We start from the raw sequence: 57,066 nt of genomic DNA, 5'->3' as shown, positions 1-57,066 counted from the left end.
TACCTCTTTGAGGAGCCCGAGGATCCCGAGGCCTACGAGGACGGCTACGAGCTCCTGGGTGAGGACCGTCTCGTCGATCTGGGCGAGCCCATCAATGACGCGGTCGTTATGGACACGCCGTTTGTGGTGCTCTGCAAGCCCGATTGCCGTGGTCTGTGCCCCACATGCGGTTGTAATCTCAACGTCGAGCAATGCGATTGCGCCGCCCAGGCAGAGGCGGAATGGGCCGCTGCCACGGAAAATCCATTTGCAGCATTGAAGAATCTCAAGCTTGATGAGTAAAACTGTGGTAGTATCACTACTTGCGCGTAATCGCCACACTGGATAGTTCATAAGGAAGGTCACTATGCCCGTACCTAAACAAAAGCAGGGTCGTATCCGCACTCACACCCGTCGTTCCGCCAACATGAAGATCTCGGCTGCGGCTCAGTCCACGTGCCCCCGTTGCGGCGCTGTTAAGCTTCCGCACCACGTGTGCCCCAGCTGCGGTTTCTACAAGGACCGCGAGGTTATCGTTACCGAGTAACGGTATACTCTGGATGCGATGCCGTTCCAAATGGAACCACAATGGCCGGCTCAATGAGTCGGCCATTTTTGTATAAGGAGCATGTATATGAGTAACGTTCGCGTTTGTGTAGACGTTGTGGGCGGAGACGAGAAACCTCAGGTTGTTCTCGATGGTATCGAAGCTGCGCTTGCCGCCGATCCCGATATCGAGGTCTTGGCAGCTGGTCCCGCCGAAATCGTCAATCCCTTTGCAGCTTCCCATGCACGTGTTGAGGCCCTTGAGGCGCCTGACGTTATCGCCATGGATGACGATCCCATTCGCGCCGTGATGACCAAGCGTAAGTCGTCGATCGTGCTTTCTTGCCGCGCCATTAAGAAGGGCAACGCGGATGCGTTCTTCTCCGCCGGCTCCACCGGTGCCATGACCGCCGCCGCCACCGCCTATGTGACGCCGTTTAGGTATCAGGCCGAAGGCAAGAAGCAGCCGGTGCGCCCCTGTCTGACCAATGCGCTGCCCAATCGCGCCGGCGGTCTGACGGTGCTGTGCGACATGGGAGCCAACCCCGATGTGGAGGTCGATGACATGGTGCGTTTTGCCCAGATGGGTAGCGCCTATGCCCGCGTCGTCCTGGGCATCGAGCATCCTCGCGTGGGCCTGCTTGCCAATGGCACCGAGGATGAGAAGGGCTCCAACTTTACCAAGGCCTGTTTCCCTGCTATGAAGGCCGCCGTTCCCGGCTTTGTTGGTAACTGCGAGGGAACGGACATCACCTCGGGTAACTTCGATGTCGTCGTTGCCGATGGCATGTCGGGTAATATCGCTCTCAAAGCTACCGAGGGCGCTGCCAAGTTTTTGCTGCAGGAGCTCAAGGGCGCCTTTATGGCCTCGCTCGGCACCAAGATCGCCGCGCTGCTCATCAAAAAGCAGATGCGCGAGATTAAGGCCAAGCTCTCTGGCGACGCCAAGGGCGGCGCGATTCTTCTGGGCCTGCGCGGCGTGGTCCTGATCGGCCATGGCGCCACCTCGGTCGAGGCTGTCAAAAACGGTACGCTCGCGGCGGCCGAAGCCGTGCGCGCCGGGCTGGTCGAGAATGTCGCCAACTCTATGGACAGTATCGTTTTGTAAGAGCGAGTTAGAGCGCTGTTATGTGCTTCGCGGCGCACGTCGTGGGGTAGAATCAGAACCGTGTCTTGGTACCGCCCGGGCGGTACCATTCTTTTGGTATTCATGCACTATGAGAGGAAGCGCTATGGACCGCTCCGAAATCTTCGACAAGATCGCCGAGGTCGCTGCTGACGTTCTGGGCGTCGATGTTGCCGAAATTAGCGATGAGACCACCTTTGACGACCTCGATGCCAACTCGCTCGAGCGTTTGCAGCTGGTTACGGCCATCGAGGACGAGTTCAACCTCGAGATCGATGACGAGACTCTGCTCTCGCTTAACTCTGTCGCCGACGCCGTCGACGCGATCGAAAACGCCAGGGAGGCTTAGGTCTTGGCTTTGTCTGAACGACTTACGCGTGCCCAGGAAATCTTGGGCCACGAGTTCAATAATAAGGTACTGCTGCGCGCGGCGCTTACGCATCCCTCGGCAGTTGAGGGCCAGCCGGTTTCTGCCAGCTATGAGCGCCTTGAGTTCTTGGGCGATTCCATTTTGGGCGCCGTGGTCGCACGCTCCCTGTTTGAGTCCTATCCCGAGTTTGACGAGGGCAAGCTCACGCGCTTGAAGGTGTCGCTTGTCTCGGGCGCTACGCTGTCCGAGGTTTCTCACGAGCTGGGCATCGACGACATCATCATCTTTGGTGCCTCTGAGACCGGTACCGGTGCGCGCGGCCTGCATTCTGCGCTCGAGAACGTCTACGAGTCGCTCGTGGGCGCGCTGTATCTGGATGCCGGCTGGGATGCGGCGGCGGAGTTCATTCACCGTACGCTTAAGCCGCATTTGGCTTCCGAGCGTGCCGAGCATCCTGCGAACCCCAAGTCGTTTTTGCAGGAGTGCGTGCAGGCCGACGGTCACGAGCCCCCGGCGTATAAGCTCGTTGGCTCCGAGGGCCCGGCGCATGCGCCCACCTTTACCGCCGTGGTGTTGATCGATGGTATTCGTCAGGGTCGCGGCTCTGGCTCCTCAAAGAAGGAAGCCGAGGGAGCCGCTGCACTCGAGGCACTTGACCGCATGGGCTACACCACCAACGGCGTGATTCTCAACAAGAAACCTGTTTAAGCGAGGAACCGTGTATCTCAAGTCCCTCACGCTCAAAGGGTTTAAGTCGTTTGCCGACCGCGCCCATATGACGTTTGAGCCGGGCCTGACCGTCATCGTCGGTCCCAACGGCTCGGGAAAATCGAACATCTCTGACTCGATTCTGTGGGTCCTGGGCGAGCAGAGCGCCAAGCAGCTGCGCGGCCAGGCCATGGAGGATGTCATCTTCTCTGGCTCGTCAGCGCGCAAGCCGGTGGGTGTCGCCGAGGTCACGCTGGTGCTCGATAACTCGGACCATATGCTGCCCGTCGATTTTGACGAGGTCGCCATCACCCGTCGCATGTATCGCTCGGGCGAAAGCGAGTACCTCATCAACTCGAGTCCGTGCCGCCTGATGGACATTCAGGACATCCTGCACGATTCCGGCCTGGGCAAGGATACGCATTCCATCATCAGCCAGGGCAAGCTCGACGCCATTTTGCAGAGCCGCCCCGAGGAGCGCCGCGCCCTCATCGAGGAGGCTGCCGGCATCTCCAAGCACAAGCGCCGCAAGGAGCGTGCGCTCAAAAAGATTAAATCGATGGACGAGCACCTGACGCGTGCCCGCGACATCAATAAGGAAATCGCCCGTCAGCTGCGACCGCTGGAGCGTCAGGTCGATCGCGCGCGCAAGTACAAAGAGCTGTCCTCGCGCGCGAACGAGCTTACGCAGATGCTAGCCGTCGACGAGCTGCGTTCGCTGCAGTCGCAGTGGAACGACCTGGAGAGCCGCTCCAAGGAAGGTGCCGCCGAGCTGGAGCTTGCGCAGTACCGCATGGGCGAAAAGGAGCGCGAACTCGAGAAGCTCCAGGTTATGCTCGAGGAAAAGGGCCTGTTTGTGGGCGATCTGGGCGAGCAGCGCCGCCATATGCAAGACGTGGTCGGTCGCATTAATTCCGATATGCGCCTGCTCGAGGAAAAGGGCCACAACATGGTGTCGCGCCTGTCCGACATGCGTGGGCAGATTTCGAGCTCTGAGCATCAGCGTCGTCGCGTGGTCGAGGAGCTCGAGGACGCGCGTGCGCAGCTTGAGAAAGTGACCGGCGCGCACCTGCTGGCCCAGGAGGACGTTGACGCCGCTGGTCCTGCCGCCGCTGAGCTCCACGAGCGGCGCGTGGCGCTCGACAATCAGATTTCGCAGCTTACGCGTGAGCAACGCGATGTGCAGCGCGTGGCCGATAACGCCGCGCTCGAGCTCGCTAAGGTGAAGGATTCCTTGAGCAATGCCGAGGTCGAGGACAACATGTACGCCTCGCGCCTGGAACAGATCGATGAACAGCTCGAGGAGGTCACGGCTTCGCTCGAGAGCCGTCGCGATCGCGCCGAGGAGCTTGAGGGCGCTCTTGAGGAAGCGCGCCAGGCTCAGGTCGATGCGCGTGAGGCCACCGAGACGGCACGCGCGGCCCTGAAGGACCTGCGTGCCCGCGAGAGTGAGGCGCGCAACAAGCTGTCCGAGGTGCGCTCGGAGCTTGCCAGCCAAAAGAAACTCGATGCCCGCATGGCCGACAGCTCGCCGCTCGTGAGCCGTCTGGTGGGTGCGCTGGGCGACGATGTTTCGGGTCGCCTGGGCGACGTGCTCGAGGCCCCGCGCGAGCTTGAGGGCCTGGTTGAGCAGCTGCTCGCCGGCGATATCGATGCCCTGTTGTTCGATAACGCTGCCGCACTTGAGCGCGCCGGTCGCGCTGCGCTGGACCAGAAGAAGGCCTCGGGCGAGGCGCTGCTGGTGGCGCGCAGCGTGAGCGGCTCTACCGCCGCTGAGGGCGCCTCCGGTACCCGTCTGGTTGATCGTCTGTCCGTGCGCGCAGGCTACGGTCCCGTCGTTGAGGCGCTGCTCGGCGGTTATTACGTCGTGGACGATCTTGCTGCCGCGTTGGCCGCGCCTGTCGTTGACGGCGTGACTTACGTGACCCCCGATGGCGCCCGCGTAAGCTGTGGCGGCCTGGTGCGTGTGGGGCTAGATGCCGGCGAGGCCTCGGGTGCTCTGGAGCGCAAGCGTCGCATTCGCGAGCTGGAGGGCCTGGAGCCCGATTTGGCTGCCGTGTTTGAGCATGTTTCGAATCAGGTCGTCGAGGCCAATGCGGCCGTTGAGGAAGCGCGTGCCGCTGAGGGCGATGCCGCCGGCGAGATCGCCCGTCTTGAGGGCGAGCGCCGCTCGCTGCTCTCCGAGATCGGCCGCTTGGAGCAAAGCGCCAACAATGCCGAGGTCGAGCGCGTGCGCATCTCCAAGCGCCGCGAGCAGGCCTCCGAAGCCGTTCGCGCTGCGCGCCCGCGCGTTGACGAGCTCACCCGTTCGCGTGACGAGGCTCGCGCGCAGGCAAGCAATCTGGGGTTGCAGATTGCCGAGGCCAACGACGAACTCGACCGCGTTCGCCGTGACGATTCCGAGGCTGCCGGTAAGCTCGCCGACGCCAAGGTTCGCCTAGCCCAGACGAGCGAACGCCTGCGTTCGCTGAAGGGCCGCGTGCCCGACCTGGAGCATCGTCTTGAGGTCATCGACCGTCGTATCCGCGGAACGCGCCAGGCTTCGCGCTCGCTCGAGCTGCTGCGCCTGCGCGTCGACCCCATGCACGAACGCTATTCGGCCCTGTTGGAACGCGCGTCGGATTGGGCAGCGCGCCTGCGTGACCAGGCCTCTCTGGAGGAGGCGGACTCCGCTTCGCTTAAGAAGACCATCGAGGATGCCAAGGCGGAGGTTGCCCACGCTAAGGAGCGGGTCGATACCGCCTCCGCCACGCAAAACGAGTTCAAGGTCGCGCGTGGCAAGCTCGAGGTGCAGGTAGAGGCCGCCATTAAGGCCATTACCGCCGATGGCGCCACGGTACTCGAGGAAGCGCTCATGCTTCCGGCGCCCACGGACCGCGATGCCGCCGAGCGCGAACTCAACCAGCTCGTGCGTCAGATCAACAACCTGGGCCCTGTGAACCAGGTTGCCATGGAGGAGTACGAGCAGCTCAAGCGCCGCGCCGACTACATCGAGGAGCAGCTGGCCGATTTGGAGAGCGCGCGCAAGGCGCTCACCAAGATCACGGTGGCCATTGATCGCAAGATGCGGAAGGCCTTCCTGGTGACGTTTGAGAAGGTCGACGCGAACTTCCGCGAGATCTTCGCTATGCTCTTCCCGGGCGGTCAGGCTCATCTGGAGATGACCGATCCCGAGCATCCAGCCGAGACGGGTATCGAGGTCGTGGCGCAGCCGCGCGGCAAGCGCATCACCAAGATGATGCTCATGTCGGGCGGCGAGAAGAGCCTGACGGCGCTCGCCCTGCTCTTTGCCGTGTACCGCACGCGTACGGTGCCGTTCTATGTGCTGGACGAGGTCGAGGCTGCACTCGACGACGCCAACCTGTCCAAGCTCATCGGCGCGCTCGATGTGTTGCGTTCCGATACGCAGCTCTTGGTCATTTCGCATCAGCGCCGTACTATGGAGGACGCTGACGTCCTCTATGGCGTCTCGATGCAAGCCGACGGCGTCAGTCGCGTCGTCTCGCAAAAACTCGATCGCGAAACCGGAAAGGTCGTGAATGCATAATGGGATTCTTTGACGCTCTCTCGCGCGGACTTGAGCGCAGTCGCGAGGCCCTCAACGAGGTCTTTTACTTTGGCGGCGAGGTCGACGAGGATTTTTGGGAGGACCTGGAGGACACCCTCGTCATGGGTGACATGGGCGCCGAGGTCGCCATCAAGGTCTCCGATGACCTGCGCGATGCCGCGGCCAAGAAGAACCTCAAGACCGCCCCGCAACTCCGTCGCGCCCTGGCCGAGCAGCTTGAGCAGCACTTTGTGCCCATCGAGCGCGATCCGTTCTCCGATACGCCGAGCTGCGTGCTGTTTGTGGGCATTAACGGTGCCGGCAAGACCACGACGGTCGGTAAGATCGCGAGCGCCATGGCCGCCCGCGGCAAGAATGTCGTGATCGGCTCTGCCGATACGTTCCGCGCCGCCGCCATCGAGCAGCTCGATGTGTGGGGCCAGCGCGCTGGCGTCCCCGTCATCAAGCGCGACCGCGGCTCCGACCCGGCAAGTGTTTGCTACGACGTGCTCGACGAGGCCGACAAGCGCGGCGGCGACCTGGTGCTTATCGACACTGCCGGTCGTCTGCACACGAGCCCCGAGCTCATGCGCGAGCTTGCCAAGGTGGTTAACGTGACGCGTAAGCGCGCCGCCAATATGGCCGCCGGCCCCATGCCCGTCTCAGTCGTGCTCGTGATCGATGCCGCCACCGGCCAGAACGGTCTGAACCAGGCGCTCGAGTTTAACGAGGCACTGGGCCTGGACGGTATTATCATGACAAAGCTCGACGGCACGGCAAAGGGCGGTATCGCCATGGCCGTGGCCGAGAAGCTCAAGCTTCCCATCCTGCGCATCGGCGTGGGCGAGCAGGTCGATGACCTGCAGGAGTTCAATGCCAAAGATTTCTGCCGCGCCCTGGTGGGCGAGTCCAATTAAGGAGTGACTAGTGTTTGATTCTCTGAGCGATCGCCTCAACGACACATTTGACCGCCTGCGCGGCAAGGGCAAGCTGACCGAGGCCGATATCACCTCGGCCATGCGCGATATCCGTATGGCGCTGCTCGAGGCCGACGTCAACTTTAAGGTCGTCAAGGAGTTCGTCGCCAAGACCAAGGAGCGTTGCATGACCGCCGAGGTCATGGAGTCGCTGTCGCCGGCGCAAAACGTCGTCAAGATTGTGCTCGACGAGCTCACCGAGATGCTCGGCTCCACCGAGAGCAAGCTCGTCTTTAGCAACCGCATCCCCAATGTCATCATGCTCGTGGGCCTGCAGGGCTCCGGTAAGACTACGGCAGCCGTAAAGCTGGCTTATCTGCTCAAGAAGCAGGGTCGCTCGCCGCTGCTCGCCGCGTGCGACGTCTACCGCCCCGCCGCTGCCGACCAGCTGGCCACGCTTGGCGGCGAGATTGGCGTGCCGGTCTTCCGCGGTGACGGCGCGCACCCGGTCGATATCGCCAAGGGCGCCATCCAGGAGGCCGTTGACCACCTGCGCGACGTGGTCATCGTCGATACCGCCGGTCGCCTGCAGATCGACGAGCAGATGATGCAGGAGGCCGTGGACATCAAGAAGGCCGTCAAGCCCGATCAGGTGCTGATGGTCGTCGATGCCATGACCGGCCAGGATATTGTCAACGTCGTCTCGACCTTCGCCGAGCGTACCGACTTTGACGGCGTGATCATCTCCAAGCTAGACGGCGACGCTCGTGGCGGCGGCGCGCTTTCCGTGCGCCAGGTGACCGGCAAGCCCATCAAGTTCGTGAGCATGGGCGAGAAGCCCGATTCGCTTGAGCCGTTCTACCCCGACCGCATGGCCAAGCGCATTTTAGGCATGGGCGACGTCGTCGGCATTATCGAGAAGGCCCAGGAGGCGGCCGACGCCGAGCAGCTCGAGGCTGCCGAGCGTATGCTGCGCGAGGGTTTTACCATGAACGACATGCTCGACCAGATGAAGGCCGTCAAGAAGATGGGCGGCATGAAGGGCATTCTGGGTATGCTTCCCGGTGGCCAGCGTGCGCTCAACCAGATGGGTGGCAACCTGGACGAAGGTATCTTCGATAAGAACGAGGCCATCATCATGTCGATGACCAAGGAGGAGCGCCTTCGCCCCTCCATCATCAACGGCCAGCGCCGTGCCCGCATTGCCAAGGGCGCCGGCGTGACCCCCACCGAGGTCAATAGCCTTATGAAGCAGTGGGGCGAGATGAATAAGATGATGGGCCGCATGCGCACGATGGCCAATCAGGCGCAGGCCGGCGGCAAGAAGGGCAAGAAGGGTAAGAAGGGCAAAAAGATGCGCATGCCCAATATTCCCGGTCTGGATGCCATGGGGCTGGGCGGCATGGGCGGCCTGGGAACGGGCGGCCCCAAGTCCGATATGGACCTGCTGCGCCAGATGGAAGCGCAGATGCGCAACAAGAAGTAACGACTAGTTGAGTCGTGTATGGCGAAGGCCGCCTGGATGGTATTCCAGGCGGCCTTCGCCGTTTGTTCGCTGGTTGTCGCACGTGTGGAAGCGCGTTCTCGACGAGGTGCTTGCCGCTAGTGGCATCCGCAGCCTTCGTGCCCGTCATGGTCGTGGTGACCGTGGCAGCCGCAGGACTCGCCATGCTCGTGGATGTGCTCGTGATCATGTCCATGGCAGTCGAAGGTGGCCTCGCCGTTCTGTGCGAGCGTGCCGGCAATGAGGGCCTCGACGCAGGCATCGCAGCTGCCCTGGGCGCCCGCATAGACCGTGATGCCGGCTTGGGCAAGCGCGTTGATAGCGCCGCCGCCGATACCGCCGCAAATGAGCGTGTCAACGCCACCGTTGGCAAGCAGGCCCGCCAAGGCGCCGTGGCCGGTGCCGCCGGTGCCTACGACCTGCTCGTTGAGCACCTTGCCATCCTGGATGTCGTAGATCTTGAACTGCTCGCTGCGGCCAAAGTGCATAAAGATGTTGCCGTTGTCGTACGTCGTTGCCACCCTCATGGTGCCGACCTCCTTTGCTGGCCATGCGGCCGTCGTCGTGGCGATGGGGGAGTACGCGATATTGCCGCCCTCGATGACGAGCGCTCGTCCGTTGACCAGCGCGTTTGCCACCTTGCGATGCGCGCGACTGCTGATTGCCGCCACCGTGGCGCGGGCGATGCCCATGTGCAGGGCGACGGCCTCCTGATTGAGGCCCTCCAGATCGCACAGGCGCAGCACCTCAAGCTCGTCGACGGTCATGTCGATGGCATCACCGCTGGCCAGGCCATCGGGGGTAAAGCCGCGGTATTCGGGGATGATCCCGACGCGGCGCAGTTTTTCGCGTCTTCCTGTCATGCACACTCCTTATCTGACATATGTCAACAATAGGATAACGCGTTAGTCGTTGGGCGCAAGGCATTTCTGTCATATGTCAGAAAAAGGCTAAGATGCCTCGTTGCCGCATGCGGAGCCGCGCTGCCGTGCATTGCGTGTGCCGGACTAAGTGTCCAATTCGACACTCGCGCGCCTGGGCTACAATAAATCTCGCTTATAGGCGACTGACAGGAGGGTCAATGAGCAAAGCTGATCAACAGTTTGTAACCATGTGCCGCGATATCTTGGACCATGGCACCACCACCGAGGGCCAAAAGGTCCGTCCGGTGTGGGAGGACGGCACCCCTGCCTATACCATTAAAAACTTTGGTGTCACGGCGCGCTATGATCTGCGCGAGGAGTTCCCCGCGCTCACCCTGCGTCGTACGGCGCTTAAGTCTGCCATGGACGAGATTCTGTGGATCTATCAAAAGAAGTCCAATAACGTGCATGATCTCAACAGCCATATCTGGGATGAGTGGGCCGATGAGACCGGTTCCATCGGTAAAGCCTACGGCTATCAGATTGGTCAGAAGAGCCATTACGTCGAGGGCGACTTCGACCAGATGGACCGTGTGCTGTACGACCTTAAGCACACGCCGTATAGTCGCCGCATTATGACCAATACGTACGTGTTTAGCGATCTGTCCGAGATGCACCTTTATCCGTGTGCCTATAGCGTGACCTATAACGTGACGCAGCGTCCTCAGGACGACAAGCCGACGCTCAACATGATTCTCAACCAGCGCAGCCAGGACATTTTGGCCGCGAACAACTGGAACGTGTGCCAGTACGCCATTTTGCTGATGATGGTCGCGCAGTCGGTCGATATGATTCCCGGTGAGCTGCTGCACGTGATCGCCGACGCCCATATCTATGATCGTCATGTCGATATCGTCCGCGAGCTTATCGAGCGTCCGCAGTTTGCGGCACCCAAGGTAACGCTCAACCCCGATGTGCATGACTTCTATGCGTTTACGACCGATGACCTGATCGTCGAGGGCTATGAGCACGGCCCGCAGGTCAAGAACATTCCCATTGCGGTGTAGGTGGTGCTCATGACGTGTAAGCTATCTGCTATCGTCGCCGTGTGTGACGATTGGGGCATTGGGTGCGAGGGCGACATGGTGGTGTCCAATCGCGCTGATATGCGCCATTTTGTGGCCTGCACCAAGGGCTGCCCGGTTATCATGGGACGCAAGACGCTGCTGAGTTTTCCCGGCGGGCGTCCTCTCAAGAACCGCCGCAATATCGTGCTTACGCGCGATATGGGCTTTACCCACGAGGGCGTCGACGTGGTGCATAGCGTTGACGAAGCGCTCTCTGCGATTGCCGATGAGCTCGTTGCCTGGGTGATCGGTGGCGGCGATGTCTATCGGCAGTTTTTGCCGTACTGCGTGGAGGCCGAGGTCACTCATAACCACTGCGTCCATCCCGTGGACACGTACTTTCCCGACTTGGACGCCGATCCCGCGTGGGAGATTGCGCAGCGTAGCGGGGTCGCGACGATTGCCGCCGGTGAGGGTGACGAGGGCGTCGATTATGAGTTCGTGACGTATCGTCGCATCGAGGCGTAAATCGTCTGGCGTGAACGGTATCATCGGGTTGATTGAATGCATGGGGCGGCGCTTAGCGTCGCCTCGTTTGGTATAGATGTGCTGTAAAGAAGGGTGCGGGCTGGCTGCTATGACTGATGCCGTTGAGGTTCTGCGAATTGATTCGCTCGAGGACGAGCGGCTCGATGCCTACGTGCGACTGACCGAGCGTGAGCTTCGCTGCGTGCTGGAGCCGCAGAAGGGCATTTTTATTGCCGAGAGTGCCAAGGTCATCGAGCGTGCGGTTCGCGCCGGATACGAGCCGGTGAGCTTTCTTTTGGGCGAACGCTGGCTCGATCAAATGATACCGCTGTTTGAGCGCCTGGTTGTGCGCGAGGGCGCCGGCCCGGTCCCTGTGTTTGTGGCCTCTATGGAGCTCATGGAGCAGTTGACGGGCTTTAACGTGACGCGAGGTGCGCTCGCGGCGTTCCGTCGCCCGCGGCAGATTCCGGTAGCCGAGTTCTTGGGTGGCGTCGTCGAGGCGGCGGGAGAGCGCCCGGTGCGCGTATGCGTACTCGAGGGTATTGTCGACCATACTAATGTGGGTGCGATTTTCCGCTCGGCGGCAGCGTTGAATGTTGACGGTATTTTGGTCAGTCCTACGTGCTGCGATCCGCTGTATCGTCGCTCGGCTCGTGTGAGCATGGGCACGGTGTTTCAGGTGCCGTGGACTCGTATTGGCAGCGAGGCGCGCGTATGGCCGCACGACGGCCTGGCGGCGCTGCACAATTCCGAGTTTTCCTGTGCCGCCATGGCGCTGACGGACGACTCCGTTTCGCTGGACGATCCTGCGCTGCAGGAGATCGACCGACTGGCGATTTTTATGGGTACCGAGGGTGCCGGCTTGGGTGCCAAGACCATTGCGGGCTGCGACCGGGCCGTGCGCATTCCGATGGCGCATGGGGTCGATTCGCTCAACGTGGCCGCGGCGAGTGCCGTCGCCTTTTGGCAGCTGTGCCCGCATGTGAGCAATGAGTATCACTACCAGCCGGGGCTGTATCACTAGGCAGATAGTTCGCACCGGGCTCTGATTCGGGGTGTTTCGGTCGACGCCGGTCGGTGCTAAGCTGGTATTGGCTTTGGTTTTAATTTGCTGTTTTGTCGGTTGACGTGCGCTTTTGGGGAGGGCGTGTGGCTAAGAAATCTACGGCTATCGATGTAACACAGGGTGTCATTTGGCAGCAGCTGCTTTCGCTGTGCGTTCCCATCTTCTTTAGCTCGTTTTTTCAGCAGGCCTACACGCTTATCGGTACCTATATCGTCGGCCAGTTTGGCGGCAAGCTCGCGTTGGGCGGCATCCAGGCCACGATGGTGCTCACAGAGCTCTGCATTGGCTTTTGCGTTGGCGTCGGCGCCGGCTGCGCGGTCATTACCGGTCAGTATTTTGGCCAGCACGATGATGAGCGACTGAGTCGTTCGGTCCATACGGCCATGACGCTCGCGCTGGTGGGCGGCATCGTTTTCTCGATTCTTGGCATAGTGTTCGTTGAGCCCATGCTGGTACTTATGAACACGCCGCATGAACTATTGGCCGAGGGCGTGGCCTATGCTCGTTGCTATTTTGCCGCCATGGTTGCGGCGCTGCTGCTCAATATGGGAACGGCACTGCTGCGCGCCGTGGGCGACACGCGTGGGCCTGCTGTGATTATCGCTTCCGGCTGCCTTGTTAATGCGGTGCTGGATGTCATCTTCGTTGCCGTGCTTCATATGGAGGCTCTGGGCTGCGGCATCGCGGTGGCGCTGACCATTTGCTCCAACGCCACGATGATCGTGATTCGTATGATGCACGCACCGGGTGCGTGGCGGCTTTCGCTGCCCAAGCTCGGCATTGATCCTGGCATTTGTAAGAGCATGATTTCGTGTGGTCTGCCGCTCGGCTTTCAGTCTGCTGCGTATTCGATTTCCAACGTTTTGATTCAGGTGTCGGTCAACTCGTTTGGTGCCGATGTCACCACGGCGTGGGGTCTTTCGGGCCGCTTAGATGGCATTGTCTGGATGGTTACCGAGGCGCTCGGCGTGTCGATCACCACGTTCTCGGCACAGAACTTTGGCGCGCGCAACTATGAGCGCATGCGCAAGGGCTACCATACGTCGCTCGTGCTGTCGTTTATGCTCATTGGTGGCCTGTCTGCCGTGCTGCTGGTGTTCTCGGGTCCGTTGTCGCGTCTGTTTGTCGACGATGCTTCGATTTCGGCGTATACCACGACGATTCTTCATTTCATCGCGCCGTTCTACGCGATCTTCTCGATTATCGAAAACGCGTCGGGCTCCATTCGCGGTGCCGGCGTGAGCTTGCAGCCCATGCTGCTCACGATTTTTGGCACTGTCGTGCTCAGGGTGATCTGGGTGTTTGCGATTATGCCGTTCGATCCGTCGCTTGAGCACCTGCTGCTGGTTTACCCCGTAACCTGGCTTATCACGGCTACGATGTTTACCATCTACCACCACAGCGGCAATTGGCTCGGCCGCGCCACTGCCAAATGATCCCTTGGGGACGGAGGAAAACGGATTATTGCTCTCCGTCGTGATGTCGATGATCCGTTTTCCTCCGTCCCTTTCGGATCATTTAGTATTCGATGCCTTGGCGGGCTAGGAGGCCTTCGTCGAAGTTGTGTTTGACGGGGCGCATTTCGGTGACTAGGTCCGCGAGGTCGGCCAGCGGCAGCAGGCCTCGGCCGGTGAGCACGAGCTCCGTGGTGGCGGGCTTTATCGCAATCAGTTCCTCGACATCCTCTCGCGCCCCAACGCAGCCGTCGTCTTGCCCTTGCCGTCGCCCGTATAGATCTGAACCTTGCCGACTTCAAGTGATGCCATCTCTGTCCTTTCGTGCCCCGCGTCGGTTTATCGCCGTCCGGGTTGGGTATTCTAGATAGCATTATCAACCCCAGTAGATGGAGTTCAAGCAGATGGAGATGGATGACAACAAACGTAGACGGAATATGATCCTCTACGTGCTCATCGCCTTCGTCGTCTACCTCGTGCTCTCGACCGTTCTGTTCCCCAACATCGGTCACACGCAGCAGATTACGAAGACCGATTACTCGACGTTTGTCAAAGCGCTCGATAAGAAGAGTGTCGACAAGGTCGAGTACAACACGGACGATTACTCGATTTATTACACCAAGAAGGGCGAGGACGAGAACATCGCCTATAAGACGACCGGTGTGCCGAACGATGCGGGCTTTACCGATCGCGTGCTTGAGTCTGGCGCTTCGCTGGAGTCGGTCGTTCCCGATAAAAACTCGGGTTTGATGACCTACTACCTGCTTACGCTCATCCTTCCCATGGCGATTTTCTTCCTGATCGGCTGGTGGCTCAACCGCCGCATGAAGAAGGCCATGGGTGATGACGGTCCTTCGATGAACTTTGGCGGCGGTGGCTTTGGCGGCGGTGGACTGGGCAAGTCCGGCGCGCGCGTGATCGCCTCCAAGGACGTGGGCGTGACCTTTAAGGATGTCGCCGGCCAGGAAGAGGCCAAGGAGTCCCTCAAGGAGGTCGTCGACTTTCTGGAGAAGCCCCAGCGCTACGAGGAGATTGGCGCCAAGCTGCCGCGCGGTGCTCTCCTTGTTGGCCCTCCGGGTACCGGTAAGACCCTGCTAGCCAAGGCTGTTGCCGGCGAGGCTGGTGTTCCGTTCTTTAGCATTTCGGGTTCTGAGTTCGTCGAGATGTTCGTCGGCCGTGGCGCCGCCAAGGTGCGCGACCTGTTTAAGCAGGCCAAGGAAAAGGCCCCGTGCATTGTGTTTATCGACGAGATCGATACCATCGGCAAAAAGCGTGACGGCGGCGGCTTTAGCGGCAACGACGAGCGCGAGCAGACGCTCAACCAGCTGCTGACCGAGATGGACGGCTTCGATAACCACAAGGGTATTGTCGTTCTCGCTGCTACCAACCGCCCTGACAGCCTTGACCCGGCCCTGTTGCGCCCCGGTCGTTTTGACCGCCGTATCCCCGTTGAGCTGCCCGACCTGACTGGCCGCAAGAACATTCTTGAGCTGCATGCCAAGAGCGTGAAGACGCAGCCGCCGATCGACCTGACCGCGATTGCCCGCGCCACGCCCGGTGCCTCGGGCGCCGACCTGGCCAATATCATCAACGAGGGCGCCCTGCGTGCCGTCCGTGAGGGCCGCAAGCGCGCTACGCAGGACGATTTTGAGGAGTCGGTGGAGGTCGTCATCGCCGGCCAGCAGCGTAAGTCCACGGTACTGTCCGACCACGAGAAGCAGGTTGTTTCTTACCACGAGATCGGCCATGCCATCGTTGCCGCCCGCCAGAAGGGCTCTGCACCGGTCACGAAGATCACCATCGTGCCGCGCACGAGCGGTGCTCTGGGCTACACCATGCAGGTCGAGGAGGATGAGCGCTTCCTGACCACGCGCCAGGAGGTCCTGGACAAGCTCGCCGTCTATTGTGGTGGCCGTGCAGCCGAGGAGCTCATCTTTGGTGAGATGACGACCGGCGCCGCCAACGATATCGAGCAGGCCACCAAGCTCGCCCGTAACATGGTGACGCGCTTTGGTATGTCCGATGAGTTTGGCATGATGGCACTCGGTACCGTTCAGAATGCGTACCTTAACCAGGACACGTCGCTCACCTGCGCCCCCGGTACGGCCGAGCGCGTGGACGCGATTGTCGCCAAGCTGATCGAGGATGCGCACGACCGCGCCCTGCAGATCCTGAAGGAGAACAAGTTCAAGCTCCACGAGCTGGCTCGTTATCTGTACAAGAAGGAGACGATCACGGGCGAGGAGTTCATGAATCTCCTCACGCGCGAGAATCCGCTGATGTCAAAGCAGCAGTAATACTGGTTGCGCAGTATCAATCGCCCCATTTGAGTGTCTATCTCAAATGGGGCGTTTTGCGTGGGAGGGATATGTATGAAGATCGTGGTGAGTGCCTGTTTGATGGGCGAGAGCTGCAAGTATAACGGGCTCGACAACTATCATCGCGCGTTGGTCGAGGCCTGCGAACGTACGGGGACCGAGGTTCTCTTGGTGTGCCCTGATGTCTTTGGCGGCCTGCCCACACCGCGCAAGCCGTCCGAGATCGTGGACGGCGAGGTCCGTACCTGCGAGGGCATCTCGGTCGATCGCGAGTTTCGCCTAGGCGCTCAACGTGCGCTCGATATGTGCGAGCAAGCGGGCGGTCCGGAAGAGATCGCCGCGTGCATCCTGCAGGACCGCAGCCCGTCGTGCGGCGTGGGCCATATCTACGACGGATCCTTCAGCGGCACGCTCACAACGGGTAACGGTGTCTTCGTTGACCTGCTCCTGCGCCACGGCTACCGCGTGATCCCGGCAAGCGAATTCGACTCGAGCATGTTACGGCAATAAAAACCGCCACAAAGGTACTGTCCCCTTTGTGGCGGTTTTGGCGGTTAGGCCAGGATAGAGTGGCCGTAGGCGTTTGCGGCCTTGATGGCGGCGGCGAACTTTTCGTCGGTGAAGGGCTCGGGGTTGCCCTGCTTCCACTCGTTGGTGGCGTGCGCGTACTCGCACAGGGCCGGGATATCGGACTCGGAAAGCCCGACCTGCTCAAGCGTCACGGGCAGGCCCATCTGCTTGTTAAAGGCCGCGTAGCGCTCAAGGTTCTCGGTATCGCCCGTATAGGCGAACAGCACGAGCACGCCCAGGCTCACGACCTCGCCGTGCAGGTAGGTGCCCTCGCGCGGAATGCTGCATGTGGCGTTGTAGAATGCGTGCGCCACGCTCGAGTTGTAGTAGTAATCGTTCTGGTTCGTCAGGTTCGAGACATAGCCCGTATTGACCACGATATCGAGTGCGATTTGCTTGACGGCCTCGCTCGACAGGTCCTGGCGCACGTCCTCAAGACCCTGGACGCCATAGGTAAACAGCGGCTCGGAGCAGGTGTGGGCAAGCGCCAGGCCAAGACCGGCGGTGTGCTCCAAATTACCGGCGCTCGTTGCGTACTCGACCTCGGGCTGCTTGGACAGGGCATCGCCCACGCCGGCCCAGAAGTACTCCGCCGGAGCCTCGGCGATGATCTTAGGGTTGATGAAGATGTGCGCCGGTCGGTTGGGGTACGAATAGCCCTCGAGCGAGCCGTCGTCGTTGTACACGACGGCAATGGCGGTCGCGGCGGAGCAGTTGGAACAGATCGTCGGGACAGTGAAGACGATCTTCTTGAGCTCGATGGCCGCCGTCTTGACGGTGTCGAGCGCCTTGCCGCCGCCGCAGGCGATAAGAACATCAGCCTCCTGGCAGGCAGGGGAGTTCACGACCTTGGCGATATTGGCACGCGTACTGTTGGTGCCATAGACGCGCGTCTCCAGGACCTCGACATCGGTACCTTCAAGTGCCGCCTCGATTCCCGGCAGCGCCGCAGCCAGGGCTCGCTTGCCGCCAATGATGGCGACTTTCTTCGCGCCGTACTCCGCCAGTGCAGTTGGCAGCTCGGTAAAGCAATCCTCGCCAACGGTGTAGTCGCTCATTCCAATCGTGCGCATAGCAACCTTCTTTCGTTCGATAAAGTGCTTTCAGGTATTTTGCTCCTAGAGAAGGGCTGTAATAGCGAGAAATTTCGAACGTATAAAACCAGTGTTGAGGGTTTTTCGCCGGCGCGGAACGTGCTAGCATACTCCGCATAAGCGTTGATGGGGACGAGTAGTCGGCCGTCCGCATGCTACAGAGAGCGGGGAGCGCTGAGAACCCGTGCATGCGACCGATGAAAATCACCCCGGAGCTGCGGTCCCAACGGACGTGCCGCGCAGGTTCGTCTTAGTAGACATCGCCGAGATGGTCGTCGATACAGGCCAGCCGAGTAACGGATGCGAGCGCGCGAATACGCGGGCGAGGGCATCTAAGCTGGGTGGTTAAGCGAAGAGCTTTTGCGGGCGTGCAGCCCGTTTTGTGGCGCTTCGTCCCAGCTTGCAGGGACGGGCGCTTTTTTGGTGCCCAACGGGCGTGCGCGCCCACGACATGAAAGGGGTACCGTGGCAAACGAGTACAAGCAGACGATGAATCTGCCCAAGACCGGTTTTCCCATGCGTGCCGGTCTTTCCAAGTCCGAGCCCAAGCGACTCAAGGACTGGCAGGACAACAAGGTCTACGAGCAGGTTCTGAAGAAGAACGAGGGTCACAAGAAGTTCGTTCTGCACGACGGTCCTCCGTACGCCAACGGCCCGATCCACATCGGTCATGCCATGAACAAGATCTCCAAGGACATGATCAACCGCTACTGGATGATGCAGGGCTATGAGGTTCCCTATGTCCCCGGTTGGGACTGCCATGGCCAGCCGATCGAGCATAAGGTCGAGGAGAAGCTCGGCACCGAGAAGTTCAACCAGACCTCCACGGCCAAGATCCGTGAGCTCTGCAACGAGTTCGCTGTCGAGAACATCGAGCTGCAGAAGGCGGGCTTCCGTCGCCTGGGCGTGCTCGGCGACTGGGACAACCCCTATCTGACGCTCTATCACCAGCATGATGCCTCCGACATCGAGGTCTTCAAGGCCATGTTCGATAAGGGCATGATCTATCGCGGCCACAAGCCCGTCCACTGGTGCAAGCACTGCCACACCGCACTCGCCGAGGCCGAGATCGAGTACTCCGACGAGACGAGCCCCTCCATCTTCGTGCGCTTTGAGATGACCTCCAAGCCCGCCGGCCTCGAGAACTTCGACGGGCCGGTCGACTTTATCATCTGGACGACCACGCCGTGGACCATCCCCTCCGACCAGGCCGTTTCCCTCAAGCCCGGCGCCGCCTATGTCGCCGTTGAGCACGATGGCCGTGCCGAGGTCATGCTCGAGGACTTGGCTCCCAAGTGCTGCGAGGAGTTTGGCTGGGAGTACACCCCGGTCATGGTCGACGGTAAGCCCTATGTGGTTCCCGCCGAGACCTTCCACCACATCCACTACAAGCAGCCGATCTTTGACGGTGTTGAGGGCGTGGCGCTGCTGGCCGATTACGTCGGTGTCGATGACGGTACGGGTATCGTCCACAACTCGCCCGGCCACGGCGTCGACGACTACTTTGCCTGCCTCAAGGAGGGCATCACCGACATTTGCATGCCGGTCGATGACGACGGCAAGTTCTACACCGGTGAGGAGTTTGGCACCGGTGGCCCCTTCAGCGGTATGGATACCGATGAGGCCAACCCGCACATCATCGAGTTCCTGCGCGAGCGCGGAACCCTGGTCCTCGAGAAGAAGATCACGCACAGCTATCCGCACTGCTGGCGCTGCAAGCACCCGGTGCTCTTCCGTGCTACCGACCAGTGGTTTGTCTCGATGGACAAGACTGGTTTGCGCGAGCAGGCTGGCAAGGAGGTTCGCGAGAACGTCAAGTGGTATCCGGCTCACGCCGCCAACCGCATCGGCGCCATGGTTGAGCAGCGTCCCGACTGGTGCATCAGCCGTCAGCGCAACTGGGGCGTGCCTATCCCCAGCTACACCTGTGCCGACTGCGGCGAGAAGGTCATGAACGACGCTACGCTCGACGCCGTCATCAAGCTCTTCCACGAGAAGGGCTCCGACGCCTGGTTCACCGACGCTCCCGAGAGCTACCTGGGCGAGGCCTGCGTCTGCCCCAAGTGCGGCGGCCATCACCTCAAGGCCGATAAGGACATCCTCGACGTGTGGTGGGATTCCGGCGTCTCCTGGAAGGCCGTCTGCGAGTACCGTCCCGAGCTGGAGTATCCGGCGGATGTGTACCTCGAGGGCTCCGACCAGCACCGCGGTTGGTTCCAGAGCTCGCTGCTCACCTCGGTGGGTGCCAACGGCCATGCTCCGTACAAGGCGGTCGTCTCTCAGGGCTTCACGCTCGATGGCCAGGGCCGCAAGATGTCCAAGTCGCTCGGCAACGTCATCGACCCCAACAAGGTCTGCGACGAGATGGGCGCCGACATCATCCGCCTGTGGGTTGCCTCCGTCGACACCAGCTCTGACGTCTCCATCGACCACGAGATCCTTGCTCGTACGTCCGATGCCTACCGTCGTTTCCGCAACACACTGCGCTTCTTGCTCTCCGAGCTCGAGGGTCAGTTTGAGCCCGAGACCGACGGCGTCGCCTTTGTCGACTTGCTGCCGCTCGACAAGCTCATGGTTGCCCGCCTAACCCAGGTTCAGGCCGAAGTCGACGATGCCTACGCCAGCTACGAGTTCCCGCGCGCCTACCGTGCGCTCTACGACTTCGTGGTAACCGAGCTCTCCAACGTGTACCTCGACGCCCTGAAGGACCGTCTGTACTGCGATAAGCCCGGCTCGCTCGAGCGTCGCAGCGCCCAGACCGTGCTGGCCGAGCTCTTCTCGATGCTCATGCGCGACCTGCAGCCGATCCTGTCCTACACGGTCGATGAGGCCATGGCATATGCGCCCGCCGGCTGCGTCGACCACCAGAAGTACGCCGCGCTGCTCGATTGGTACAAGTCGCCCATCACGGTCGACGAGGCCAATGAGTTTGAGGGCGTGCTCGAGGCTTCGCTCGAGCTCCGTAGCTCCGTGACCAAGGCCCTTGAGGATGCCCGTTCTGCCGGCACCTTTACTAAGAGCCAGCAGGTCCGCGTCAAGGCGGTCGTTCCCGCCGAGATGTACGCGCTGCTGACCGGCGACAAGGCCGTCGACCTGGCCGAGTTCTACATCGTCTCCGATGTTGAGCTGACCCAGGGCGAGGAGCTCTCCGTTGCCATCGAGGCTGCCGAGGGCGAGTGCTGCGACCGTTGCTGGAACTACCGCACCACCGTCGGCGAGTACAACGGCCATGCACATATCTGCAAGCGCTGCGCTGACGCTTTGTAGGTTACGGCGTTCGTAGAACGCCGTAACCTACCGACGCTGCAAACGCCCCTAAGCGGCAATCTGACGTTCAATCGTCGGTCGCGTACCAAAGTACGCTTCCCTCCTCTTTCACGTCACCTTGCTCGCTTAGGGACGTTTTCGCTGTTGGCGACGGTAATGCGGCGTTTCTATTGTTTAGTTGTTGGGGACGTTCTTAAACGACTAGTCAAACAAGAACGTTCCCATTGACTACCTGTGTCACATTCAAGCGGCATTCTGTTTTTCGGAATGCCGCTTTCGTTTTTAGCTGGTTATTTCGCTAGCGTTGGTGAATATGCTGCGCGTTTGGCGTTTGTCACTATAAGATGATTACTTGCGTTAAACGGATTTCGAGTTCTTGAGGGTAGGGGATTTCTTTGGGTCGTGCTGGGGATATGACGCCGCCTTTGCGTTGGCGGTTGGGTGTTGCTGGTGGGGTGGCGCTGGTTGTGCTGCTTGTTGACCAGCTGACCAAGCTTGCGGTTCGTGCCGTCGGCGACGCTTTGCATGTGACCGTCATCCCCGGTGTCATCGACTTTATGTTTGTCCGCAATATCGGTGCTGCCTTTAGCATGGGCGAGGGACATGGCATCGCGTTTGTCGTGCTTGCGTTGGCGGTCATTATCGCTATTGCCTTGTACCTCGTTCGTGCACCCCAGCTCGCCCATCTTGAGGTTGTGGGCATGGCGATGGTTGCGGGCGGTGCTATCGGCAACGCTATCGATCGTTTGGCCTTTGGCTTCGTGACCGATTTTATTGCCACCACCTTCATCGACTTCCCCGTCTTCAACGTGGCCGATATCGGCATTACCTTGGGCGTCGTGCTCGCCCTCTTCGGCTACATGTTCTTGAGCCCCGCTGCCCGTGAGGTCGATGCGACCGCCGAGCTTAACGCCCGTGACGAGGCCCGCGCCAAGCGCAAAGCCAAGCAGCGTGGGGAGCGTGCCCGCAAGATTCGCGAAAGGAATGAGCGCTAATGGCCGACATCCATATCCTTGTTGCCGACGATGCCGCTGGTCAGCGTCTCGATGCCTATCTGGGCGCCAATGACGGCTGTCCTACGCGCTCTGCCTGCGCACATCTGATTGAGGGCGGTGCCGTAGTAGTCAATGGCGAGACCTGCCTGTCCAAAAAGTATGCCGTACGCGTCGGTGACCGCATCTCGGTTGACTTGCCCGAGCCTCACGATCCCACCGATGTGATTCCCGAGGCCATTCCCCTCGATATCCGCTACGAGGACGACTACCTTATCGTGCTCTCCAAGCAGCGGGGCCTGGTGTGCCATCCCGCCCATGGCCACGAGAGCGGCACCCTTGCGAACGCTCTGGTCTACCACTGTGGCATCGACCATCTTGGTACCGTGCAGGGTGAGGACCGCCCCGGGATCGTGCATCGTTTGGATCGCGATACCTCGGGTCTCATGCTTGCGGCAAAGGACGACGACACGCAGCGCGCGCTTCAAAATCTCATTCGCACGCGTACGCTCGACCGCCGCTATATCACGCTTGTCCACGGGCACATCGCCATGGACGAGGGCACCATCAATACCGGTATCGCCCGCTCCACGCGCGACCGCGTCAAGATGGCGGTTTCGGACGACCCCTTTGCCCGTCAGGCCATTACGACCTTTAAGGTCCTCGAGCGCTTTGATTCCACGCGCTTTGACGACGGCTACACGCTTGTCGAGTGTCACCTGTTTACCGGGCGTACGCATCAGATTCGCGTGCATATGCGTCATATCAACCACGCCTGCGTGGGCGATCCGCTTTACGGCAAGTGCGATGCGCGCGCCGACCAGGGCCTGACCAGGCAGTTTCTGCATTCCTGGCGCGTGGCGTTCGAACATCCCGTGACGGGGGAGCGCATTGAGTGCCGCGACGAGTTGCCGTGGGATCTCGCTGCGGTTCTCGATGATCTGGCTCCGCGCTCGCTCGGTCGCACGGCCGCTGGAGATGAAATCGTTCCGCAGCTCGGTCTTCTCGAAGCCTAGCCAGTATTAGGTGGTTTCTTGAACTCGGTAAGCCTGCGGTAAGATATACGGTTGTTTACGTAACGCGTTGCTGGGAGCCTGCATGCTCGCCTTTTTACAAACCAACACACCCATCGTGATCTTCAACCAGATTGTCGTCACGCTGCTCACGGTCTGCTTTCTGTACCAGGTGGTCTTCTTTGTCATCGGCGCTCTTCGTGGCGAGGTCGCGCCTCCCAAGGCCAAAAAACTCCACCGCTATGCCTTCTTTATCGCGGCGCATAACGAGGAGGCCGTGATCGCCAACCTCGTTCGCTCCATCAAGGACCAGGATTATCCGTCCGAGCTCATCGAGGTCTTCGTGGTCGCCGATGCCTGTACCGATAACACGGCACAGCTCGCGCGCGAGGCGGGCGCCATCGTCTATGAGCGCAATGACCTGGCCCGTAAGGGCAAGAGCTGGGTCATGGACTTTGGTTTCGACCGCATCCTTAACGAGTATCCCGACACGTTTGAGGGCTACTTTATCTTCGATGCCGACAACGTTATCTCCCGCGATTACGTCTCCAAGATGAATGATGCCTTTGACCAGGGCTTTCATGTGGTCACGAGCTATCGCAATTCCAAGAACTTCGGTAGCTCGTGGATTTCGTCTGCCAACGCCACCTGGTATCTGCGCGAGGCCCGCTTCCTTAACAACGCGCGTAATATCTGCAAGACGTCCTGCGCCGTCTCGGGTTCGGGCTACCTCATCTCCGCCAGCGTTATCGAGGGCATGCATGGTTGGCAGTTTCATACGCTGACCGAGGATATCCAGTTCACCACGTTCTGCGCCATTCACGGCATCCGCATCGGTTATGCGCCGGCGGAGTTCTTTGACGAGCAGCCGGTGACGTTTAAGGCGTCCTGGAAACAGCGTATGCGTTGGACTAAGGGCTTTTACCAGGTGTTCTTTACCTATGGTAAGCACTTGGTCAAGTCGACCTTCCGCTATCATCGCTTTGCCGCCTACGACATGTTTATGACCATCGCTCCGGGCATGCTGCTGTCCCTGATCTCCATGCTCGCCAACGCGACCTTCCTCATCGTGGGCGGGCTTTCGCACGGCTTCTTGGCCACCGAGGTCGAGATGCAGGCTTGTGCCGCCTCGCTCATTATGACCTTCGTGATGATGTACCAGACCTTCTTTATCCTGGCGCTACTCACGACCATCTTCGAGTACAAGCACATTCATTGCGCGCAAAAGTGGCGTTTGGTGACCAACCTGTTTACCTTCCCGATCTTTATGTTTAGCTATATCCCCATCACTGTGGCAGCGCTGTTCCTGAAGGTCGACTGGGTTCCTACCCAGCATGCCGTAAACGTCACCCTCGACGAGGTCATGCAAGGCGCCAAATAACCACTACCAAAACCGCCACAAAGGGGACAGGCACCTTTGTGGCGGTTTTTGCTTTTTAGCAGCTGTTCATGGAGGTGCACAATGTTCTACATCCCATTTTGGATCTGCGTCTTTGCCGGTGCGGCGATTGATGTCCGCGAGCGGCGGTTTCCCAATGAGCTTGCCGGCGCGTGTGCCGTGGCGGCGTTTGCGGGCGTTTGGCTCGACCTCGGTTTGAACACGGCCCTTGACCACGCAGGTCTTGCTGTTATCGTGTATCTTGCTCTCGTGCTGACTGAGTCCCTCTGGCGTCGTCTTCGCCAAACCCCGGGCATCGGCATGGGAGATGCTAAGGCACTCTTCGCGCTTTGCACGCTCGACCCTATGGGTGGCATCGTGGCATTTGCCACCGCTCTCCTGGTTCTTGCCCTCTCCTGCCTCATCACGAAATCGCGCTCCCTGCCATTGCTCCCGTTTTTGGTGCCGATTTTTGCCATAATCGAGGTTGTGGGCTGCACTTTGTAACCGATTGCGCATCCTTCTTAAGGAGCATGCCATGGCAACTAATCAAGAAACGGCCGTCATTAAGGCGCGCATGGACCGTATTCCCTCGGCGTTGTCGTCCGAACTTGTCGAGCGCATTGCCGCCGATCGTGCTTCGGGCTATGTTAACCCGTATCGTTGCAACGACGATCAGGTCATTCGTCGTATTGATCGCGCCGCCGACAAAGGCACGCTTATGCGTCCGGCGTTTATGCGCGATACCGAAAAGATACTTCATCTTCCGGCGTACACCCGTTATGCAGGCAAAACGCAGGTCTTTAGCTTCCGTAGCAATGACGATCTTTCACGCCGCGGTTTGCACGTGCAGCTTGTTTCCCGCATTGCGCGCGATATCGGTCGCGCCCTGGGGCTCAATTGCGATCTGATCGAGGCGATTGGCCTGGGTCACGACTTGGGACACACGCCTTTCGGCCATGCCGGCGAGCGCTTCCTCAACGATATCTTTCATGAGCGCACGGGGCGTTATTTTTTCCATAACGTGCAGTCGGTCCGCGTGCTCGACGCACTGTACGGCCGCAACGTGTCACTCCAGACGCTCGACGGCGTGCTATGCCATAACGGCGAGTACGAGCAGCGTGTGTTTGAGCTCTCGGACATGAGCTCCTTTGACCAGTTTGACCAGACGGTTGAGGATTGTATTGCCACGGGCTATAGCGCAATTGAGCATCTGCGTCCCATGACGCTCGAGGGCTGCGTGGTTCGCATCTCGGATATCCTTGCCTACGTTGGGCGCGATCGCCAAGACGCCATTGCGGCGGGCCTGCTGTCACCCGACGCCTTTGACGATGACCTTGGCGGTGCATACAACAGCTGGATCCTTACGCATGCCTCCATCGATATCGTCGAGCACAGCTATGGCAAGCCGCGCATCGAGATGAGCGAGGACCTGTTTGAGGAAATCCGCCGAGCCAAGCGCGAGAACTACGAGAAGATCTATAGCAAGGGCGGTATCGAAGGCGATTCCGAGGTGGAGCTGCGCGAGGCGTTCGTAAAGCTCTACGACCGTTGCCTGCGGGATCTAAACAGTGGTGACGAGTCATCTTACATCTTTAAGCACCATATTTCGCGCATTGAGCAGCAACTTTCCTACTACGATCGCACCTATGCCTGGCAGGACGACAAGGATCAAGCCGTGGTGGATTATATCGCGAGCATGACGGACGGCTATTTCTGCGAACTGACGAGCAAGCTGTTCCCTGGTCTGGAGTTTCCGCACCGTACTTATATTAACGAACGGTAGTTCGTATATATTCGGTATACTGTTAGTGGAAAACGTTTTTGATTGATGCACGGGATGGCTATGGACGACCTTTTTTCTGCCTCGACGCGCGAGCGTTCCTTTAAAAATGCGCCGCTCGCGGTGCGCATGCGCCCCAATTCGCTCGACGAGTACGTGGGCCAGCAAAAGGCCGTCGGTAAGGGCTCGTGGCTGCGTGCTGCGATTGAGCATGACGTTCTGTCGAGTGTGATTCTGTATGGGCCGGCCGGTACGGGCAAGACGACGCTGGCCCACATCATCGCCAACCATACCAAGAGCGAGTTTGTCGAGGTCAGCGCTGTGACGGGCACCGTGAAGGACTTGCGCCGCGTGATTGACGAGGCCAAGACGCGCCTGAATACCTACGACCGCCGCACCATTCTATTCATCGATGAGATTCACCGCTTCTCTAAGTCGCAGCAGGATGCTCTGCTGCATGCAGTTGAGAACCGTACCGTCATTATGATTGGCGCTACGACGGAGAATCCGTACTTCGAGGTTAACTCGGCACTGTTGTCGCGTGGGCGTGTGGTGGAGCTTGAGCATCTGAAGGATGAGGATATCGCCACGCTTATTGAACGTGCGCTTGAGGCACCGCAGGGCTTGAATGGAAAGTTCTCGGCCGATGTTGATACGGTCAAGATCATTTGTACGCTGGCTGCGGGTGATGCACGCTCGGCCCTGACGACACTTGAGCTGGCGAGCGAGATTGCCGTTACGCGTCCCGATACCGAGGGGACGCCAGCGCCGGCGGCGGGGGAGCGCTATCCCATCACCGTGGATGACGTAAAGATTGCCAACCCGCGTCGCGGTTTTACGTATGACAAAAACGGCGACATGCACTACGACATCATCAGTGCGTTCATCAAGTCCATGCGCGGTAGCGACCCCGATGCCACGATCTATTGGCTCGCGCGCATGATCGATGCTGGGGAGGATCCTAAGTTTATCGCTCGCCGCATTATGATTCACGCTTCTGAGGATGTTGGCAACGCCGACCCGCAGGCGCTTTTGGTGGCGCATGCCGCGTTTAAGTCTGCCGAGGTCATTGGCTATCCCGAGTGCCGCATCAATCTGACGCAGGCTGCACTCTATGTGTGCTTGGCACCTAAATCCAACGCGTGCGAGGCTTCGATCGATGCGGCGCTGGCCGATATCCACAGCAGTGGTCTTCGCGAGGTGCCGAGTTATCTGCGCGATCGCCATCGCCCGGGCAGCGACGACTACGGTGTGTATAAATACCCGCACGATTATCCCGAAGGCTGGGTCGATCAGCGCTATTTGCCCGAGGGGCTGGAGCGCGGTGCGTTCTGGCAGCCTGCCGGGCGCGGCTGGGAAGAGTGGCGCGTAGAGCAAAGCGAGCGCGACCGCAGCGGGAATGCACCGAAGTAGCTGCTGATAATTTTGTCCCACGTTGCTGCTCTTGGCATGTTCGGTCCCCTTTGGGGTACCATGAAAAGCGTCTGTATTTCGATTTTTCCGGGAGGCTTGTATGAGTCCCATTCAAATCGCCCTGCTGCTGCTCGCCGTTGCCGGCGTGTGGGCCATCGCTGAGCTCGCGCTTACCCTGCGCAAGACCCGCAATGTTGTCGACTCGCTCGATAAGATCGTGAACGACCTCAACAACACCATCGCCGAGGCTCAGCCTGTGGTGGCAAAGCTCGATGGCGCTGTCGATGAGCTTACGCCGGCGCTTGCCCAGATGGAGCCGCTGCTTAAGTCGAGCAAGACGGCAGTTGATGCCCTTACCTCCAATCTCGTAGAGGTCGAAGCCGTGGTTCGCGACATTTCTGAGGTTACGGGCAGCATGGCCGAGGCCAGCAATGCTGTGTCGAGCGTGACCGACTCTGCCGCCGGTGCTGTGCAGAAACTCTTTAACAAGGTGAAGGCTCCCGCGGCCGACGCTGAGCGCAAGCTTTCCGCTGCCGAAGAAGCCGAGCAGCCGACCGAGCGTGTCCTGATTGGCGAAGCCGGGGACGATGTCGCTGCTGGTGACAATGATGCACAGAAGCCTGCTGCTAAAGCAGCCCAGTATTACACCTACACGCCCGCCGAGACCACCGAGGAGTCCTGCGATGAGTAGCGAAGCAACTTGCCCCATTACGCTGACCGTTGCCGGCGACCCGCGTCTGGCGCGCCTTGTGCGCATGACGGCGGCAAATGTCGGTGCGCTCTGCTCCATGTCCGTCGATCGCATCGAGGACATTCGTATGGCTGCCGAGGAAGCATTTATTTTCGGCTGCACGGCTGTTGATTCCGATGACATCTCGATCAAATTCGATGTCGACGAATCTCACGTTGGCATGACCTTTACCTTTGGTGACCAGGCCATCGTCGACGAGGATGACCAGGCCGCTGTGTATGCCGAGCTCATTTTGGCGAGCGTGTGCGATTCCTACGAAAAGACTGCGGCGCCCCTGACGCTTTCCCTCGACCTCAAGGCGGATATCTAATATGACCGAACGTTCCCGGAGCGGTAAGACCGCTTGGGACAAGGAGAAAACCCGCGAGCTGTTTCGTCGCTATAAAGAGACCGGTGACCCGGACGCACGCGAGCAGCTCGTCATGTCCCACATGAACCTGGTAAGGTTTCTTGCCAACAAATTTAAGAACCGCGGCGAGCCGCTCGATGATCTGATGCAGGTTGGCTATTTGGGCCTGCTCAAGGCTATCGACCGCTTTGATCCCGAGCGCGGACTCGAGTTCACGACGTTTGCGACACCCACTATCCTGGGCGAGATCAAACGCCATTTCCGCGACAAGGGCTGGAGCGTGCGCGTACCGCGTCGTCTGCAGGAGCTCTCGGCCAAGGTCAACCAGGCTACTGACAAACTTACCAACGAGCTGCAGCGTTCGCCCAAGGTTGAGGAGATCGCTGAGTATCTAGATGTGACTGTCGATGAGGTCCTCGAGGCTATGGAATCGTCTTCGGCCTATACCTCGGTGCCCATCGAGGCTCCTGGTGCGTCCGATTCCGACGATGCCCCTTCGATTCTCGACCGTTACGCCGACGACGACAACGAGCTCGACTTTACCGATGACCGCCTAGTGATCGAGGAAGCCATCCGTGATTTCTCGCCGCGCGAGCGCGAGGTGATTGAGCTGCGATTTGTGAAGGGCATGACCCAGATCGAGATCGCCAAGAAACTGGGTATTTCTCAGGTGCAGGTTTCGCGTCTGCTGCGCCGCACGCTTAAGAAGATTCAGGACAAGATCGACCCCGACGGAGTGATGATTCGTTCATGAGTGAGCACCCCCAACAAACCGATCGCGTGCTGCGCGACACCCGCATTCTGACGCTGCGCATTTGGGCTGTTGTCGGCTGCATTGTTATTGCTGCTGTCATCTTTAACCTTATGGGCATCCTGGCACCGGTTATTGAGTTTCTTGCCGTCGGCTCCATCATTGCTTTTGTGATGTCCCCGATCACCAATTGGCTCGAGCACCATGGCGTGAATCGCGGCATCGGTTCGCTTATCGCGCTTATTGTTGTTGTTGCCGTGCTCGTCGGTGTCGTTTGCATCTTGTCGCCGATTCTCTTTGGTCAGATCATGGAAGTCCTGAGCCGCCTGCCCGAGCAGCTTCGTGTTGCAGGTGGCGATCTCAACGAGATGATCTCGCACGCCAAGACGCTCAACAACACGCCGCTCAAGGAGTATTTGGACGATAATCTTTCGTCGCTTGTTACCGTGGCATCGAAGTACGTGTCTCAGATCGCTGCCGAGCTTGGCCGCGGTGTGTTCCCGCTCATCACCAATACGGCCTCGCAGTTGTTCGTGATCTTCCTTGGTCTGGTGCTTGCGTACTGGATGGCCTGCGACTACCCTCGCATGCACCACGAGATTTGCACCATCATCGGTCAGGAGAAGGAGACCTCGTACCGCTTTATGGTCGCCATCCTTTCTCGCTCTGTCGGCGGCTACATGCGCGGTATGGTCGTGACGTCCATCTGTGGTGGTTTCCTCGCCTTTATCGGTTTTATGATCATCGGCCATCCGTATGCGGCGCTCATGGCTATCTTTACCGGCATCATGCATTTGGTTCCGGTCGTCGGTCCTTGGGTGAGCGCAGCAATCGCCACGGTGCTCGGTTTCATGTTCAGCCCCATGTTGGCGTTGTGGACGCTCATCGTGACGATGGTCGCGCAAAACGTCACCGATAACGTGATTTCGCCTAAGGTCATGCAGAGCTCGGTGCAGGTGCATCCCATTATGAGCCTCACGGCGCTCGTTATTGGCTCAGCACTCATGGGTCCCATCGGTATGATTATTGCCATCCCGCTGTGTGCGGCCCTCAAGGGTATCTTCGTGTACTACTTCGAGAATGAGACCGGCCGCCAGCTTGTGGCCTATGACGGTGCCGTGTTTAAGGGCACGCCGTACCGCGATGCCGATGGCAACCCGGTCGCCGCCTACGACGCGCTCGGCGACGACACCTTCATCTACGAGTCCGAGCTCATCGGCAACGAGACTGCGCCCGAGGCCAAGGCCATGCCCAAGCCCGAGCTCGATAATCCCTGGATTAAGCTCTCTGGTCTGCAGCCCGATGCCACGGGTTTCTTCAAAAACCCCTTCGCCAAAGACGATGATTCCAACTCGGACGACGATACCAATACCGGCATCGACGGCTCCATGGACGATGACGACAAGTAGCGGGGTAATTTGAGTCAACATTCATACGCACTAACATGCAATTTCGCTGAAGGGCCGGCATTGTGCCGGCCCTCTTTTTTGCACTTGCGCGGTGGGATGGTAATATCGTTACGTTTGAACTGTTTCGATGTGAAACCGAGGAGATTCCCTCTATGAGTGCTGACTACCCGTCAATGACTACGGCCGAGATTCGCTCCAAGTTCCTCAACTTCTTTGAGGAGCGCGGTCTTAAGCTCTATCCTTCTTCGTCTCTTGTTCCCGACGATCCTTCGCTGCTGCTTGCCAACGCCGGCATGAACCAGTTTAAGGAGTACTACCAGGGCAAGAAGACCATGAAGGAGATCGGCGCGATCTCCTGCCAGAAGTGCGTCCGCACCAACGACATCGATTGCATCGGCGAGGACGGCCGTCACCTGTCCTTCTTCGAGATGCTCGGCGACTTCTCTTTTGGCGGCGTCTCCAAGGAGCAGGCTTGCGCCTGGGCCTTTGAGCTCATCACTAAGGAGTTCAAGTTGCCACTCGACCGTCTGTACTTTACCGTCTTTACCGAGGACGACGAGACCCACGACGTGTGGCGTTCTCTGGGCGTTGCTGAGGACCACATCTCCCGCCTGGGCGAGGACGATAACTTCTGGGCCGCTGGCCCCACCGGCCCCTGCGGTCCGTGCTCCGAGATTTACTTTGACATGGGCGAGGAGGTCGGCTGCGGCAGCCCCGACTGCAAGCCTGGCTGCGACTGCGACCGCTTCCTGGAGTTCTGGAACCTCGTCTTTACCCAGTACGACCGCCAGGAGGACGGCTCCATGCCGGAGCTGCCGCACCGTAACCTCGATACGGGCATGGGCCTGGAGCGCATGGCCGCCATCATGCAGCACAAGACCGCCAACTACGACGGCGATCTGATGCAGCATCTCATCAAGCTGGGCGAGGAGATTAGCGGCAAGACGTATGACGCCGACGATTACTCCGGTGCTAGCCGTTCTCTGCGCATCATCGCCGACCACTCCCGTGCCGTTGACTTTATGATCTCGGACGGCATCCTGCCCGGTAACGAGGGTCGCGAGTACGTCCTTCGACGCCTGCTCCGCCGTGCCGTGTTCCACGGTCGCCTGCTGGGTATCGAGGGCGCCTTCCTGACCAAGTTTATCGACGAGGTTAACGCTCAGATGGGCGAGGCCTATCCCGAGCTTCTCAAGAACGTCGCGCTCGTCAAGGGTATCGTCGCCTCCGAGGAGGAGCGCTTCTCCACGACGCTCGACAACGGTCGCGTCTACCTGGATGAGGCCCTGGCAGCGCTTGCCGAGGGCGCTGTGCTTCCGGGCGATGTTGCCTTTAAGCTGCACGACACCTTTGGTTTCCCCATCGACCTGACCGTCGAGATCGCTGGCACCGCTGGCCACGACGTCGACATGGACGGCTTCACTGCCTGCATGGAGGACCAGAAGGCCCGCGCCCGCGCCAATGCCAAGGGCGACGCCTGGGGCAGCTTCAATGACGTGTGGGTCGAGCTTTCCGACAAGGTCGCCGCGACTGAGTTCGACGGCTATGACAACGATGTGATCGAGGGCGCCAAGGTTGTCGCCATCGTGCGCAACGGCGAGTCCGTCGAGTCCGCTGCCGCCGGCGAGGACGTCGAGGTTGTGCTCGACCGCACCCCGTTCTATGCCGAGATGGGTGGTCAGCAGGGCGATGCCGGCATGCTTTCCGCCGAGGGCGTTGTTCTGACCGTTGCCGACACCAAGAACCACAACGGCCTGTATGCCCACGTCGCGCACGTTGCCGATGGCACGCTGACTGTCGGTGCCGCTGTTACCGCCGCGCTCGACGCCGAGCGCCGTGGCTTCTTGCGCCGCAACCACACCGCCACGCACCTGCTCGACGCTGCCCTTAAGCAGGTCCTGGGCGAGCACGTCTCTCAGGCCGGCTCGCTGGTGACGCCCGAGCACCTGCGCTTTGACTTCACGCACTTCGAGGCTCTGTCCTCCGAGCAGCTCAAGGCTGTCGAGGACCTGGTCAACCAACAGATCTTCGCTTCCAAGCCGGTCGTGACCCGTGTCATGGGCATCGACGAGGCTAAGGCCGCCGGCGCTGTCGCTCTGTTTGGCGAGAAGTACGGCGATGTCGTCCGCGTCGTCTCCGTGGGCGCCGAGGACCAGCCGTTCTCCCGCGAGCTCTGCGGTGGCACGCACGCTGCCAACACCGCCGAGATTGGCCTGTTCAAGATCATTTCCGAGTCCTCCACAGGCTCCAATGTCCGCCGTATCGAGGCTGTGACCTCTAAGGGTGCCCTCGACTATATGGCCGACCGCCTGGCGCTCGTTGACGCCGCCGCCGCTGCGCTCAAGTGCCGCGTCGACGAGGTTCCCGCCCGCGTGGAGAACCTGCAGGCCGAGCTGCGCGAGACGTCCAACAAGCTCAAAAAGGCTCTGACCGGTGGCTCCTCCGACGCCATTTCCAGTGCCATCGAGGGTGCCGTCGAGCTCGGCGGCTACAAGCTCGTCGTCGCTGAGCTCCAGGGCCTTGAGGCTGCCGACCTGCGCAACGTATGGGATACCGTGCACCAGAAGGTCGCCGGCCCTGTCGCTTGTGTCGTCGCCAGCGTGACTGAGAAGGGCACTCCGGCCCTGCTCGCTGCCGGCTCCGATGACGCCGTGAAGGCCGGGTTCCACGCCGGTAACGTGATCAAGCAGATCGCGGGCCTGGTTGACGGTCGCGGTGGTGGCCGTCCCAACATGGCCCAGGCTGGTGGCAAGAACGCTGCCGGTATCGCCGATGCCCTCGCGGCCGCTAAGACCGCACTCGGCGCCTAAGAATCTAAGAAGTCACTGTGGTCGCGCTTGCGCTGGACATAGGGGAGACCAGGATCGGCATCGCCGTCTCGAGCCGTGATGGCAAGATGGCGATGCCCGTCAAGGTGCTCCCGGCTGCAGAGGTCACCGGTATGGCCAAGACGTTCCGCTACCTGGTCGAGGACTATGAGCCCGACATCCTGGTAAGCGGACGTCCCCTGACCATGGCCGGTGAGCCTGGTCCCCAGGCCGAGCGCGTTGCCGCCGTGGCGCAAAAGATTGCCGACGAGCTCGATCTTCCGCTTGAGTTTGAGGACGAGCGCCTGTCTTCGCAAGAAGCCAAGCGTATCCTGCGCGAGCAGGGCCTCAATGAAAAGCAGATGAGGGGCAAGATTGACATGATTGCCGCCAGCCTGTTTTTGCAGACGTGGCTCGATCGTAAAAACGAGGAGGTTTCGCATGCCTAGCGCTTCCGATCCGCGCCAGCAGAATCGTACACGGCAGCCGGCGTCGCGCCCTGCCCAGCCTGGCCAGCGTCCGGCACAGCCGACGCAGCGTGCAGCTCAGCGTGCCGCGCGCCCGGCGCAGTCCTTCTCTCATTCGGCCCAACCTGTTCAACGGACGGGTCAGCAGCCTTCTGCTCGTTCGGTCCAGCATTCGGCTTCTCACGCGGCTCAGCAGCCCACTGCTCGTACGGCCCAGCCTGCAGGCGGTACCCGCTTTAAGCAGCAGGTACCTACCCAGCGAACGCAGGCCCCTCAATCGCATTCGCATCACGCTCGCGGTTCGCATGGCGTTGCTCCGGCGACCCGCTCGAGCTACAACACGCATGCTCGTCGCGGTGCCCAAAAGAAAAGCTCCCCGGTGCCTATGATTATCGGTGGCGTCGTCGCCGTGCTCGCGCTTGCTGCGATCGCTTTCTTTGTCGTGCCGGCTGTCAAGGGTTTCTTTGCCGGTGAGGATACGAAGGTCACGGCTGGTCAGCAGGTTACGGTGACCATTCCCGATGGTGCTTCGGGCGATACGATCGCCTCGATTCTCTCCGAGAATCATATCGTCGAAAATCCCAAGGATTATTATGCGGCGGTGAAAAAGCTCAACGCCGATATGTCGCTCAAGCCTGGTGATTATTCGTTCACCACACTCATGGATGCGACCAAGGTTGTTCAGCAGCTCATGGAAGGCCCCAACGCGGGCTCCAATGCGCTGACTATCCCTGAGGGCCTAACGGTCGATCAAGTCGCCGACCGTGTGGCCCAGGCCTACGACAGCATCTCTAAGGAAGACTTCCTCAACCAGGCCAAGGCCTCCAACTACGTTGACGACTATAGCTTCCTTAAGGGCGCCGCCAACGATTCGCTCGAGGGTTTCTTGTTCCCCAAGACCTATTCGCTGGGCGATTCGCCGACGGCCGATGACGTGATTCGCGCCATGCTCGATCAGTTTAAGACCGAGTACAAGTCGCTTGACTTTGCGAGCTGCGAAGCCAAGATCAAGGAACGCTACGGCGTGGAGATGTCCGACTACGACATCGTCAACTTGGCCTCTATCGTTGAGCGCGAGGGCCTCAACGCCGATCAACGTGCGCACGTGGCCTCGGTCTTCTTCAACCGCCTTGCCGGCAAGCTCGACGGTCTGCGCTATCTCAACAGCGATGCGACCATGATGTATGTCACCGGTGGCGAGGTTACCGCCGACGACCTGCAGAGCGATAGTCCGTATAACACCTATAAGCATGAGGGCCTGCCACCCACGCCCATCTGCTCTCCGTCGCTCGAGGCACTCAAGGCCACGCTTGAGCCGACCGACTCCGATGACCTGTATTTCTACATTACGCAGGACGAGGAGTACTTCTCGCAAACCTACGAAGAGCATCAACAGTCTTGGAATTAGCATGAGGATTTTTAGCCCCAAACGATACGTTGCCTCGGTCGATCGCATCGACCTTGATACCCTGTGGGCCGACGGTAAACGCGCCATTCTGCTCGATCGCGATAACACCCTCGTGCCGCGCGACACCGAGCAGGTTCCCACCGCGGTTTCCGCTTGGCTCGACGCCGCCCGCGCCAAAGGTTTTAAGCTGTGCATGGTGTCCAACAACTGGCATCGCGACCAGGTCATGAGCTCTGCACGCGAGCTGGGACTCGAGGCCATCAGCCACGCCATGAAGCCGGCGCCGTTTGCCCTCAAGGCGGGTCTTAAGCGCCTAGGCGCCACGGTCGACGAGGCGGTGCTGATCGGTGATCAGCTCTACACTGACGTGTGGAGCGGTAATTTCGCCGGCGTCGATACCATCCTGGTAAAGCCGCAGGCGACGCAGGACCTGTGGTATACGCAGATCTTCCGTATCTTTGAGCGCCGGGCCCTGCGCGACCTTCCCTGCGAGGAATAGGTCTCGCTATGTCCCAGCACACCAAACACGGCTGCGACCATATCTTCTTTATCGGCTTTTTGGGCGCGGGCAAGTCGACGCTCGCGCGCAACGTCGGCACCATGTTCAAGCGGCGTTTTATCGATACCGACCGCCTGGTCGTGCGCCGTTGCGGCAAGTCGGTAACCGAGATTTTTGAGACCGAGGGCGAGGATCGTTTTCGCGAGCTCGAGACCTCGGCGCTCCGTTCGCTCCAAAGTGAGCGCAGCCTGTTGGTTTCGTGCGGGGGCGGTATCGTCGAGACACCGGTGAATATTGAGCTGATGCACGAAATGGGTACGTGCGTGTACCTCGAGGGCGACTTCGAGGATTCGATTCGCCAGATTCGTCGGTCCGACACGCGCCCCGATTTCCGCTCGCCTGAGCATGCCGCGCGCCTGTTTGAGCATCGCCGTCCGCTGTATCGCCAGGCTGCCGACCTTACCCTTGATATTCGCAACAAGTCCTTCGAGGACGTTTCCTACCTTTGTGCCGAGATGCTTTTGGAGCGTGGGCTGCTATGATTCGCCGTCAACTGATCAATTTCCAAAACCGCAGCGTCGATGTCCGTGTCGGATTGGGTGCGTTCGATGAACTGTCGCGTATGTTTGCCTCGGCCGTGGGCAAGCCTAAACGCGCGATGGTCGTTTGGAACACCGCCACATCCGAGCGTTTTGGTGAAGTCGTCGAGCATGCGCTGGTCGACGCCGGTTTTGCCGTGTCGCTGCTAGTCCTTGAGGTTTCGCCTGCTGGTGCCACGCTGGCCGATGCTGATGCTATCTTTGGCGCCCTGTCTGCCAACGGCGTTACCTGCGACGATCTGGTTGTCGCCGTTGGCGATGCCGCAACCTGCTCGGTTGTTAGCTGGTGCGCCAACCAGTGGTGCGGCCGAACCGAGTGCGCGCTGTTGCCGACGACCTTCGACGCCATGCTCACGGTCGCGACGACCATGAAGCCGCTCGTCGCCTCGTCGGCCAATGCGCTTCCCGCTATCGCGTTCCGTCCTGAGCCGGGCTTGGTCGTGTGTGACCTCGACCTTGTTCGCGAGGCGGACCCCGAGGACCTTAAGCTCGGCTATGTGGTACTTGTTGGCACCATGCTTTCGAGCAGCAAGTCCCGCTGGAATCAGTTTACTGAGACCGTTCCCGAGATTCTCGCGGGCGAGGAGGTCGCGCTCGTCAATGCCGTTCAATGGTCTCAGACTGCCCGTAAGGACGTACTGATGGCCACGAACCCGAGTGCTCGCCATGCGCTCGATTTTGGCAAGACGGGGGAGCGTACCCTGCGCGCCTGCTTGGGCGATGCGGCTTCGCAGGTCCCTGCCTATCAGCTGTTATCCGAGGGCATGCGCTTTGAGGCGCGCCTAGCACATGATGCCTGCGACTTCGATATCGATTACGTCTTTGAGGTCGATGACTGCCTGGAGGACTTTGGTATCGAGGAACTTGCCTTCGATCTGGAGCCTGCCGCATATATCGAGGAGTTCCGCAGGCAGCAGTTCGCCCGCTCAAACCGTAGCATGTTGCCGCTGCCCGCGTCACTCGGCGCCATTCGTCTAACGAGCGTTGAGGACGAGGTTCTTGAGCGCCATGTTCACGCCTACTTGGCTTCTCGCAAAGAACTTCTCTAAGATTTATTGACATCCATCGTCTTTCGTATCATGTTGAGGGGCGGGTTTTCAATCGGTTGCGGATCGCATGCGATTCCGTCGTTCGGTTGAGACCCGTCCCGTCTATATAGAGACAACAAGAAAGGAATCTGCATGTCTGAGTTTGCTGCCGGTCCTGCCGGTCGTATCGAGCGTGTCCGTGCCCTGATGGTCGAGCGTGGCTACGATGCCATCGTGGTACGCGACGAGGCTAACCTTCGTTGGCTTACGGGCGTTAAGGGCGTCTTCGACTACACCTTCGAGTTCCCGCATGCGGCGTTTATTACGGTCGACCAGTGCCTGTTCCACACCGACTCGCGCTACCTCAACAGCTTTGAGGAGAACACGCCCGCCGGCAGCCCCTGGGTCTACGACATGGACGAAGGCACCATCCCTGGTTGGGTCGCCGACAAAATCGCGGCCAACAAGTGCCGTGTCTGCGCTGTCGAGGATGATATGCAGATTAATTTCTACCAGGGCATTCAGCGCGGCCTGGAGGACCGCTCCGTCGCCTGCATGCTGCCGCTGATGCACGACGACATCCGCAAGATGCGCGCCATCAAGGATGCCGAGGAGATCGAGCTCATGCGCCACGCACAGTCGATCACCGACGCCGCCTTCCAGCACATGCTCGGCTTTATTAAGCCTGGTATGACCGAGAAGCAGGTTCGCAACGAGCTCGAGAACTTTATGTTCGCCAACGGCGCCGACAGCCTTGCCTTCGGCTCCATCGTGGCGAGCGGTCCCAACACCGCCAACCCGCATGCCGTCCCGAGCGACCGTGTCATCGAGAAGGGCGATTTCGTTCTCATGGATTACGGCGCGGGCTACTGCGATTATCGTTCCGACATGACGCGCACCGTCGTGATGGGCGAGCCTACGCAGGAGCAGCGGGACCTGTACGCACTCGTGCGCCGCACGCATGAGGAGTGCGTCGCTGCCATCCATCCGGGCGTCGAGGGCAACGACATTTTCAAGCTTTCCAAGAAGATTATCGGCGATGCCGGCTATGGCGATTATTACAACCATGGTCTGGGTCACGGCGTGGGCATCGACATCCATGAGCTGCCCAACTTCAACCGCAGCAAGAACACCATCGAGGTCGGCTCGGTTATCACCATGGAGCCCGGCGTCTACTTGCCCGGCGTGGGCGGCGTGCGCCTGGAGGACTACGGCGTGGTCACCGAGAACGGCTACGAGCCTTTCACCAAGACGTCGCATGACCTTCACGTCATCGATTGCTAGCCTATTTCGATAGATTTTTGGGGCGGGGCGTCCGGAGCAATTCGGGCGCCTCGCGTTCTCTTTTTATGCGCTCGCTGCAGGCGCCGTCTGCAAGTGTATAATTTCGGTCGTATGTAATTTGGACGCTTGTGCGTTCTGCCCATAACAAGAAAGGTCACTATGCCTACCATTTCTACCGCCGACTTCAAGAACGGCCTCGGTCTCCGTATTAAGGACAAGGTCTACACCATCGTCGAGTTCCAGCATGTTAAGCCGGGCAAGGGCGGCGCGTTTGTGCGCTACAAGACCCGCGACATCAAGAGCGGCCGCGTCGTCGAGAACACCTGCAACGCCGGTACCAAGTTCGAGAGCGTTATGCTCACCACCCGCGAGTTCCAGTACCTCTACAACGATGGCACCGACTACATCTTCATGGACAACGAGTCCTATGAGCAGGTTCCCGTTCCCGAGGACATGGTGGGCGAGAACTCCAAGTGGCTGCGCGAGAACGACATCTGCCAGCTGCTCTTCGCCGACGATGAGCTCATGGGCGTGACCCCGCCGATGTTCATCGAGACCACCATCGTCCAGACCGACCCGGGCTTTAAGGGCGACACCGTCCAGGGTTCCACCAAGCCGGCCACGATCGACACCGGCGCTGTCATCCAGGTCCCCATGTACCTCAACGAGGGCGAGGTCATCAAGGTTGACACCCGCGACGGCAAGTTCGTCTCCCGCGTCTAGCAACCAACTCTTCTAGGAGGACTCATGCCCCAGGAAATCAAGATTGACGGCATCGGCATTTCGCCCGATGTTCTGACCGCCATCGTCTCGCGCGCCGTGTCCGATGTCGAGGGCATCGCCTCCGTTGGCGTCAAGGACCTTGCCACCAACCTTGTCTCCATGATGCTCTCGTCCAAGGCCCCGGCTTCTGAGCCGGCGGTCGAGGCCGAGGTCGTCGGCGACAAGCTCGCACTCACCGTGCGCGTCGTGGTGTTCTTTGGCTATCCGTTCAAGAAACTCGCCGAGGCCGTTCGCGCTGCCGTGGTCGCCGCCATCGATGCCCAGGTTGGCGTTGAGGTCGAGCGCGTTGACGTTTGCATCGACGGCCTCGTTTTCCCCAAGGAGTAACCTTTGAGCCTTAAGGTTTATCGCGGGCGTACGCTTGCCCGCAGTCAGGCGCTGCAGCTGCTGTTCCAGGCCGAGGCCACGGACAGCCCGCTCGAGCGCGTCCTCGAGGGTGATTTCCTGATCTCGAAGGGTCCCCTCGATCCCTATGCGCTGGAGCTGTGCCGAGGTGCCTACGAGCATATCGACCGCATCGACTGTGCTCTGCGCTCCGTTGCCAAGAACTGGGATCTTATGCGCATGCCCGGCGCCGACCGCAATCTGCTGCGTATCGCCGTTTACGAGATGCGTTTCCTCACCGACGAGGAGGTCTCGGACGCCATCGTGATCAATGAGGCCGTCGAGCTTGCCAAGGCCTATGGCACCGACCAGTCCGCGTCGTTCGTCAACGGCGTGCTGGGTAAGATCGCTCGCAGTGAGGAGCTGCCGGGTGAGGACCTATACCAGGAGCTGCTGGCCGAGGATCGCGCTCGCGAGGAGGCACAGGCTGCCGAGGCTGCCGCTAAGGTTGCGGTTGCCCAGGCTGAGGCTGGCGTGCTGGCCGAGGACGCGGACGCCTCCGAGGTTGTCGTCGACTCCGTCGAGGAGTAGTCATGCCAGAGGGTTCTGTCCGCAACTTTGACGAGATCTCTGATCGTCTGGACCAGATCATCGCTACCGTTCGCTCCAAGGATACGTCCTTGGAGCGTTCACTCGATCTGTTTGACGAAGCGATTGAGCTGGGCTCCCGCGCGGTCGATATGGTCGACAAGTTTGAGCTGACGCCGCGTGAGGCCGACAAGCTCGAACAGGAATACGATGAGGATGCGGCAAACGAATCCCAGGATAGCTAGGCCGCATCTCCGGATACGAATGGTTGATGGCATTCATGAAACGCGTGCGTCTTGATGACGAACTGATTTCACAGGGCATCTGCGCCGATCGCGCGGATGCCCTTCGCACTCTTATGGCCGGCTTGGTCTCGAGTGGCGGCGAGCGCTTGACTTCACCGGGCCTTAAGGTGACCCCGGGCCTGCCGCTGCACGTGAAGGGGCGCATTCCCTATGTTGGCCGCGGCGGTCTTAAGCTCGAAGGCGCTCTTGATGCGTTTGGCATCAATCCGACGGGCCTTGCCTGTCTTGATGTGGGCTGCTCTACCGGCGGCTTTACCGATTGCCTGCTCAAGCGCGGAGCTGCGACCGTTGTCTCGGTGGACGTTGGTCGCGCCCAGTTCGATTGGTCGCTGCGTCAGGACGATCGCGTGACGCTGCATGAGCGCACAAACGTGACGCAGCTGCCTGAGCTTGGCTATGCCGGCGCCATCGACCTGGCTGTGTGTGATGTCTCGTTTACCAGCATCGCGAACATTATCGATGCGGTGCTGGCGTGCCTGGCGCCTACGGGTGCATTCTGCACGCTCGTAAAGCCGCAGTTTGAGGCTCCGGCGGCGCTGGTGGGCGAGGGCGGCATTGTGACCGATCCCGCCGTGCGCCGCGATACACTCGTTGCGGCAGTTGAACTCTTTGCCTCCAAGGGGCTGTTCCCGGTCGATGTGTGCGTGTCGCCCATTCATGGTGCCAAGGGCAACGTTGAGTTTTTCCTGTACGGCACGAGATTTGCCCCCGGTGAACGTGCCGACGATGAGCTGCAATCCCAGGTATCGGTTTTGAGCGAGAAAGCTGCAACGCTATGAAGGTCTTTCTGGTTCCCAATTACTACAAGCAAGAGGCGGTCGAGAGCGGCCTGATGCTCGAGCTTTGGCTGACGCGCCAGGGCTATGAGGTCGCATGGGCTGCCGACCAGCGATCGAAGATTCAAAGTACGCCTGATATTGACGGCTCTGATCTGGTCATTACGCTCGGCGGCGACGGCACGCTGCTGCGCGCTGCTCGCATCCTCAACCATCGCGAGATTCCTATCCTCGGTCTTTCCTATGGTCACCTGGGCTTTTTAACTGCTGCGAGCCCCGAGGAGCGCGACATTCTTAAGGTCGTGAGCGACGCCCTTTCCGGCGAGCTGCACGTGAGCCGTCGCGCCACCATCGCTGCGGATATCGTGTCCGTGCGCGAAGACGGTACGAAGGATGTCGTGCGCACCTTCGCCCTCAACGACATGGCGCTTACCCGCGGTCCGCTGTCCGATATGGTCGAGTTCGACATCACGGTGTCGGGCCACCATATCGATCGACTGCGTGGCGACGGCGTGGTCGTGTCCACGGCGACTGGTTCTACGGGTTACGCACTCAGTGCCGGTGGCCCCATCGTGAGCCCCGACTATACGGGCATGGTCTGCGTACCCATTGCGCCGCACACCATTCAGGCCCGCGCCTTCTTGACTTCGCCGAGTGATGTCGTCGAAATCTTTATGTCCGATGATCGCCCGAGCGTTCCGGCGATCGCTATCGATGGACAGTTTATTACCTGCGATGGCACCGTTGAGAGCGTGGCTGTGCGCCGCGGGCCCGGAGATGTGCTGCTGCTCGATTACGGCCCCGAGAGCTTCTATAACTCGGTGAGCCGCGTATTCTACGGAGTCCGTCATGATCGATGAGCTGCAGGTTTCCAACATTGCACTCATTCGCGAGGCGACGCTGGTGCCGAGTGCCGGCCTGACTGTCCTGACCGGCGAGACCGGCGCCGGCAAGACCGCGCTGCTCTCGGCCCTCAAGCTTATTTTGGGTGAGCGCGCGGATTCGTCGACGGTGCGCGAGGGCGAGGCGCTGGCGAGCGTCGAGGCGCGGCTGTTTGACGGGCCGCACGACACGGAGGGGTTCACCGTTCAGCGTAGCCTTTCTGCCGAGGGCCGCAGCCGCGTGAAGATTGACGGCCGCATCGCCAGTGTGCGCGAGCTTTCGGAGCGCGTTGGCGTGATGATGGATCTGTGCGGCCAGCACGAGCATCAGCGCTTGCTCGATCCGGCGCATCACGTTGCGATGGTCGATGCCTGGGCGGGGCGCTCTGCGCTTGAGGCGCTGGATGTGTACCGCGCCTGCTTTAAAGCCTCGCGCGCGGCTGCCAAGGAGGTCCGTCGCGTCGAGGAGGCCTCGCGTGCGCAGGGGAGTCGCGTCGAGGAAGCGCGTTTTGCCCTCGAGCGCATCGGCGAGGTCGACCCCAAACCGGGCGAGTACGAGGAACTCGAGGAACTGCTGCCGCGCTCCGAACATGCCGAGGTACTGGTTGCCACGGCTAGCGATGCCCATGCATCGCTTGCCGCCGAAGGGGGAGCGCTCGATGCCGTGAACAGCGCCGTGGCAGAGCTTTCCCGAATGGCTACCGTCGATCGCAAACTGGGCGACATTGCCGATACGCTTTCGGACGCCTGTATCTCCCTTGAGGATTGCGCGAACGAGCTTCGTGCCTATCGCGATGGCGTCGCCTTCGATCCGCGCGAGCTCGATCGCATGCGTGAGCGGTATTCCGACCTCAAGGGCCTGTTGCGTCAGTGGGGTCCCACCATGGACGATGTTTTTGCTATGCGCGATCGCTCGCAAGAGCTGCTGTCCTTGGTCGATGATGGTGATGAGCAGATCAAAAAGGCGCGTGAGGCACTCGGGAGCGCCGAGCGCGAGTTGTTTGCCGCTGCCAAGGCACTTAAGCGCGCTCGCAATACGGCGGCCCCGCGCTTCTGCCACGAGGTCTGCCGCCAGATGGCTCGCCTGGAGATGGGCGGCGCCGAGCTCGTCTGGGAGTCGCGCGATCTTCCCCGTGCTGAGTGGACGCCCGTTGGTCCTTCGAGCTACGAGCTGCTATACCGCAGCGGTGCCGGCTTGACGCCACGTCCCCTGCGTCGAATTGCGTCGGGCGGCGAGCTCAGCCGCGTCATGCTGGCAAGTAAGGTTGTCCTCGGTAACGCGGACGGTGTTGATACGCTGGTGTTTGACGAGGTCGATGCTGGTGTCGGTGGCTCCACGGCGCGTGCGCTCGCGGGCGTGCTGGCAGATCTCGCCTCTACGCATCAGGTGATTGTCGTAACCCACTTGGCGCAGGTCGCCGTCATGGCTGACAAACATTATGTTGTCAGCAAGGAACCGGGCGATGTTCCCCAGACGCATTTGGACGAGGTAACCGGCGAAGCGCGTACCGCCGAGATCGCCCGCATGTTGAGCGGCGATCAGTCCGAGGCGAGCTTGGCCCACGCCAAGCAGATGCTTGAAGAAGCTCGAGGCTAGGTTGTATCACCGGTGTTGGTGGGACAAAATAGACTGAATTTTTTGTCCCACTACGCGTTTTACTCCACGACCTTATCCGGCTGGATGAGCTCCTCGTAGTAGCTGATATGCTCACGCGCGTCTTCAATCTCGGGCAGCAGGAAGTTGTAGATGACTTCGATGATCATCGTGGCACTGATCTTGGAGAACGCAAAGTCGCCTGTCGTCAGCAGCGCTTCGTGGTTGACGGTATTAAAAGTGTAGTCTGCCAGGCGCGCGAGTGGGGATTTGCTGTCACTGCTGATGACGACTACGGTTGCGCCGCAGTTGCGAGCCGCTTTTGCCATGCGATTCAATCGGCGCGATTTGCCGGAGTTTGAGATAAGCACGATGACGTCACCCGGGCGTAACGTGAGCGCAAAGCCGATTGATGTCTCGCTAATGGTGCTCGCCATGCAGCGCAGGCCCAGCTGCGAAAACTTAAACGTCGCATCGAGCGCGACCGCGTTCGTATTGCCCACAGCTGCAAACTCAATAACCCCTGCATGCTTAAGGGCATGCACAACAGCCGCCAGCGTATCGTGGTCGATCCCGTCGATGGTCGCATTAAGCTCGCTCACCTTGGCAGCCAGGATATTCTTGAGGCTCTGCTCCATATTGTCGAGCGAGACCTCGTCAGTCAGGCCCTCGTTACGCTGGCTTTCCAAATCCCTCGCCAACGAAAACTGAAAGCTGCGGAAGCTACCAAAGCCAAGCTTGCGGCAGAAGCGCGAAACGGTCGCCTCGGACGTGGCGGCGGCGCGCGAGAGCTGAGCGGCCGTGAGGCGTGGCGCCTCGGACTGGTGCTCCAATATATAGTCGACAATGCGCTGCTCGGACTCGCTGTATCCCTGATGGGTGCTAATGAGGGAAAGTGCGCTCTTGCTACTATCGGTCATGGATGGCTCCTGGTTGGCATGAAAATCTAGCTTGATTTGCAATGCCATAGTATACGGGCATTTTCAATTACAAGATACACCTTGCCGTTTCAAGTGTTGATGGTAAACTTTCACTTACCGTTTACGGTTATGAAAGAACCTTTCACCGGAGATTTGCACCTTAGCTCTTCTCACGCGGACGGTAGGTTGGTATCTTTCAGTTGTGGAAAAACGCGCATCGAAGCGCGTGTAGGGGAGCGCCCGCGGGCGCTGTACTCAAGAAGGAGGGACACATGGCTAAGTTTGACATCATCGCCGCGACCGGTTGCCCGACCGGCATTGCGCACACCTTCATGGCGAAGGAGGCGCTGGAGAAGGCAGCTGCCGAGCGCGGTCTGACCATTAAGGTCGAGACTCATGGCCAGGTCGGTGTCGAGAACGAGCTCACCAAGAGTGAGATCGCTGGTGCCAAGGCCGTCGTCGTCGCAGCCGACAAGGATGTCCAGGCTGAGCGTTTCGCCGGTAAGCCCATGGTTTCCGTTGGTGTTTCCAAGGCCCTGTCCGTTGAGGCCGCCGGTAAGCTGATTGACCGCGCGCTCGCCGCCAAGGGCGACAGCACGGTTGCAGCCGCTGCCGATGTCGAGGATGAGGTCGAGGAGAAGGAGTCCATCGGCCACGTCATCTACAAGAACCTCATGAACGGCGTCAGCCACATGCTGGTCTTCGTCGTTGCCGGTGGTGTTCTGACCGCCGTTTCGTTCCTGTGGGGCATTACGTCCTTCGATTCGACGGCGTCTGACTACAACAGCTTTGCTGCGATGCTCAAGATCATCGGCGGCATCGCCATGAACCTCATGGTTCCGGTGCTTTCCGCCTACATCGCCGAGTCCATCGGCAAGCGCCCGGCGCTCGTCCCCGGCTTTGTTGCCGGTATGATCGCCATCCAGGGCCTGCCTGTTAACGCCGAGACCGGCATGATCGATGCCGGTGGCGCCGGCGTGGGCTTCGGCTTCCTGGGCGGCATCGTCGGTGGCTTCCTCGCCGGTTATGTCATCCTGCTGCTCGAGAAGGTCTTTGCCGGTCTGCCCAAGAACCTGGACGGCCTCAAGGCTATCTTCCTGTACCCGCTGTTCTCGACGGCTATCGTCGGCCTGGTCATGCTCGGCATTTCCGGCCCCATGGCTGCCATCAACACCGCCATGATGGACTTCCTCAAGGGCCTGTCCGCCTCTGGCGCTGTTGTCCTGGGTCTTGCCATTGGCTGCATGTGCGCCTTTGACATGGGCGGCCCGGTCAACAAGGCTGCTTACGTCACCGGTACCGCTATGCTCACCGAGGCTCTGGCCGCCGGTGTTGGCACCGACACTTACAACTTCGGCACCAACTTCATGGCTGCCGTCTCCGCCGCTTGCATCGTTCCGCCGCTGATTACCACCTTCGCCGTCGTTGTCGGCAAGAAGTACTTCAGCCAGGAGGATCATGACGCCGGTGTCGTCAACCTCATCCTTGGTTGCACCCACATCACCGAGGGCGCCATTCCGTTCATGACCAAGAACATCTGGCCCGTCATGCCCATCATGATGCTCGGTTCCTCTATCGCTTCGATCCTGACCATTATGTTCAACGTTCACGATCCGGCGCCTCACGGTGGCTTCCTGGTCCTGCCCGTTGTCGAGAACGGTCCGCTGTGGGTCCTCGCGATCCTCATCGGCGCCGTGGTCGGTGGCATCCTGTTCGTGGCCTTCAAGAAGTACGACTTCGAGAAGAATCAGAAGGCCGCTCCTGCAGCCAAGCCCGTTGAGGCCCCCAAGGCCGCTGCCGTCGAGGCTCCCAAGGCCGAGGCTGCCGACTTCGTGAAGGTCGAGAATGTCTTTGTCGCCGAGGACTTCGCTTCTCGTGACGAGGCTCTGAGCTTCGTTTCCAACCAGGCTGTCAAGGCCGGTATCGCCAGCGACGCCGACGCCGTGATGAATGCCTTCTTGGCCCGCGAGGCCGAGGGCACCACGGGCATGATGGAGGGCTTCGCCATCCCGCATGCCAAGTCCGACGCCATTACCGAGGCTGCCGTTATCGTCGTCAAGGACGAGTCCGGCGTGACCGGTTGGGACACCATGGACGGCGCTCCCGTCAACGTGGCCATCGCTCTGCTCATCCCCGGTGCTCAGGCCGGCACTACGCACCTCAAGATCCTGTCCAAAGTCGCTGAGGCGCTCATGGACGAGGACTTCCGTGCCACCGTCAAGGGTTCCACCGACGCCGCCGAGATCGCCAAGACGATCAACGCTCGCCTGGTCTAACCCCCCCCAGCTCGCGAATAACATCGCCCCCTGTATATAAGGCGGAGTCCCTCTCCAGGGCCTCCGCCTTTTTTTTATCCCTCCCATAAGTTGCGGTGAAATAGGGACTGTTTAAACGATTCAACCCCAAATTCAGTTCCTATTTCACCGCAACTTATAAAAGGGCATAGAGGGGGCTGCCTATCGAGTCTTTGTCGCGAACAGTTCATCAGCCAGAATTCCTTTCGCACGATATTGCTCTGAGCCGACCGAGTTTCCGCAGCTTGCCTGCCGGGCGGGGCGGTTAAGTTTGTCGCGAGTTCCGCACGCAAAGGAAAGCACTTAATGTGCTTTCCGTCTTGCGCAGGACTGTAGAGCAGCAAACTTAACCGCCCCGCCCGGCAGGCAAGCGTACAGGAACGACATCTGTCCAACAATTCGTGCGAAACATAATGAAAAACCGTTTGATGTGAGTTAATATAAACAACGTCGTGAATCTGACTCCTGCCACATGCATGACAGGGGTTAAACACAAAAAGGAGTCAACTATGGTTTCTGAGAAGGCTACCCTCGTTAATCCTCAGGGTCTGCACATGCGTCCGGCTGGTCTGTTCGCCTCCACCATGGGCAAGTACGCCTGTGACGTGACGGTCGTTACCCCCGAGAAGGAGGTCAACGGCAAGTCCCCGATGGCCCTCATGGCTGCTGGTATCCCCTGCGGCACCGAGGTCGAGGTCAAGTGCGACGGCGCTGACGAGGCCGAGGCTCTGGCTGCTGCCATCGAGCTCATCAAGAGCGGTCTTGGCGAGTAGAACTCAAACGGGTCGCATGTTGAACAACTAAGTTCATATTTGGGGGCGCAGTGACCTGTGTAAGGTAGCTGCGCTCTTTTGTCATGGATATGGCAAAACGCTTTATCACATGACACGGAGAGAGGAATGGGAATGTATCAGGGAGTCAACGCTTCCGAGGGCATCGGTATCGGCACCGTCATGGTCGCCGTCGATCCCGACTTGACGTTTGAGCCGCACGAGGTTGCTGATTCGGCAGCAGAGAAGGAGCGCTATCAGACCGCTCTTTCGGTCTTCTGCGAGAAGACCCAGGCTCAGGCCGACCACATGAAGGAGACGGTGGGCGAGGCCGAGGCCGAGATCATGAGCGGACACATTGTCCTGGCTCAGGACCCGGGCATGACCGACGCCATCAACGCCGCCATTGACGGCGGCACCTGCGCCGAGCAGGCGCTCATGGACACCTCGACCATGTTCGAGAACATGTTCCTGTCCATGGACGACGAGATGTTCCGTCTGCGCGCGGCCGACATCGCCGACATCCGCACCGGTATTCTGGCCGAGCTGCTGGGCAAGGAGGTCGTCGACCTCTCCGTCCTGCCCGAGAACACCGTCGTTGTCGTGCACGACCTCACGCCGTCCATGACCGCCACGATCGATAAGGCCCACGTCGCCGGTATCGTCACCGAGACCGGTGGCCGCACGTCGCACTCCGCGATCATTGCGCGCGCCCTCGAGATCCCGGCTGTCCTTTCGGTTTCCAACAGCTGCACCGCGCTGCGCAACGGTATGACCGTTGTCGTCGACGGTGGCAAGGGTATCGTCGAGGCCGATCCCGACGAGGAGACGCTCGCTGCCTACACCGCCAAGGCCGAGGCCTTCGCTGCCGAGAAGGCAGCCCTCGAGGCCTTCCGTGGCAAGCCGTCCGTGACTGCCGATGGCATCAAGAAGATCATCGCCTGCAACATCGGTAACCCCGATGACGTGCCCAACGCGCTCGATCACGACGCCGAGGCCATCGGTCTGTTCCGCTCCGAGTTCCTGTTCATGGATTCTGCTGAGCTTCCTTCCGAGGAGGAGCAGTTCAACGCCTACCGTAAGGTCGCCAGCGCGCTCAAGGGTGCTCCGGTCATCATCCGCACGCTCGATGTGGGTGGCGACAAGGAGATTCCGTATCTGCACATGGTCAAGGAAGATAACCCCTTCATGGGCTTCCGCGCCGTGCGTTACTGCCTGGCCAATCCCGACCAGTACAAGGTCCAGCTCCGCGCTCTGCTGCGCGCTAGCGCCTTCGGTGACGTCAAGATCATGATCCCGCTCGTCACCTGCGTCGAGGAGGTCTTGGCTGTCAAGGAGCTCGTCGAGCAGTGCAAGGCCGAGCTGACCGAAGAGGGTCGCAAGTTCAACGAGAACATCGAGGTCGGCATCATGGTCGAGACGCCCGCCGCTTCGCTGCTCGCAGACCGTCTTGCCGAGGTCGCCGACTTCTTCTCCATCGGCACCAACGACCTGATCGGCTACACCATGTGCGCCGACCGTGGCAACGACACCATCTCCAACCTGTACCAGGTGTACTATCCCGCCGTGCTCCGCTCGCTCAAGAACATCATCGAGAGCGGCGTGAAGGCCGGTATCATGGTCGGTATGTGTGGCGAGGCCGCTGCCGATCCGCTGCTCGAGCCGCTGCTGATCAGCTGGGGCCTGGAGGAGTTCTCGATGAGCGCTCCGTCGATCCTGCGCGCCCGCAAGACCATCAGCCAGTGGACCAAGGCCGAGTGCGACGAGCTCGCCGAGAAGGCGCTCGCCTGCAACACCGCTGCCGAGGTCAAGGCACTGCTCGAGTCCGCAGCTCGCTAATTTGGTATCAGAGGTAACCGCGTGGTTGGAATGGGCCGGCCACGCGGCCCTCACATATACAGGGGGTACTGTAAATGTTCTACACGCTAACCGCTAACCCGGCTGTCGACATGACGGTTTCGAGCTCTCCGCTCGAGCCCGACGAGAACGTCCGCACCGGCTCGGCCAGCTACACGGCTAACGGCAAGGGCCTCGACGTGTCCTTCGCCTTTAAGAAGATGGGCGTCGACACCGTCGCACTCGGCTTCTTCGCTGGCTTCACGGGCAAGTTCATCGTCGAGGAGGTCATGAACCTGGGTTGCCTCTGCCGCCCGGTCTGGACCGACGGTATCACGCGCATTAACACCTACGTCAACGATGGCCAGCACGAGTACGGCATCCTGAACCCTGGCGCTCCTATTACGCCGCAGCACCAGGAGGAGCTCTACAACATCCTGGACACCGCGGGCGATCTTGAGTGCCTGATCGTCTCCGGCTCCGTACCTCCCAAAGCTACGCCCGACTTCCTGGCTCAGGTCATGGAGCACGCTCAGGCTCGTGGCGCCGACGTCGTCCTGGACCTGTCCTCTGACAAGCTCAAGGAGCTCGCTCACAAGAAGCCGCTGCTCATCAAGCCGAACCATCACGAGATGAAGGCCATCTTCGGCGTGCCGGTCGACACTGACGACGAGGTTCGCGTTGCCATGAAGATGGCTCACGACGCTGGCGTTCAGAACGTGCTGCTCACCCGTGGTAGCCGCGGCGACGCTTACTTCTCCAACGGCGAGGACATCTGGTACGCCAAGCGTGAGTTCAACATCAAGCTGGTTTCTTCCGTCTGCGCCGGCGACTGCACCCTCGCTGCGTTCCTGCACAAGTGGTACAGGGATCGCGACAACGTCGAGGAGGCCATGAAGCTCGCTATGGCCACCGGCGCCAACGTTGCCGAGTCCGTCGGCATTGGCGACTTTGGTCACGTCGACGAGTACAGCAAGCGCGTTGCTGTCCGCAAGCTCGATCGTCAGTAATCGAAACGCGACATATTCGTGCGCATGCGGCGCCCCGGTTTCGGCCGGGGCGCCTTTTTTGTTTCGTCATGGGGGAGGGGTGTCCTGCCGTACTTCATCGCTTCCACACCGTTCACCGAGTTGCCCTAGCCTTTTACCGATGCGTGGAATATACTTTCATTAACACGTTGCTTCGTGAAAGGAACATTCATGATTTACACGCTCACTGCAAATCCCGCCATTGACTACAACATCGCCTGTGACGGTCTTGCTGCCAACACCGTCACGCGTACCCGCAACGCCGTCTACACGCCCAACGGCAAGGGCCTCAACGTCTCGTTTACGCTTGACCACTACGGTGTCGACACCACGATCCTGGGTTTCTTCGCCGGCTTCTCGGGCGAGTTTATCGTTAAGGGCGCCGAGGCCCTGGGCGTGCCCGTCAAGCCCGTGTGGACCGACGGCATCACGCGCGTCAACGTGTTCCTCAATGCCGGCCCCGACACCGAGTACAACATGGTCAACGCCGGTGCCGCCATCAACGAGGCCAATGAGCAGGAGATGTTTGAGCTCATCGATTCGCTCGATGACATGACCTGCCTGGTCATCAGCGGCTCGCTGCCTCCCAACACTTCCGAGGGCTTCCTGGCCGAGGTCCTGCGCCGTGTCAAGGCCAAGGGGGCCGAGTTCGTCCTCGACATCTCGAGCCATCAGCTGGCAGACCTCATTGCCATGGAGCCGCTGCTGATCAAGCCCAATGACGATGAGCTGCTCGACATCTTTGGCATTAAGGTGAGCGGTGGCGACGACGAGTCCGTCAAGGGCGCGATGGCCGAGCTGCACGCCAAGGGCGCCAAGAACGTGCTGCTGACCCTTGGTGGCGCCGGTGCGTACTTCTCCAACGGCGAGCACATCTGGTTTGCCAATCGCACCTTCGACGTCAAGCTGCTGTCGACGGTGTGCGCTGGCGATTCCTCGCTCGCTGCCTTCCTGTCCGTATGGCATGACGCCCCCGAGCGAGTCGAGGATGCCCTGCGCCTTTCGATGGCTACCGGCGCCAACGTGGTCGAGTGCCCGGGCCTGGGCGACTTTGCCAAGGTGGACGAATACAAGAAGAACATCGAAGTTCGTCAGGTCTGCTAGCCGCATCGAAAAATCGCTGCCGAACACCCGCTTTGGATCTCCGAGGCGGGTGTTTTTTGTGCACTGAACGCATATGGCGTCTGCTGTCTCGTTTTATGGAATTGACGACGCGATTGCGTGTGCGCGCTTTCTCGTTTCTTGTTAGACTTCTTGAGAACCATCGATTAACGCTCACAAGTGCAGGAGGCCATAGGCATGTGCAATGTTTCGCTCAACGGTACTCAACCGTCCGATGCGTCCCTGTGCGTCCTGCGCGCGCTTGAGGCGGCTGGTCTTGAGGCTTGGTACGTGGGCGGTTGGGTGCGCGACGCCCTGATGGGGTGCCCCAGCCACGATGTTGATATGTGCTGTAGCGGCCTGTGGCAGGAGTCCAAAGCGGCGCTCGAGGCCGCCGGCATCGCGGTTGTGGAGTCGGGCATTAAATTTGGCGGAATCACGGCTATTTCCGATGGCGAGCGTATCGAGGTCACCACGTACCGTTTGGATGGCTTTTACACCGATGGTCGCCATCCCCAGAGTGTGGAGCGTGCCGCCTCGCTCGAGGACGATCTGGCGCGCCGCGACTTTACCGTCAACGCCATGGCCTGGCATCCCGAGCGCGGGCTTGTCGACCGCTACGACGGCCAGGGTGACTTGGAGCGCAAGCTGATTCGCGCTGTCGGCGATCCCAAGCGTCGCTTTAACGAGGACGCCCTGCGCATGTTGCGTGCGGTGCGCTTTGCCTGCCGCCTGGACTTTATGATTGAGCCCGAGACTAAGTGCGCGCTTGCCGAGTGCGCGCCGCTGCTCGATGCCGTGGCGCGTGAGCGTGTGGGTATTGAGCTCGAGGGCATTCTTTCGACCGGTCATGGGGGAGACGCGATGCTCCGCTACCCCGAGCTCATCTGTGCCGCTGTGCCCGAGCTGGCCCCGGCCCGTGGCTTTGACCAGTGTAGCGTCTACCATGCCTTTAACGTCTACGAGCATATCGCCCGTGTGCTGACGGTGGCAGGGGAGCTGGCGCTGTGTGACGGCGTCGCGCCCTCGTCGAGCCTGATGTGGGCGGCGTTTTTGCACGATGTGTCCAAGCCCGAGTGCTTCACGGTCGATCACGCCGGCAGCGGACACTTCTATGGTCATCCCGAGCTCGGCGCCAAGAAGGCGCGCGTCATTATGGATCGCCTGGCGCTCTCGCACGACTTGGTGCGCGACGTGTGCCTGCTCATCAAATATCACGACAAGCCGCTGCGCCCCGAGCGCTCCTGCCTGCTCAATATGATGCGCGCGCTTTCGGGCGAGGGCGTCGATACGCCGCGTCTGATGGACGAGCTCATGGACCTCAAGCGTGCCGACACACTTGGCAAGGCCCCGTCGTGCTTCTATTACGTCGAGACGATTGAGGAGATGCGCGCGCTGGCGCACGAGCTGCTGAATGCGGGGGAACCCTATACGCTCAGGATGCTCGCCATCAACGGCGGCGACCTGATCCGTGCCGGAGTCAAGCCCGGGCCGGAACTGGGTCAGCTTCTCAACTCCGCTCTCGACGCCGTGATCGATGACAACATTCCCAACGAGCGCGAAGCTCTTTTGGTCTATCTCAACTTGAATTAGCTACCCAGTTTACCTGCGTGTTCCATAACCTGCCGACAATTTTTCGGCAATTTGGAATTTCTTCTTGCGCTGACGTTTTTTGTCCCGTAATATATTTCCTCGCAGCACGGCAGTGCAGGTGTCATGTGGCCCGTTCGTCTAGCGGTTTAGGACGCCGCCCTCTCAAGGCGGAGATCACCAGTTCGAATCTGGTACGGGCTACCACGCATCTGATACCCGGACTTCCCATGGAAGGCCGGGTTTTTTATTTTCAAACAACCGTCTGCAATTCCCGTTTGAACCAGAGCTTTGCGTTCTGCTTATGGTCCTTGCGGGTACAATATCCAAGATATTTTGACTGTTAGAAGGAGTCTCATGACGGAGTCCTCTCAGCATACGTCTAAGCCCCAGGTTGAGGTTGAGGCCTCGGGCGGAGATGACAATAAGAGCGCACGCCGCGGCGCCATCTTTATCGGCGTCGTGCTGGTGGGTTATATCGTCTATCTGGTGGTAACCGGGCAGATGGGGCAGTTCTGGGCCGCTATGTCGAGCGTGCAGGCGTCATGGCTCTTTGTCGCGTGTCTTTGCATGTTCATGTATCTGTTCTTTGGCATTGTGGCCTATGCGATCGCCGTATGGCTCGACCCTAATTCACCCGTCGGCATTCGCGACCTGATTTCGGTCGAGGCGAGTGGCATCTTCTTTGGCAACCTCACACCTATGATGATGGGCTCGACTCCCGCCCAGATCTACCGCCTGACCAAAGCGGGCCAAAATGTCGGCGAGGCCGGCGCCACGCAGTTCACGCGCTTTATCGTGTACCAGTTTGGCCTCGTTGCCTGGGGCGCTATCCTCCTGCTTGCTCGCATGCCGTTTTTCGCCGAGCGCTATGGCGACATGACGCTGCTGTGCGTCTTTAGCTTTGGCGGACACTGCTGCATCTTGCTGGGAATCTTCGCCGTCGCGCTCATGCCTAAGACCGTCACGCGCGTCGCCCATTGCATCATTAATTGGCTCGAGCGCATAGGCGTCTCGGCCACTAAGATCGAGGGATGGCGCACGTTTGTCGATGGCGAGATCTACTCCTTCTCCGAGAAGTTCAAGCTTTCGGCCGGACATTTTTCTTCCATGCTGCTCACCGTGTTTATTACCATGCTGCAGCTCGCGTTTTTCTATCTGGTTCCGTATTTCCTGATGCTTGCCTTTGGCCACCACGAGGTCGACTTTTTCTCGGTCATGGCCGCGAGCGCCTTTGTCCAGCTGCTGAGCTCTGCGGTCCCCTTGCCCGGTGGAACCGGTGGCGCTGAGGGCGGCTTTGCATTGTTCTTGGGTCATTTCTTTGGGTCGGCTTCGACCGCCGGCTATCTGCTGTGGCGCCTCATTACGTTTATTGCGCCGACCATTTTGGCTGCGCCCCTGCTGGGCCTTAAGAGCGCCCACAACGAGAGCATCCATGCGCGCTGGGATCGCGTGATGCGCAAGCTCGGCCGCACGCCTCAGACGCCCTCTGCGCCCACTAAGCCGCGCCCCACGAATGCTGTTACCGTTGATCCCAAGAAGCACGCTCAGAAGGCTTCTGGGGCCGCTAAGCCGGCTCATAAAGCCTATGTGCGCCAGACAGGCGATGGTATTCGCGTATCTCCGTCTGCACTCAATAAGAAGAAGCATCCTAAGTCGCAGTAGGGCAGTCGTGCGTTCTTCATGATGCGGGGCATATTTGTGCTATTTGGGGGATAATCCTCTTACGTAGATTATCTCTCATCTGTTGATGAATGCTCGCATATCGAAGGGACACGCCCATGGCAACCAACAAACCGCGTCTTGATCGTCGCATCGTTCGCAGCCGTAATGCCATCCTTTCGGCTTTCGAGCGCCTGCTCATGGAAAAGCCGCTGGCAGACATTACGGTGAGTGCCATCGCGCGCGAGGCCAATGTCGACCGCAAGACCTTTTACGTTCACTTTGGTACGGTTGACGGCCTGCTCGATGCCATTGCCGTCGATGTGGTGGAGATGATTGTCGACTCGGTCGAGAAAACGCTTGCTTCCATGGACGGCGACACCAATGAGCGCGCCCTGGGCGCGGCGGCGACCTTCTTTAAAACCGTTAACGAGGCACTGTGCAACAACTTGGTGCTCAATCGTCAGCTGATCGAGAATATTCCGCTCGATGATTTCATGGCTCGTCTTCGTGCGCCGCTCGAACATGAGATTGCCGAGCGCGATCTGCTGCCCCAAGGTCTCAAGGACGAGATGTTCGACTATTATCTGGCGTTTTTGCTGTCGGGTATTATCGGTATCTATCGCACGTGGGCACTGTCTGACGGCTCGGTTCCTATCGAGCGCGTCTCTGAGGTCGCCAACGACCTGACTCTTAATGGCCTGTCGAGTCTGGAATCTCGCTTGGAATAGCATTGATAATTCAACAACTTAAAGAAGTTGCGGTGGAATAGGGATCGTTTTGGCTATTGGTAGGCCGTTCTGGTCCCTATTTCACCGCAACTTAGTAAAACTGTTTTGATGGTAAGGCGGAGCAGCCTCGAAGATGAGCCTCGAGACTGCTCCGCTTCATTTCTGAGCGTTTGTCGTGTAGGGCAGCATTAATCGCCGTTTTTGAGTATGCGGCCCTGTTTTTCGAACTTGTGCATGTCGCTATCGGCCATGCCCTGCGACTTGTCCTCGTGACGCTTGGCGTATAACGGATCGTCGGAGTCGTTCCAGATGCGGTCGGCGACAGGTGACCATGCCTCGGCGGCAGCCTGGGTCTTTTCGCGCAGCTGCTCGGGTGACTCCTTCTCGATGAGATCGGTGCTCATTGCGCCACTCTCGGCGACCAGTTTGGGCAGCACGTCGGGATTCTCGAGCATGGGGCATGGTTTGAGGTAGTTGTCGTTAAACGGCATGTTCTCGTAGTACTTCATAAAGAGGGGAGAGCGCAGCGCGTCGAGTAAGCTCACATCGTGGATGTTGGCGTTTGAGTAGTGGATGAACACGCACGGCTCCACGTCTCCGGCGGCGTTGATGTGCAGGTAGCGGCGGCCGCCGGCGATACATCCGCCTACAAACTCGCCGTCGTTTTGGAAGTCGAGCGTAAACAACGGCTTCTTCTCACGCATTTCGCGGATAAAGTGATACATGTGCTCGCGCTGCTCGGGCGTGGGCATGAGCTCGGGGGTTGCGTTGCGGCCAACCGGCATAAAGTGGAAGTACCAGCAGAAGAGTGCTCCCTCGCCGATCATCCAGTCCATGTTCTCCTCGGTAGCAACCGTATCGGCATTGGCGCTGGTCCAACAGGTGGAGATACCAAACGGCAAGTCGCGCTCGCGCAGGAGTTTCATGGCGTGCTCGATCTTTGCGTAGGTACCCTCGCCGCGACGGGCGTCGGTTGTGTGCTCATTGCCCTCGGCGCTGATGGCAGGGACAAAATTACCTACGCGAAT

At 59.9% G+C, this 57,066-nt stretch carries 53 protein-coding genes and 1 tRNA gene (2 of these 54 running past the window's edge); 48 read left to right on the top strand and 6 right to left on the bottom strand.

Annotation, left to right across the window (positions count from 1 at the left end; genetic code table 11):
- The 8 genes from ABCN01_RS05375 to ffh form a co-directional block, all read left to right on the top strand.
- Positions 1-282, top strand: the 3' portion of a protein-coding gene (locus ABCN01_RS05375) for a YceD family protein (protein WP_117837204.1). The gene continues 273 nt to the left of window position 1, outside the view; the window shows 282 of its 555 coding nt (coding positions 274-555); the start codon falls outside the window, past its left edge; the stop codon is at positions 280-282.
- Between the two features lie 64 nt (positions 283-346).
- The gene (rpmF, locus tag ABCN01_RS05370; RefSeq protein ID WP_022094017.1) at positions 347-526 is read left to right on the top strand and encodes a 50S ribosomal protein L32; all 180 of its coding nucleotides are present in this window, start codon (positions 347-349) and stop codon (positions 524-526) included.
- Between the two features lie 87 nt (positions 527-613).
- Positions 614-1,633: a phosphate acyltransferase PlsX gene (gene plsX / locus ABCN01_RS05365; protein WP_342996304.1), complete on the top strand. Its 1,020-nt coding sequence runs from the start codon at positions 614-616 to the stop codon at positions 1,631-1,633.
- A gap of 124 nt (positions 1,634-1,757) precedes the next feature.
- Positions 1,758-2,000: an acyl carrier protein gene (locus ABCN01_RS05360; protein ID WP_055309519.1), complete on the top strand. Its 243-nt coding sequence runs from the start codon at positions 1,758-1,760 to the stop codon at positions 1,998-2,000.
- Positions 2,001-2,003: 3 nt separating this feature from the next.
- Complete coding sequence (rnc, locus tag ABCN01_RS05355) at positions 2,004-2,729, top strand: ribonuclease III (RefSeq protein WP_117637759.1); 726 nt, start codon at positions 2,004-2,006, stop codon at positions 2,727-2,729.
- 10 nt (positions 2,730-2,739) lie between these two features.
- Entirely contained in the window at positions 2,740-6,276 is a 3,537-nt protein-coding gene (gene smc, locus ABCN01_RS05350; protein WP_342996303.1) for a chromosome segregation protein SMC, read from the top strand.
- On the top strand, positions 6,276-7,193 hold the full coding sequence (gene ftsY, locus ABCN01_RS05345; protein ID WP_342996302.1) for a signal recognition particle-docking protein FtsY: 918 nt from the start codon (positions 6,276-6,278) through the stop codon (positions 7,191-7,193). The genes smc and ftsY overlap by 1 nt, the downstream gene beginning before the upstream one ends.
- A gap of 10 nt (positions 7,194-7,203) precedes the next feature.
- Positions 7,204-8,679 (top strand): signal recognition particle protein, encoded by a 1,476-nt coding sequence (ffh, locus tag ABCN01_RS05340; protein WP_035138144.1) that lies wholly within the window; start codon positions 7,204-7,206, stop codon positions 8,677-8,679.
- A 116-nt stretch (positions 8,680-8,795) separates the two neighbouring features.
- Here ffh and ABCN01_RS05335 read toward each other — a convergent pair whose 3' ends face one another.
- Positions 8,796-9,560 carry a NifB/NifX family molybdenum-iron cluster-binding protein gene (locus tag ABCN01_RS05335; protein WP_342996301.1) on the bottom strand — a complete coding sequence of 255 codons (765 nt, stop codon included), beginning with the start codon at positions 9,558-9,560 and terminating at the stop codon, positions 8,796-8,798.
- Positions 9,561-9,778: 218 nt separating this feature from the next.
- On the opposite strand from ABCN01_RS05335, the gene thyA reads away from it, so the two are divergent.
- From thyA to ABCN01_RS05315, 4 genes are all read left to right on the top strand, one after another.
- Complete coding sequence (thyA, locus tag ABCN01_RS05330; protein WP_161145471.1) at positions 9,779-10,627, top strand: thymidylate synthase; 849 nt, start codon at positions 9,779-9,781, stop codon at positions 10,625-10,627.
- 9 nt (positions 10,628-10,636) lie between these two features.
- Entirely contained in the window at positions 10,637-11,155 is a 519-nt protein-coding gene (locus tag ABCN01_RS05325; protein WP_342996300.1) for a dihydrofolate reductase, read from the top strand.
- Positions 11,156-11,264: 109 nt separating this feature from the next.
- The gene (locus tag ABCN01_RS05320) at positions 11,265-12,179 is read left to right on the top strand and encodes a TrmH family RNA methyltransferase (protein ID WP_342996298.1); all 915 of its coding nucleotides are present in this window, start codon (positions 11,265-11,267) and stop codon (positions 12,177-12,179) included.
- A 125-nt stretch (positions 12,180-12,304) separates the two neighbouring features.
- Positions 12,305-13,657: an MATE family efflux transporter gene (locus tag ABCN01_RS05315; protein WP_342996297.1), complete on the top strand. Its 1,353-nt coding sequence runs from the start codon at positions 12,305-12,307 to the stop codon at positions 13,655-13,657.
- Positions 13,658-13,739: 82 nt separating this feature from the next.
- Here ABCN01_RS05315 and ABCN01_RS05310 read toward each other — a convergent pair whose 3' ends face one another.
- Both ABCN01_RS05310 and ABCN01_RS05305 read right to left on the bottom strand, forming a co-directional pair.
- Positions 13,740-13,859, bottom strand: a complete 120-nt coding sequence (locus ABCN01_RS05310) for a cob(I)yrinic acid a,c-diamide adenosyltransferase (protein WP_342996296.1) — start codon at positions 13,857-13,859, stop codon at positions 13,740-13,742.
- A 29-nt stretch (positions 13,860-13,888) separates the two neighbouring features.
- A complete protein-coding gene (locus tag ABCN01_RS05305) occupies positions 13,889-13,987 on the bottom strand; it encodes a cob(I)yrinic acid a,c-diamide adenosyltransferase (protein ID WP_229042206.1) in 99 nt (32 codons plus the stop codon).
- A 92-nt stretch (positions 13,988-14,079) separates the two neighbouring features.
- Here ABCN01_RS05305 and ftsH point away from each other — a divergent pair, with 92 nt between their 5' ends.
- Both ftsH and ABCN01_RS05295 read left to right on the top strand, forming a co-directional pair.
- On the top strand, positions 14,080-15,972 hold the full coding sequence (gene ftsH, locus ABCN01_RS05300) for an ATP-dependent zinc metalloprotease FtsH (RefSeq protein WP_199409422.1): 1,893 nt from the start codon (positions 14,080-14,082) through the stop codon (positions 15,970-15,972).
- A 75-nt stretch (positions 15,973-16,047) separates the two neighbouring features.
- Positions 16,048-16,503, top strand: coding sequence for a 2-thiouracil desulfurase family protein (locus ABCN01_RS05295; protein WP_342996295.1), 456 nt, complete (start codon positions 16,048-16,050; stop codon positions 16,501-16,503).
- A 44-nt stretch (positions 16,504-16,547) separates the two neighbouring features.
- Here the strand turns inward: ABCN01_RS05295 and ABCN01_RS05290 are convergent, their stop codons facing one another.
- Positions 16,548-17,636, bottom strand: a complete 1,089-nt coding sequence (locus tag ABCN01_RS05290; RefSeq protein ID WP_342996294.1) for an iron-containing alcohol dehydrogenase family protein — start codon at positions 17,634-17,636, stop codon at positions 16,548-16,550.
- A gap of 510 nt (positions 17,637-18,146) precedes the next feature.
- Between ABCN01_RS05290 and ileS the strand changes: the two genes are divergently transcribed.
- From ileS to ABCN01_RS05165, 25 genes are all read left to right on the top strand, one after another.
- Positions 18,147-20,924, top strand: a complete 2,778-nt coding sequence (ileS, locus tag ABCN01_RS05285; protein WP_425458731.1) for an isoleucine--tRNA ligase — start codon at positions 18,147-18,149, stop codon at positions 20,922-20,924.
- Positions 20,925-21,319: 395 nt separating this feature from the next.
- On the top strand, positions 21,320-21,919 hold the full coding sequence (gene lspA / locus ABCN01_RS05280) for a signal peptidase II (protein ID WP_342996290.1): 600 nt from the start codon (positions 21,320-21,322) through the stop codon (positions 21,917-21,919).
- Positions 21,919-22,932, top strand: a complete 1,014-nt coding sequence (locus tag ABCN01_RS05275; RefSeq protein WP_342996289.1) for an RluA family pseudouridine synthase — start codon at positions 21,919-21,921, stop codon at positions 22,930-22,932. Before lspA ends, ABCN01_RS05275 begins: the two co-directional genes overlap by 1 nt.
- A gap of 82 nt (positions 22,933-23,014) precedes the next feature.
- Entirely contained in the window at positions 23,015-24,310 is a 1,296-nt protein-coding gene (locus tag ABCN01_RS05270) for a glycosyltransferase family 2 protein (protein ID WP_117635141.1), read from the top strand.
- An 81-nt stretch (positions 24,311-24,391) separates the two neighbouring features.
- Positions 24,392-24,814, top strand: coding sequence for a prepilin peptidase (locus ABCN01_RS05265; RefSeq protein WP_342996285.1), 423 nt, complete (start codon positions 24,392-24,394; stop codon positions 24,812-24,814).
- A gap of 31 nt (positions 24,815-24,845) precedes the next feature.
- Positions 24,846-26,093 (top strand): deoxyguanosinetriphosphate triphosphohydrolase family protein, encoded by a 1,248-nt coding sequence (locus tag ABCN01_RS05260; RefSeq protein ID WP_342996284.1) that lies wholly within the window; start codon positions 24,846-24,848, stop codon positions 26,091-26,093.
- 60 nt (positions 26,094-26,153) lie between these two features.
- On the top strand, positions 26,154-27,503 hold the full coding sequence (locus ABCN01_RS05255; protein WP_342996283.1) for a replication-associated recombination protein A: 1,350 nt from the start codon (positions 26,154-26,156) through the stop codon (positions 27,501-27,503).
- Between the two features lie 100 nt (positions 27,504-27,603).
- Positions 27,604-28,194, top strand: a complete 591-nt coding sequence (locus ABCN01_RS05250) for a hypothetical protein (RefSeq protein WP_342996282.1) — start codon at positions 27,604-27,606, stop codon at positions 28,192-28,194.
- Positions 28,187-28,564, top strand: coding sequence for an ATP-binding protein (locus ABCN01_RS05245; RefSeq protein ID WP_342996281.1), 378 nt, complete (start codon positions 28,187-28,189; stop codon positions 28,562-28,564). The genes ABCN01_RS05250 and ABCN01_RS05245 overlap by 8 nt, the downstream gene beginning before the upstream one ends.
- A 1-nt stretch (position 28,565) precedes the next feature.
- Complete coding sequence (locus tag ABCN01_RS05240; RefSeq protein WP_022094589.1) at positions 28,566-29,357, top strand: RNA polymerase sigma factor SigF; 792 nt, start codon at positions 28,566-28,568, stop codon at positions 29,355-29,357.
- On the top strand, positions 29,354-30,763 hold the full coding sequence (locus ABCN01_RS05235) for an AI-2E family transporter (protein ID WP_342996280.1): 1,410 nt from the start codon (positions 29,354-29,356) through the stop codon (positions 30,761-30,763). Before ABCN01_RS05240 ends, ABCN01_RS05235 begins: the two co-directional genes overlap by 4 nt.
- 152 nt (positions 30,764-30,915) lie before the next feature.
- Positions 30,916-33,573 (top strand): alanine--tRNA ligase, encoded by a 2,658-nt coding sequence (gene alaS / locus ABCN01_RS05230; protein WP_342996279.1) that lies wholly within the window; start codon positions 30,916-30,918, stop codon positions 33,571-33,573.
- A 17-nt stretch (positions 33,574-33,590) separates the two neighbouring features.
- Positions 33,591-34,019 (top strand): Holliday junction resolvase RuvX, encoded by a 429-nt coding sequence (ruvX, locus tag ABCN01_RS05225; protein WP_035138185.1) that lies wholly within the window; start codon positions 33,591-33,593, stop codon positions 34,017-34,019.
- Complete coding sequence (gene mltG, locus ABCN01_RS05220) at positions 34,012-35,445, top strand: endolytic transglycosylase MltG (protein ID WP_342996278.1); 1,434 nt, start codon at positions 34,012-34,014, stop codon at positions 35,443-35,445. Before ruvX ends, mltG begins: the two co-directional genes overlap by 8 nt.
- Before the next feature lies 1 nt (position 35,446).
- Positions 35,447-35,944: a YqeG family HAD IIIA-type phosphatase gene (locus ABCN01_RS05215; RefSeq protein WP_227790358.1), complete on the top strand. Its 498-nt coding sequence runs from the start codon at positions 35,447-35,449 to the stop codon at positions 35,942-35,944.
- A gap of 8 nt (positions 35,945-35,952) precedes the next feature.
- The gene (locus ABCN01_RS05210; RefSeq protein WP_006233986.1) at positions 35,953-36,486 is read left to right on the top strand and encodes a shikimate kinase; all 534 of its coding nucleotides are present in this window, start codon (positions 35,953-35,955) and stop codon (positions 36,484-36,486) included.
- Complete coding sequence (locus ABCN01_RS05205) at positions 36,483-37,592, top strand: hypothetical protein (protein ID WP_342996276.1); 1,110 nt, start codon at positions 36,483-36,485, stop codon at positions 37,590-37,592. Before ABCN01_RS05210 ends, ABCN01_RS05205 begins: the two co-directional genes overlap by 4 nt.
- 132 nt (positions 37,593-37,724) lie before the next feature.
- On the top strand, positions 37,725-38,855 hold the full coding sequence (locus tag ABCN01_RS05200; protein WP_342996275.1) for a M24 family metallopeptidase: 1,131 nt from the start codon (positions 37,725-37,727) through the stop codon (positions 38,853-38,855).
- A gap of 159 nt (positions 38,856-39,014) precedes the next feature.
- A complete protein-coding gene (gene efp, locus ABCN01_RS05195) occupies positions 39,015-39,578 on the top strand; it encodes an elongation factor P (RefSeq protein WP_006233983.1) in 564 nt (187 codons plus the stop codon).
- Between the two features lie 24 nt (positions 39,579-39,602).
- Positions 39,603-39,965 (top strand): Asp23/Gls24 family envelope stress response protein, encoded by a 363-nt coding sequence (locus tag ABCN01_RS05190; protein ID WP_006233982.1) that lies wholly within the window; start codon positions 39,603-39,605, stop codon positions 39,963-39,965.
- Between the two features lie 3 nt (positions 39,966-39,968).
- Positions 39,969-40,553, top strand: a complete 585-nt coding sequence (nusB, locus tag ABCN01_RS05185; protein ID WP_342996274.1) for a transcription antitermination factor NusB — start codon at positions 39,969-39,971, stop codon at positions 40,551-40,553.
- 2 nt (positions 40,554-40,555) lie between these two features.
- Positions 40,556-40,795: an exodeoxyribonuclease VII small subunit gene (locus ABCN01_RS05180; protein WP_006233978.1), complete on the top strand. Its 240-nt coding sequence runs from the start codon at positions 40,556-40,558 to the stop codon at positions 40,793-40,795.
- A 35-nt stretch (positions 40,796-40,830) separates the two neighbouring features.
- Positions 40,831-41,634, top strand: a complete 804-nt coding sequence (locus ABCN01_RS05175) for a TlyA family RNA methyltransferase (protein ID WP_342996308.1) — start codon at positions 40,831-40,833, stop codon at positions 41,632-41,634.
- Entirely contained in the window at positions 41,631-42,491 is an 861-nt protein-coding gene (locus ABCN01_RS05170; protein WP_271748241.1) for an NAD(+)/NADH kinase, read from the top strand. The genes ABCN01_RS05175 and ABCN01_RS05170 overlap by 4 nt, the downstream gene beginning before the upstream one ends.
- Positions 42,481-44,109 (top strand): DNA repair protein RecN, encoded by a 1,629-nt coding sequence (locus ABCN01_RS05165; RefSeq protein WP_342996273.1) that lies wholly within the window; start codon positions 42,481-42,483, stop codon positions 44,107-44,109. Before ABCN01_RS05170 ends, ABCN01_RS05165 begins: the two co-directional genes overlap by 11 nt.
- Positions 44,110-44,168: 59 nt before the next feature.
- Here the strand turns inward: ABCN01_RS05165 and ABCN01_RS05160 are convergent, their stop codons facing one another.
- The gene (locus ABCN01_RS05160) at positions 44,169-45,026 is read right to left on the bottom strand and encodes a MurR/RpiR family transcriptional regulator (protein ID WP_226790721.1); all 858 of its coding nucleotides are present in this window, start codon (positions 45,024-45,026) and stop codon (positions 44,169-44,171) included.
- Between the two features lie 272 nt (positions 45,027-45,298).
- Here ABCN01_RS05160 and ABCN01_RS05155 point away from each other — a divergent pair, with 272 nt between their 5' ends.
- The 9 genes from ABCN01_RS05155 (at position 45,299) to ABCN01_RS05115 (ending at position 56,038) form a co-directional block, all read left to right on the top strand.
- Positions 45,299-47,302 (top strand): fructose-specific PTS transporter subunit EIIC, encoded by a 2,004-nt coding sequence (locus ABCN01_RS05155; RefSeq protein ID WP_342996272.1) that lies wholly within the window; start codon positions 45,299-45,301, stop codon positions 47,300-47,302.
- A gap of 527 nt (positions 47,303-47,829) precedes the next feature.
- Positions 47,830-48,093 carry an HPr family phosphocarrier protein gene (locus ABCN01_RS05150; protein WP_022094575.1) on the top strand — a complete coding sequence of 88 codons (264 nt, stop codon included), beginning with the start codon at positions 47,830-47,832 and terminating at the stop codon, positions 48,091-48,093.
- 132 nt (positions 48,094-48,225) lie between these two features.
- Positions 48,226-49,929: a phosphoenolpyruvate--protein phosphotransferase gene (gene ptsP, locus ABCN01_RS05145; protein ID WP_117757234.1), complete on the top strand. Its 1,704-nt coding sequence runs from the start codon at positions 48,226-48,228 to the stop codon at positions 49,927-49,929.
- Between the two features lie 74 nt (positions 49,930-50,003).
- Positions 50,004-50,936: a 1-phosphofructokinase family hexose kinase gene (locus tag ABCN01_RS05140; protein ID WP_006233969.1), complete on the top strand. Its 933-nt coding sequence runs from the start codon at positions 50,004-50,006 to the stop codon at positions 50,934-50,936.
- A 189-nt stretch (positions 50,937-51,125) separates the two neighbouring features.
- Positions 51,126-52,058 (top strand): 1-phosphofructokinase family hexose kinase, encoded by a 933-nt coding sequence (locus ABCN01_RS05135; protein ID WP_342996268.1) that lies wholly within the window; start codon positions 51,126-51,128, stop codon positions 52,056-52,058.
- Between the two features lie 195 nt (positions 52,059-52,253).
- Positions 52,254-53,648, top strand: coding sequence for a CCA tRNA nucleotidyltransferase (locus ABCN01_RS05130; protein ID WP_342996267.1), 1,395 nt, complete (start codon positions 52,254-52,256; stop codon positions 53,646-53,648).
- 127 nt (positions 53,649-53,775) lie between these two features.
- Positions 53,776-53,852: transfer RNA gene (locus ABCN01_RS05125), tRNA-Glu, on the top strand.
- Between the two features lie 150 nt (positions 53,853-54,002).
- The gene (locus tag ABCN01_RS05120) at positions 54,003-55,310 is read left to right on the top strand and encodes a lysylphosphatidylglycerol synthase transmembrane domain-containing protein (protein WP_342996266.1); all 1,308 of its coding nucleotides are present in this window, start codon (positions 54,003-54,005) and stop codon (positions 55,308-55,310) included.
- A 116-nt stretch (positions 55,311-55,426) separates the two neighbouring features.
- A complete protein-coding gene (locus ABCN01_RS05115; protein ID WP_342996265.1) occupies positions 55,427-56,038 on the top strand; it encodes a TetR/AcrR family transcriptional regulator in 612 nt (203 codons plus the stop codon).
- Between the two features lie 188 nt (positions 56,039-56,226).
- Here the strand turns inward: ABCN01_RS05115 and ABCN01_RS05110 are convergent, their stop codons facing one another.
- Positions 56,227-57,066: the 3' portion of a radical SAM protein gene (locus ABCN01_RS05110; protein WP_342996263.1), read on the bottom strand. It continues 594 nt past the right edge of the window; only the last 840 of its 1,434 coding nucleotides appear in the window; the start codon falls outside the window, past its right edge; the stop codon is at positions 56,227-56,229.

This window comes from Collinsella aerofaciens (genome assembly GCF_039062365.1).
In the GTDB taxonomy this organism is placed as follows: domain Bacteria; phylum Actinomycetota; class Coriobacteriia; order Coriobacteriales; family Coriobacteriaceae; genus Collinsella.
Note: the sequence above shows the minus strand (reverse complement) of the source record. Positions and strands in the feature narration are given on the sequence as shown.

Bases quoted from the DNA above. Each gene is read 5' to 3' on its own strand.
- rpmF (WP_022094017.1), top strand. From the start codon at position 347: ATGCCCGTACCTAAACAAAAGCAGGGTCGTATCCGCACTCACACCCGT.
- plsX (WP_342996304.1), top strand. From the start codon at position 614: ATGAGTAACGTTCGCGTTTGTGTAGACGTTGTGGGCGGAGACGAGAAA.
- ABCN01_RS05360 (WP_055309519.1), top strand. From the start codon at position 1,758: ATGGACCGCTCCGAAATCTTCGACAAGATCGCCGAGGTCGCTGCTGAC.
- ftsY (WP_342996302.1), top strand. From the start codon at position 6,276: ATGGGATTCTTTGACGCTCTCTCGCGCGGACTTGAGCGCAGTCGCGAG.
- ABCN01_RS05335 (WP_342996301.1), bottom strand. From the start codon at position 9,560: ATGACAGGAAGACGCGAAAAACTGCGCCGCGTCGGGATCATCCCCGAA.
- thyA (WP_161145471.1), top strand. From the start codon at position 9,779: ATGAGCAAAGCTGATCAACAGTTTGTAACCATGTGCCGCGATATCTTG.
- ABCN01_RS05325 (WP_342996300.1), top strand. From the start codon at position 10,637: ATGACGTGTAAGCTATCTGCTATCGTCGCCGTGTGTGACGATTGGGGC.
- ABCN01_RS05320 (WP_342996298.1), top strand. From the start codon at position 11,265: ATGACTGATGCCGTTGAGGTTCTGCGAATTGATTCGCTCGAGGACGAG.
- ABCN01_RS05305 (WP_229042206.1), bottom strand. From the start codon at position 13,987: ATGGCATCACTTGAAGTCGGCAAGGTTCAGATCTATACGGGCGACGGC.
- ftsH (WP_199409422.1), top strand. From the start codon at position 14,080: ATGGAGATGGATGACAACAAACGTAGACGGAATATGATCCTCTACGTG.
- ABCN01_RS05295 (WP_342996295.1), top strand. From the start codon at position 16,048: ATGAAGATCGTGGTGAGTGCCTGTTTGATGGGCGAGAGCTGCAAGTAT.
- ABCN01_RS05290 (WP_342996294.1), bottom strand. From the start codon at position 17,636: ATGCGCACGATTGGAATGAGCGACTACACCGTTGGCGAGGATTGCTTT.
- ileS (WP_425458731.1), top strand. From the start codon at position 18,147: ATGAATCTGCCCAAGACCGGTTTTCCCATGCGTGCCGGTCTTTCCAAG.
- ABCN01_RS05275 (WP_342996289.1), top strand. From the start codon at position 21,919: ATGGCCGACATCCATATCCTTGTTGCCGACGATGCCGCTGGTCAGCGT.
- ABCN01_RS05270 (WP_117635141.1), top strand. From the start codon at position 23,015: ATGCTCGCCTTTTTACAAACCAACACACCCATCGTGATCTTCAACCAG.
- ABCN01_RS05265 (WP_342996285.1), top strand. From the start codon at position 24,392: ATGTTCTACATCCCATTTTGGATCTGCGTCTTTGCCGGTGCGGCGATT.
- ABCN01_RS05260 (WP_342996284.1), top strand. From the start codon at position 24,846: ATGGCAACTAATCAAGAAACGGCCGTCATTAAGGCGCGCATGGACCGT.
- ABCN01_RS05255 (WP_342996283.1), top strand. From the start codon at position 26,154: ATGGACGACCTTTTTTCTGCCTCGACGCGCGAGCGTTCCTTTAAAAAT.
- ABCN01_RS05250 (WP_342996282.1), top strand. From the start codon at position 27,604: ATGAGTCCCATTCAAATCGCCCTGCTGCTGCTCGCCGTTGCCGGCGTG.
- ABCN01_RS05245 (WP_342996281.1), top strand. From the start codon at position 28,187: ATGAGTAGCGAAGCAACTTGCCCCATTACGCTGACCGTTGCCGGCGAC.
- ABCN01_RS05240 (WP_022094589.1), top strand. From the start codon at position 28,566: ATGACCGAACGTTCCCGGAGCGGTAAGACCGCTTGGGACAAGGAGAAA.
- ABCN01_RS05235 (WP_342996280.1), top strand. From the start codon at position 29,354: ATGAGTGAGCACCCCCAACAAACCGATCGCGTGCTGCGCGACACCCGC.
- alaS (WP_342996279.1), top strand. From the start codon at position 30,916: ATGAGTGCTGACTACCCGTCAATGACTACGGCCGAGATTCGCTCCAAG.
- mltG (WP_342996278.1), top strand. From the start codon at position 34,012: ATGCCTAGCGCTTCCGATCCGCGCCAGCAGAATCGTACACGGCAGCCG.
- ABCN01_RS05215 (WP_227790358.1), top strand. From the start codon at position 35,447: ATGAGGATTTTTAGCCCCAAACGATACGTTGCCTCGGTCGATCGCATC.
- ABCN01_RS05210 (WP_006233986.1), top strand. From the start codon at position 35,953: ATGTCCCAGCACACCAAACACGGCTGCGACCATATCTTCTTTATCGGC.
- ABCN01_RS05205 (WP_342996276.1), top strand. From the start codon at position 36,483: ATGATTCGCCGTCAACTGATCAATTTCCAAAACCGCAGCGTCGATGTC.
- ABCN01_RS05200 (WP_342996275.1), top strand. From the start codon at position 37,725: ATGTCTGAGTTTGCTGCCGGTCCTGCCGGTCGTATCGAGCGTGTCCGT.
- efp (WP_006233983.1), top strand. From the start codon at position 39,015: ATGCCTACCATTTCTACCGCCGACTTCAAGAACGGCCTCGGTCTCCGT.
- ABCN01_RS05190 (WP_006233982.1), top strand. From the start codon at position 39,603: ATGCCCCAGGAAATCAAGATTGACGGCATCGGCATTTCGCCCGATGTT.
- ABCN01_RS05180 (WP_006233978.1), top strand. From the start codon at position 40,556: ATGCCAGAGGGTTCTGTCCGCAACTTTGACGAGATCTCTGATCGTCTG.
- ABCN01_RS05175 (WP_342996308.1), top strand. From the start codon at position 40,831: ATGAAACGCGTGCGTCTTGATGACGAACTGATTTCACAGGGCATCTGC.
- ABCN01_RS05170 (WP_271748241.1), top strand. From the start codon at position 41,631: ATGAAGGTCTTTCTGGTTCCCAATTACTACAAGCAAGAGGCGGTCGAG.
- ABCN01_RS05165 (WP_342996273.1), top strand. From the start codon at position 42,481: ATGATCGATGAGCTGCAGGTTTCCAACATTGCACTCATTCGCGAGGCG.
- ABCN01_RS05160 (WP_226790721.1), bottom strand. From the start codon at position 45,026: ATGACCGATAGTAGCAAGAGCGCACTTTCCCTCATTAGCACCCATCAG.
- ABCN01_RS05155 (WP_342996272.1), top strand. From the start codon at position 45,299: ATGGCTAAGTTTGACATCATCGCCGCGACCGGTTGCCCGACCGGCATT.
- ABCN01_RS05150 (WP_022094575.1), top strand. From the start codon at position 47,830: ATGGTTTCTGAGAAGGCTACCCTCGTTAATCCTCAGGGTCTGCACATG.
- ptsP (WP_117757234.1), top strand. From the start codon at position 48,226: ATGTATCAGGGAGTCAACGCTTCCGAGGGCATCGGTATCGGCACCGTC.
- ABCN01_RS05140 (WP_006233969.1), top strand. From the start codon at position 50,004: ATGTTCTACACGCTAACCGCTAACCCGGCTGTCGACATGACGGTTTCG.
- ABCN01_RS05135 (WP_342996268.1), top strand. From the start codon at position 51,126: ATGATTTACACGCTCACTGCAAATCCCGCCATTGACTACAACATCGCC.
- ABCN01_RS05130 (WP_342996267.1), top strand. From the start codon at position 52,254: ATGTGCAATGTTTCGCTCAACGGTACTCAACCGTCCGATGCGTCCCTG.
- ABCN01_RS05120 (WP_342996266.1), top strand. From the start codon at position 54,003: ATGACGGAGTCCTCTCAGCATACGTCTAAGCCCCAGGTTGAGGTTGAG.
- ABCN01_RS05115 (WP_342996265.1), top strand. From the start codon at position 55,427: ATGGCAACCAACAAACCGCGTCTTGATCGTCGCATCGTTCGCAGCCGT.